Raw genomic sequence first — 57,671 nt, 5'->3', positions numbered from 1 at the left:
GAACGGTGCCACCACACCGGAGGGGTGCCGTGCGAGCAGCGCGGTCCAGATCCCGGAGCCGACCACGGTGGCGATCAGCACGGTGAAGGCGAGTCCGGCCAACGCCCAGACGCCGGTGGCGGTGCCCAGGGTGGTGAGCGAGTCGGCGATCCGGGTGGGGCCGTCGATCAGCAGCGCCATGGCCAACATCGGCAGCGGTGGCACCACGGACATCCACATCATGAATCGCAGCGGACTGGCCGGTCGTGCCTGGCGGCTGCACACATTGCCGAAGGCCCACCCCAGTCCGCCGCACAGCGTAAGCAGCACCGGCAGCAGCCCGGCCTGCACGCCACCACCGGCGCGGACCAGGGCGATCCCGGCCAGCCCGGCCACCGCGATCCCGATTCCGAGCGCCTGCCGTCCGCTCACGTGCTCCCGCAACCAGACCGCGCCGATCAGCACGGTGAACGGCGCGGAAGACTGCAGCACCAGTGACGCGAGCCCGGTCGGCATGCCGATGTCCATCGCCAGATAGAGGAAGGCGAACTGCAACACCCCGAATCCGATTCCGTAGCCGAGCACCCAGCGCCAGGGCACCTGCGGTCGACGGATGAACAGCAGGGTGGGCACGGCGAGCACGCTGAACCGCAGTGCCACCAGAAAGAACGGCGGGAACTGCTCGAGCGAGAGGTGGATCGCGGGAAAGTTCAGACCCCAGACCAGCACCACCAGCAGGGCGAGGAGTCGATCACGCAACGGCATGACCGCATCGTCACCCGCCATGATCATCCAGCACCATCGAAAGATTCCACGATCACCATGTAGCGTCGCTTCATGGATGCTCATCACCTGGCCACGTTGCGTGCGGTGCGGGACGCCGGTGGTGTGACGGCTGCGGCCGCGCGTCTGCACCTGACGCCCTCCGCGGTGTCCCAGCATCTGCGCCTGCTGACCGACCAGGTCGGGCATCCGCTGGTCGAACGCGTGGGTCGTGGGATTCGGCTGACCGGTGCCGGCCAGGCCCTCGCGGATGCGGCGGCGGAGGTGGCGGTGGCGATGGAACGGGCGCAGGCGGCAGTGGACGAGTTCCGTGGTGCGCCCAGCGGACGAGTGCGGGTGGCGTTCTTCCAATCGGCGGCGGCCCTGCTGGCACCGGGGCTGCTGCACCGGGTGGCGACGCGCGAGGGGGTGGAGGTGGAGCTGGGGGACCGCGATGTCGCCCAGCAGGAGTTCCCCGCCCTGACCGCCGACTTCGATCTGGTGGTGGCGCACCGTCCGGACACCGGCGACGACTGGCCCGCCGATCTGCGGGTGGTGCCACTGCTGCGCGAACCACTGGATGTGGCACTGCCGGAGCATCACCCGCTGGCCGACCGACCGGAGCTCACTCCAGCGGAACTGATCGGTCAGCGTTGGATCGCGGTCCAGGAGGGCTTCCCGGTCGCGCGGGTGCTGGACCGGGTGGCGGCGGTGGCCGGTGAGCCGCCGGAGGTGGTGCAGCGGTTCAACGACTTCGCGGTGGTGGAGACCCTGGTCGCCGCCGGGCACGGGATCAGTCTGCTGCCCCGCTACACCGCCGGAGGGTGGGCCGGGGTGCGGTTGGTACCGCTGGCCGGGATCGGTGCCGCCCGGCGGACGGATGTGCTGATCGCCCCCGAGCGGGCCGAGCGCCGGGTGGTCCAGGCGGTGCTGGACGATCTGCGAGCCGAGGCCGCCGCCGTCACCGGGTGAACGCGTCGAACCCGGGCCGGTAGCCTGGTGCAGTGAGCCTGCGCCTGTTCGACACCGCTACCCGCGAGGTGCGTGACTTCGTCCCCGTCGTCCCGGGTCAGGTCGGCATCTACCTGTGTGGTGCCACCGTGCAGGCACCGCCGCACATCGGGCATGTCCGCTCGGTGGTCGCCTTCGATGTGCTGGTCCGCTGGCTGCGCCGCACCGGGCACCAGGTGACGATGGTCCGCAACGTCACCGACATCGACGACAAGATCCTGCGCCGCTCCGCCGAGGCCGGTCGTCCCTGGTGGGCGTGGGCGATGGAGAATGAGCGCGCCTTCACCGAGGCCTATGACGCGCTGGGTGTGCTGCCGCCGACCTATGAGCCGCGCGCCACCGGTCACGTCCCCGCGATGGTCGCCCTGATGGAGCGGCTGATCGAGCGCGGTCACGCCTATGTCGCCGCCGAGGGGGACGTGTACTTCGATGTGCGTTCCTGGGCCGAGTACGGCTCGCTGACCAGTCAGCGCCTGGACGACATGGCACCGGATGCTGCCGCCTCCCAGGAGAGTGACAAGCGCGACCCGCACGACTTCGCGCTGTGGAAGTCCGCGAAGCCGGAGGAGCCGGAGACCGCCTCCTGGGACACCCCGTTCGGTCGGGGACGTCCCGGCTGGCACCTGGAGTGCTCCGCGATGGCGCAGCGCTATCTGGGCGACACCTTCGACATCCACGGCGGCGGGCTCGATCTGCGCTTCCCGCACCATGAGAACGAGCAGGCGCAGTCCCGTGCGGCGGGCTACGGCTTCGCCCGGTACTGGCTGCACAACGGCTGGGTCACCCAGTCCGGGGCCAAGATGAGCAAGTCGCTGGGCAACGGTCTGCTGGTGCACACCCTGCTGGAGACGGTTCGCCCGGCGGTGCTGCGCTACGCCCTGACCGCGGTGCAGTACCGCTCGATGCTGGAATGGACGACGGACACCCTCGCCGAGTCCGAGGCCACCTGGGACCGCCTGGCCGGATTCGTGGACCGCGCCACCGAGCGGGTGGGCACCGTGTCGCCGGAGGAGTTGGCCTCCGCCGAGCTGCCCGCCGAGTTCGCCGCGGCGCTGGACGACGACCTGAATGTGCCGGCGGCGCTCGCGGTGGTGCACGAGCACCTGCGCGCGGGCAACACCGCCCTGGCCGGGAACGACGACGCCGGCACCCGGACCGAACTGGTCGCGGTGCGGGCCATGCTGGACGTGCTGGGCCTGGACCCGGCCGGTGCGCAGTGGGGTGCCCGCTCCGACGACGACCGCACCGCCACCGCCCTGGACGCTCTGGTCCGGGCCGAACTCGACGCCCGGACCGCCGCCCGTGCGGCCAAGGACTGGGCTTCCGCTGACGCGATCCGGGACCGGCTCACTGCCGCGGGCATCGCCGTCGAGGATTCACCCACCGGCGCGCGCTGGACGCTCGCCGCCCGCACGACTGACGAGGACATCTGATGGCCGGCAACTCCCAGCGCCGCGGCGCCACCCGCAAGTCCGGTAAGAAGCCCACCGTCGGCTCCGGCGGTCAGCGTCGGCGCGGGCTTGAGGGCAAGGGCCCGACCCCCAAGGCCGAGGACCGCACCTACCACGTCGCGCACAAGAAGAAGGCCGCGGCGCAGAAGCGTGCGACCACTCCCCGCCGCACCCCCAGCGGCAAGGGTCGCGGTGCCGCCACCGAGATCGTCACCGGGCGCAACAGTGTGGTGGAGGCTCTGCGCGCCGGTATCCCGGTGTCGACGGTCTACATTGCCACCCGCCTGGAGGCGGACGACCGCACCCGGGAGATCCTGCGCACCGCCGCCGACGCCGGGTACCCGCTGCTGGAGGTCACCAAGCCGGAGCTGGACCGGATGACCGACGGTGCCGTGCACCAGGGCGTCGCGATCCAGGTGCCGCCCTATGACTACTCCGACGTCGAGGACCTGCTCGACATCGCCGCGGCCAGTGACCGCCCGCCGCTGATCGTCGCCCTCGATGGCGTCACCGACCCGCGCAACCTGGGTGCTGTGCTGCGCTCCGCCGGTGCCTTCGGCGCACACGGGGTGTTGGTGCCCGAGCGGCGCTCCGCCGGGGTCACCGCCTCGGCGTGGAAGGTCTCCGCCGGGGCCGCCGCGCGGGTGCCGGTCGCCCGGGCCACCAACCTGGTGCGCGCCCTGGAGCGCCTGCACGAGGCGGGCTGCTTCATCGTCGGTCTGGACGGCGGCGGGACCACCACGGTGGCGGAGATGCCGTACTCCACCGACCCGCTGGTGCTGGTGATCGGGTCGGAGGGCAAGGGCCTGTCCCGGTTGGTGAGCGAGCACTGCGACGTCATCGCCGGTATCCCCATCGCCTCCGAGGTCGAGTCGCTGAACGCCGGGGTCGCCGGGGGCATCGCGCTGTATGAGGTGGCCCGCCAGCGCGCACTCTGAGGCCGTCGTCCGCACTCTCGCCTAGAGTCGCCGGATGCGGACTGTGGTGCTGACCGGAGGGTCGGATGGGATCGGGGCGGCCGCGGCGGCACGGCTGACTCGGGACCACCGGGTGGTGCTGGTCGGACGCAGTCCGGGCAAGACCCGGGCGGTCGCTGATCGGGTGGGTGCGGACGCCGCACTGACCGCGGACTTCACCGAGTTGGACCAGGTCCGTGAGGTGGCCGCCGGGATCGCCGCGCGCTACGACCGGATCGACGTCCTGGCCAACAACGCCGGTGGGCTGTTCTCCGGTCCGACGATCACCGGCGACGGGGTGGAGCTGACCTTCCAGGTGAACCACCTGGCACCGTTCCTGCTCACCCGGCTACTGCGGCCGTTGCTGGCCGAGGACGGTGCCGTGGTGAACACGTCGAGCATTGCCGCCCGACTGTTCAGCCGCTTCGACATCGACGATGTGGACAGTAGGCGGCACTACCGCCCGGCCCGGGCCTACGGGAACGCGAAGCTGGCGAACATCCTGTTCACCAGGGGCCTGCACGCGCGGGGGATCAGGTCGGTGGCCTTCCACCCGGGCAATGTGGCGACCAGCTTCGCCTCCGACACCACGAGCCCGCTGCGGTGGCTCTACACCACGGTGCTGAACCGGTCGCTGATCAGCGCGGACGCGGGTGGGGCGACGCTGGAGTTCTTCATCCGGAACACCGCCGCCTGGCAGTCCGGGGAGTACTACGGCAGCACCCACACGCCGGGCCGGACCGCGCGCCAGGCGTCCGACCCGGAGCTGGCCGAGCGGTTGTGGCAGCGCAGCGAGGCACTGCTCGGGCTCTGACCCCTCAGCCGATCAACGGGTCGGCGTCCTCCCGGAGATCCCCCGCGGAGATCCCGAGGATCGCCTCCTCATCCGGCCGATTCGGCAGGATGTTCTTCACGTAGGACTTCACCGCCTCCGGCATCGGCACGTCCCGGCCCTGCTGCTCGGACAGGAACCAGCGGTGGTCGAGCAGCTCGTGGTAGATCTGCGCCGGTTCCAGCTTGGGCCGCAGTTCCCGGGGCACCGCGCGCACCGCGGGCTCGAACACCCCGTTGAGCCAGTCGTGCGCCACAAAGTTCTCGTCGTCGTTCTGCCGGTCGGTGGCGGCGGCGTAGCCGTCCAGATCGTTGAGCAGTCGTCGAGCCTGGTTCTCCTGCACGTCCAGACCGGTCAGCCGCATCAGTCGTCGCGAGTGGTGTCCGGCGTCGACCACCTTCGGCTGGATTCGCACGGTGGTGCCGTCCAGGTCGGTGGTGATGTCCAACTCGCCGACGTCGAATCCCAGGTCGTTCAGCCGGTCGATCCGGGCCTGCACCCGCCACCGGTCGCCCACCCGGAAGGACTCCGCCTCGGTCAACGCGCCCCACAGCTCCTGGTAGCGCTCGGCCAGGGCGTCGCCGATCGCCACCGCGTCGACCTCGTCCTCCAGGAACTCGCCGGCCTGCAGGTCCATCAGCTCGCCGATGATGTTGACCCGCGCGACCTCCAGGTCGTAGTTGCGCTGTCCGTCGGTGAGGCTGTCGTGCAGGTCACCGGTCTCCGCATCCACCAGGTACGCAGCGAAGGTCTCGGCGTCCCGGCGGAACAGCGTGTTGGACAGCGACACGTCTCCCCAGTAGAAACCGACCAAGTGCAGCCGGACCAGCAGCACCGCCAGCGCGTCGATCAGGCGAGTGGCGGTGTCCGGGCGCAGCGACTGGCTGAACAGCGACCGGTAGGGCAGGGAGAACCGCAGGTGTTGGGTGATCAGCACCGGCTCCAACGGTTCACCGTCCGGATCGGTCCGCCCGGAGATGACCGCCACCGGCTCCACACTGGGCACGTCCAGCCGGCTCAGCTGACGCAGCAGCTCGTACTCCCGGTACGCCACTGTCTCGCCGATCTCCTTGATCGCGATCACCCGGCCGGACAGCCGAGCGAAGCGCACCGTGTGCCGGGAGATACCGCGGGGCAGGGCGGCTAGCTGCTCGGTGGGCCAGTCGGCCAGCGGGATGTGCCAGGGCAGGTCGAGCAGCGCCGGATCGGGTGCGGCGGCGGTGATCTGCAGGCGGGGGCGTTCCATGGGTACGGATTCTCCCATCGACGGCCGAAGGGGCGGGTCGGCGAGTGCCGGCCCGCCCCTTCGGGTGGAGCTGTGTGCGTGCGTCAGGCGGTGATGCGAGCGCCCGAACCGGCGTGGAACAGGTGCTGCTCGCCGGCACGGATAGTCACCCAGATCGTCTCGCCCTTGGCCGGGACCTGACGGGGTCCGACCCGGACGATGACCTGCGAGTCACCGGCACCGGAGGTCACCTCGGCGGCGGCCGAGTCACCGGCCAGTGCGCCGTAGACGTAGGCGTCCGAACCGAGCTCCTCGACGATGTTCACGGTCACCGGGATCGCGTTCGGGGTGCCCTCGGGGACGACGTCCAGCGACTCCGGGCGGAACCCGATGGTGATCTGGTTCTTGTCGTCCGAGGTGAGCTGGCCGAGCGCGTCACGCGGCACCGCGATGCCCGCCGAGCCCACGGTGGCGATGCCGTCGGCGATGTTGAAGGTGCCGATGTTCATCGCCGGGGAGCCGATGAAGCCCGCCACGAACACGTTGGCCGGGGTGTCGTACATGTCGCGCGGGGTGCCGACCTGCTGGAGCAGACCGTCCTTGAGCACGGCGATGCGGTCACCCATGGTGAGCGCCTCGGTCTGGTCGTGGGTGACGTAGACCGTGGTGACGCCCAGGCGGCGCTGCAACGAGGCGATCTGGGTACGGGTCTGCACACGCAGCTTCGCGTCCAGGTTGGACAGCGGCTCGTCCATCAAGAACACCTGCGGCTGGCGGACGATCGCACGACCCATGGCCACCCGCTGACGCTGACCACCGGAGAGCGCCTTCGGCTTGCGGTCCAGGTACTGGGTCAGGTCGAGGATCTTGGCGGCCTCCTCGACCCGCTGGCGGATCTCCGCCTTCGGGGTGCCGGCGATCTTGAGCGCGAAGCCCATGTTGTCCGCGACGGTCATGTGCGGGTACAGCGCGTAGTTCTGGAACACCATCGCGATGTCCCGGTCCTTGGGCTGCACGTCGGTGACATCGCGGTCACCGATCAGGATGCGACCGGCGTTGACGTCCTCCAGGCCCGCGAGCATGCGCAGGGAGGTGGACTTACCGCAGCCGGAGGGGCCCACGAGGACGAGGAACTCGCCGTCCTCGATGTGCAGGTCGAGCGCGTCCACAGCGGGGCGCTCGGTGCCCGGGTAGACCCGGGTGGCCTTGTCGTACGTGACCGTAGCCATTGTCGTTCCCTTCACCGGCAGGTACGTGCCGGACGATCCGTAGTGAAGAGTGCCAGTGTGTGTCTTCGCTGACACGGGCCGAGGGGCCGCCACCGACGGTGGGGTCCCCCGTTCCACCGGTCATCCTGCCACAGGAATCGTGTGATGTGGGCCACGGATGCTGGTCATGACAACCACGAGGTGCGGGTCTCGCCGTAGAGGAAGATCCGGTGGTCGTGGACCTCGAGCTGCTGGGAGTCATTCGGCACCGGAGCAGACCACATGCGGACGCCGGATCGCAGGTCCAGGGCGACCACCACCGGGTCGCCGTCCTGCTGCGCCAGGACCAGAACCTGGCGACCGTCGGTGACCGGGCGCAGCGACCAGGTCTGGTCCGTGGACAGCTGCACCGACCAGCGTTCCCGACCGGAGGAGGCGTCCAGCGCGCGCAGGCCCCCGGGCACCACACCGACCAGCACCCCGTCGATCAGTACCAGGCTCAGCTGGTCGACGAATCCGGACTGGGTGCTCCACTCCTCCTGACCGGTGGTGGCGTCGACGGCGACCAGGTTCCCGGTGCCCTGGCCGGAGACGAACTCGAGGTGCGGCATCGACCCGTCATCGGCGCTGAACAACACCGGGGCCCGCGCGCCCAGCGACACCGGTCCCTCGGTCGAGGACACCCACAGACCGTCGGCGTCCTGGGCCACGAACCGACCCCGGCGCGATTCTCCGACCAGCGCACCGGCAACCAGCACCTGCCCGTCCGCCCGGTCGACCGCCCAACTCCCGCTCGGTGCCGCCACCCGCAGTCCACCGTCGGAGACCTCGATCACCAGCTGGTCGGAGAAGCCGCCGCGGGCGGGACCAGGTGGTTCCAGGGTCACGTCCCAGAGCCTCGATCCGCCCGGGCGGGTGGCGGCGAGCGTGATCGGGCCGTCCGCACCGGTGGCGGTGAACCGCAGCCCGTCCGCCCCGGTCACCGTGGTGTCCGGCGGCAGGGTCCGGTCGTCGAGCAGGTCACCGGTGTGCAGGTCGATCCGGGTCAGATGCACCTGATCCATGCCGACCGGACCAGTGAAGTCGTACCGCGTCACCGCCGACCAGCAGACCAGGTGCGCGCCCTCGGCCCAACAGTCGGCGGAGCTGGCGCTGGTGTACGCGCTCTCGCTATCCGGGGCGGTGACCAGCTGCGTGCGCCAGAGCTCGTCGCCGGTGTCCGGGGAACTGCCGGTGACCAGCGGATGGCCCGCCTCGTCCCAGGTGGTCAGCACCAGCACACCATCGATCAGCTCACCGCCCCACGGGGTCAGGCGGGGGTCGACCTCCTCGATCCGGAGGTCAGGGCCGATCGGTCGGGCCACGGTGGGCAGACTCTGGGCGTGCAGGGCGGCACGCTCCTCAGCGGAGCCGGTGCCCAGATCGGCGAGGACCACGGCAGCGACCAGCACCACGGGCACCGGCCACCAGCGTCGGGCGAGGCGACCGCTGCCAGGTCGTCGGTCGCGGGGCGGGCGGTCGGGTGTCGATGCGGGGGCGACCGTGGTGCCGTCGTCCTCGATCAGCTCGACCTCGTCCATGCCCCCGCGTGCCACGGCTACTCCCGGGACACCCGGTCGGTCAGCGCCACCAGCAGGGCGGTCATCGCGTCGGTGCCGGCCACCCGGTGCGCGGCGACGGTCCGCCCCTCGCCGACTTTCACCCCGATGTCCTCCGGGCCCAGAGCGGCGAAGGCATGCTCGTCAGTCACGTCGTCCCCGGCGTAGAGCACCGCCCCGGCACCGAGCTCCATCCGCAGGGAGGTCACCGCGCTGCCCTTGTCAGCGGTGAGCACCGACACCTCGACCACGTTCTTGCCGTGCAGCACCGCCGAGCCGAGCTCGTGCCCGATGGTCAGCGCCTCCGCCTCGGCCTGCGCCCGCACTGACTCCTCGGCCAGGCGGGTGTGCACGACGACGGCGGCGGGTTTGGTCTCCACCCACACCCCGTCCCGGCCGCGGGCCACCGACTGCATCCGGCTGCCCAGGGCGTCCAGGGTGTCGGCCTGCTCCGGGGTGAGGCGGATGTCCTGCCGGTCCAACCCGTGCTCGGCGACCAGTGCGCGTTCCGCGCCGTGCGATCCGATCAGCACCGTTCCGACCGGCGGCGCGGCCAGGCGGTACAGGTCGCCCAGCGCCCGACCGGAAACCAGCGCCACCCGCACCCGATCCGGACGGGTGACCAGCGTGGCCAGCGCACCCGCGGCGGCCTCGGACATCCGCGACTGCTCCGGGTCGTCCTGCAACGGGGCCAGCGTCCCGTCAAAGTCCAGCGCCACCAACAACGGCGGCTGCCCGACGATCCGGGACCAGGCGGCGTCGAGCAGGTCAGACATGGGAGTTCCGCACCGGGACCGCGGTCAGCACGGACAGGAAGGACGCCGACCAGTTGGCCACGTCGTTCTCCAGCACCCGGCGGCGCAGTCGGCGCATCCGTTTGCGGGCTTCCCGGGGGTCGATGTTCACGGCGTGCATGATCGCATTCTTCAACCCGCTGATGTCATGGGGATTGACCAGGATCGCTGCCCCGCCGAGCTCATCTGCGGCACCAGTGAACTCGCTGAGCACCAGGGCGCCGCGGTCGTCGGAGCGGGCTGCGATGTACTCCTTGGCGACGAGGTTCATCCCGTCCCGCAGGGCAGTGACCAGCATGACGTCGGCGGCCAGGTACAGCGCGGCCATCTCCTCCATCGGGTAGGAGTGGTGCATGTACTGGATGGCTGGGTGGCCGAACTCGGAGTAGTCGCCGTTGATCCGGCCGACCAGCACCTCCACGTCATCGCGCAGCTGCTGGTACGCGCCGACGTTCTCCCGGCTCGGCGAGGCGACCTGCACCAGGGTGGCGTCCTCCACGCTCAACCGGCCATCCGCGAGCAGCTCGCCGTAGGCCTTGATCCGGTGCCGGATGCCCTTGGTGTAGTCCAACCGGTCGACACCGAGCAGCAGCACCTTCGGGTCGCCCAGCTCGGTGCGGATCTCCCGGGCGCGCTGCTGCACCTCCGGGGTGCGGGCCAGGGTGTCGAAGGCGTGCGAGTCGATGGAGATCGGGAAGGCCGCGGCGCGCACATGCCGTTCCACCCGACCGTCGGCCCCGGTCAACGTGATCATCTGGCCGCGGGTGGTGTGCTCGGTGATCCGGCGCACCGCCCGGACAAAGTTGGCCGCATCCCCGCCGCGCTGGAACCCGATCAGGTCCGCGCCGAGCAGCCCTTCCACCACCTGCTTGCGCCAGGGCAGCTGGACGAAGATCTCCAGCGGGGGGAACGGGATGTGGTGGAAGTAGCCGATCCGGATGTCCGGGCGCTGTTCACGCAGATACTTGGGCACCAACTGCAACTGGTAGTCGTGCACCCAGACCGTCGCACCGGGGGCGGCCTGCGCGGCGGCGGCATCGGCGAACCGGCGATTCACCCGCTGATAGGCGTCCCACCACTGCCGGTGGAAGGTCGGGGGCTGGATGACGTCGTGGTACAGCGGCCACAGGGTGTCATTGGAGAAACCCTCGTAGTACTGGTTGAGGTCGTCCTCGGACAGTGCGACCGGCACCAGCCGCATACCGTCGGCATCGAAGGGCTCCAGCTCCAGATCGGCCGACCCGCCCCAGCCCACCCAGGCTCCGGCGTCGGACTTCTGGACTACGGGCTCCAGCGCGGTGACCAGGCCACCGGGGGAGCGGGTCCAGCTCGGTTCGCCGTTGTCGTCCAGGCTGACGTCCACCGGAAGGCGGTTCGCCACGATCACCAGGTCATAACCAGCAGATGCCACGATTTCTCAGCTCCTTGGGCTCGGCCTGACCCTAACGTGACCTGCGGCGATCTGCCCTGGGACCGTGGGGATTGTGCGGACCCTGTGCGTGGTCCGCGTGCCCTCACGGGGGTGAGGACCCCGGCCGATTACGGTGCCGTGCATGGAGCGCGTGGGCCTGGCACCGGGCGCCGAGATCGGCGGGTACACCATTCTCGCGCCACTCGGCTCCGGCGGCATGGGCACGGTGTACCGCGCGGTTGACGGCGGCGGCACCACCGTGGCGCTCAAGCTGCTGCACCCACACATCGGCGCGGACCCCGCCGCGCGGGAGCGGCTGCGCCGGGAGGTCGCCGCGTTGCAGCGGTTGCGCGACCCCGGGGTGGCCGCGGTGCTGGACGCCGAGGCCGACTCCACCGAGGCGTTCCTGGTCACCGAGCTGATCCCAGGGCGGGACCTCAGCGAGTTGGTGCGCGCCCGCGGCCCGCTGGACGCCGCCGCGCTGCACCGACTGGCCGACCGGCTGGCACAGGCGTTGGGGGCGGTGCACGATGCCGGGGTGGTCCACCGCGACCTCAAACCCTCCAATGTGGTGATGGGCCCGGACGGGCCGGTGCTGATCGACTTCGGTGTCGCACAGTCGGTGGACGAGACCCGACTGACCTCGGCCGGATTCGTGGTGGGCACACCGGGCTACCTGGCACCGGAGCTGATCGGTGGTGCCGAGCCCACCCCGGAGACTGACTGGTGGGGGTGGGCGGCGCTGCTGGTGTTCGCTGCGACCGGGCGGGCGCCCTTTGGTGTGCGACCGTTGGAGGCGGTGCTGGCCCGGACCCGTGAGGGCGACGCTGACCTGCGCGGGCTTGGACCGATCACCTCGGGGGCACTCTGGGACGCGTTGGCTCCGGAACCGTCCGACCGGGCGACCCCCGCGGAGGTGGTGGCGGCACTGGCTGAGGCGGAGCGGCGCGGGGAGGCATTCGACCCGGCGGCGACGGTGACGCCGAGTGCGCCGACCTCGGTGCTGCCGGGGGGCGTGGCGCAGCGGCGGACGCGCGAGGTGGGTGTTGAGGGCGCGGCGGCGGGTGTCGGTGCGGGTGCTGCTGCGACCGAGGCTTATCCGGCGGTCTCGGCTGGCGGACCGGGGGATCGTGCGGCTGGTGATCCGGGATCGGTGACCGGCGGGGACGTGACGCAGGCATACCCGGCTCAGGCTCACCCGACCCAGGGGGCCGCGACTCAGGCTTACCCGACCCAGGGGCCTGCGACTCAGGCTTACCCGGCCCAGGAGCGCCCGGCCCAGGCCTACCCGGCTCAGGGGCCCGCGACGGAGGTGTACCCCGTGCAGGGGCCGTCGACCCGGGCCTACCCGATTCAGGGTCCGGTCACGGAGGTGTACCCCGCGCAGGGTCCGGCCGCCGAGGCCTCCCCGGCATACGGTCCCGGCGGCGGGTGGGTCGCCCCTGCGCAGGATGGTCTGCCGGGCTGGCCCGAGCAGCCTGCGCCCGCGCCACCGCGCGCGCCACGCCGGATTGGATCCCTGCTCGCGCTCGGCCTGCTCACCGTGGCCGGGGCTGCGGTCCGGCCCGGCCTGACTGTGCTGGTCCTGCTGCCGCTGCTGCTGATCGCGCGGACCGTCGGGTCGCTGGTCGCCTCGACCCTGCGTCGACGCGAGCGCGTGGGGGTGCGGCGGTCGGAGGGGGTCCGCGCGGTGCTCGCCTCGCCCTGGCATCTGCTGCGATCGCTGGTGTCCCTGCTGCCCGCACTGCTGCTGTCGGCGGCGCTGGTGCTGGTCGTCGGGGGTGTGGGCTGGTGGCTGATCCATGAGGGTGCGGACCCCGATCCGCTGGTGGAGGCCGGGCTGCTCGCCGTGACCGCGGTGGTCGGGTCGGTCGCGCTGTGGTGGGGGCCGATGTCCTGGACGACACGTGAGGGTGCCCGCTGCGCGCTGCGTGCCGTCGCGCCCGGACGGTGGGGGGCGGCGGTGGTGGTGGTGCTGGCGCTCGGGGCGGTGGCGCTCGCGGTGTGGTCGTTGAGCCAGGGCGGCGGGGTGGACTTCGCGCCCTTCGGTCGACCACCGGTGCCGGGGAGCTAGACCGGGGGAGTGTCAGTGGTGGCGGGTAGCGTCGTTTCATGGCACTTGACCTGCGCGAACATCACCCACGGGCGCTCCCCGTGCGGTCGGTGGCGCGGGTGCTCACGGACGAGTGGGGCGTCGGCGGTGAGCTGAGCCGACTCGACCGAGAGAGCTTTCCGGAGGTGGCCGCGGGGGGCGAGGCGCGGCTCTACGCGGCGGTCGAGTCCGCGGTGTGGGGAGAGGCCTCAGAGGATGGTCTGACCGAGGCCGTGATGTGGGACGAGGTGCCGCCGCGGTGGGTGGAAGAGCCCGCGCTGTTGGAGCGGGTGGTGGCCGAACAGACTGCCGCCGATCCGACGATGGACCCGGTGGGACAGGTCGCGGACGTCCTGGCGGCGGAGAACGGCCCGGCGCTGGCGGCGCTGCTCGGCAACCTTGATCTGACGCTGCTCGACGTCACGGACCTTCCCGCGGTGGCCGCTGCGGCGCGACGGTTGCAAGCCTGGGCGCATGCGGTGAGCACCCGGGTCGCTGCCGAGTTGGCGGAGCGGCCGGAGATGAACCCGGTCTGGCCGGAGCACATCGGGCCGATCGCCCGACCGAATATCGCCGCCGACGAGCTGTCGCTGCGGTTGAACATCGGACGCCGGTCCGCACAGGCGCTGGTGGATGAGGGCCTGGCCCATCAGCGGTGGTTGCTCGGCACCGGCCAGGCCTTGGCCTCGGGACGGATCGACGTGGCGAAGGCACGGGTGATGTTCCAGCGGCTGTCCGGGGTGGACGCGCTCACGGTGGCGGAGGTCGAGGTCGCTGTGCTGCCGGGCGCTGCGGATCGGACTCCGGCCCAGTTGGCGGCGGATGTCGACCGAGCGCTGTTGCGGGTCGACCCCGATGGAGGGGCGCGGCGTCGGGAGCGCGCACGGCAGAGTCGACGGGTGTCACGTCCGAAGGCACTGGCCGACGGGCTGGCGGGCATCTGGGCTGTGCTGCCCGCTGAACGTGCGGCGCAGCTGGACCGGGCACTGGACGCGTCCGCCCGGGCGCTGCTGCGGGGTGGCGATCAGCGGACCCACGCGCAGCTGCGGGCGGATGCGTTGGTGGATGCGGTCCTGGTCGGACCTGACTGGGCGCGGCTGCTGCCCGGGCATCACGGGTGTGACGATGTGGCTGTCGGTGGCGACCAGATCGGCGTCCGCGCCTGCACTCACGGCGCGGCTGTCGATGCGGAGGGGCGCGGTCATCCCGAGGGTGCGGCCTCCGGTGGGCTGCATCCCGGACCGTCCCAGCGGGCTCCCCGGGTCGAGGTGCGGGTGACGGTCCCGCTGTCGTCGCTGATCGGCGCGGATGACGCGCCGGGTCGACTCGACGGGCATGGACCGATCGACGCGGCCACCGCTCGGGCACTCGCCGCCGGAGGGACCTGGCGTCGCCTGGTGACCGACCCCCTAGCCGGAACCGTGCTGGATGTCGGGCGGCGCCGCTACCGACCACCACCGGGGATCGCCGACCATGTGATCGCCCGCGATCAGACCTGTGCCCGTCCGGGGTGCACCGTCCCCGCCGATGCCTGCGACCTGGACCACACCGTGCCCTTCGGCGTCGGCGGATCAACCTCGGTGGGCAATCTGGCCCCGCTGTGCCGTCGGGACCATCTGCTGCGCACCCATGCCGGGCACCGGATCGAGCAGGCCTCCGCCGGGCAAATGGTGTGGACCAGCCCCACTCGCCAATACGTCTCCGTGCCCGGCCAGGACGGTGCACACCGGTTGGTCACCGAGGACGATCCCATCCCGTTCTAGGTGGGGCGATCCGGGCGAATTGCGCTCGACGTCCAGGAAACTCCCGGGTTGTGACCGTAGGCTGAAGGGCATGTCAGCCGCCCATGGCATCCGAACGCTGCCGCGCGCCCTGCGCCTGCGCTTCGGTACGTCCGGACTGATCGGCGTGATCTCCGGGCTGCTCCTGCTGGGCGGCGGATGGTTCGGGCTGGCCCGGGTGCTCGTCCACCAGTGTGCGGCGATCGATGGTCCGCTGGCCGACCTGGGTCAGGCGCTGACGTTGTTGCAGACGGTGCCGGACTGCCCGGCCGGGACGATGGCCGTGCTGCCGGGCGTCCCGCAAACGGTGGTGCTGCTGTTCGCGCTGGCGCTTCCCATGGTGGCCGCCCACGCGGCCCTCGGCGCGGTCGGTGTGGGACTGGTCGCGCTGCTGCGCCGCACCACCTCCCTCGCCGTGGACCTGCTGGCTGCGGTGCTGCCGAACCTGCGGTCCCTGGGACGCCTCAGGGTTCGGTTGGTCGGGCGCGCGTGTGCGCTGGTCGGACCGCGCAGCACCACGATGCCCGCTGGGGTGCCCGGTAACCGGCACCCGCTGCGTGGACCCCCGCTCGCGATGGCCTGAGGCCTAGCCCCGACCATCCCATCAGCAGAGCAGGAAGCAGAGCCATGTCCAGTACCTCCCCCCGGCCGTCCAAGGCCGAGCGCCGAGACCAGGCGCGCGAACAGGCCCGCAAGATGCGTGAGGCCCAGCGCAAGCGGGACCAGCGCAACAAGATCGCGGCAATCAGCGCCGTCGTTGTGGCCGTCCTGGCCCTCGGCGGTGTCGGCGGGTGGCTGTGGATGCAGTCCAACCAGCCCGGAATCGCCTACACCGCCGCCGACGTCGACACCATCACCCCGGCCGACACCACCGCGCCGTCCACCGCCGGTGAGAACGGTGGTATCCCGGTCGGGCAGGAGGGCGTCGCCGGCGAGACCGAGGACGGGAACGTCGTCGTCAGCGTCTACACCGACTTCATGTGCCCCTTCTGTGGGCAGTTCGAGCAGGCCAACGCCGACGAGCTCGCCGCGCTCCGGGCAGGGGGCGGTGTGACCGTCGAGTACCACCTGCTGTCCTTCCTCGACGCGCAGTCCCGTGGCGCGGAGTACTCCACTCGCGCAGGGAACGCGGCGGCGGTGGTCGCGGACCAGGCTCCTGAGCAGTTCGCGGACTTCTTCTCCGCCCTGTTCGAGGACCAGCCGGCGGAGGGTTCCAAGGGCCTGTCCGACAGCCAGATCGCGGATCTGGCCCGCAGCGTCGATGTGCCGGATGACGTGATCGACCAGTTCACCACCACGGTCAGCAACCAGGACTGGCGGACGTTCGCCCCGTGGTTGCAGGCCAACGTCAACCAGATGCGCACCGACCTCGGTCAGGTCGGCACGCCGTACGTGACCATCGACGGCGAGCAGTTCCAGGGCGACCTGTACAGCACGGGGCCGTTGACCCAGGCGATCCAGGCGGCCAAGGGCTGACCCAGCACCCCAGCGGACCGCGGCTCTGATCAGGGCCGCGGTCCGCTGCTGTCTAGACTCCCGCGGTGCCCTCCGTCCTGGTCGATCTCACCCCGCTGCGCGTCAGTCCGGCGTTCCGACGCCTCTGGCTCGGCCTGTCCATCGCCAACCTGGGCACGCAGTTCACCGTGGTTGCGGTGGGGCTCCAGGTCTACGAGCTGACCCGCTCCACCTTCTCGGTCGGGCTGGTCGGTCTGTGCGCGCTGTTCCCGCTGGTGATCTTCGGGCTGTACGGCGGTGCCATCGTCGACCACGCCGACCGGCGCACCGTCGCGTTGGTGGCCTCGGCGGTCAGCTGGGCGGCGACCCTGGTGCTGGCGGTGCAGGGCTGGGCGGGCAACGGGCACGTCGGCTTGCTGTACCTGTTGACCGCGGTGCAGTCCGGGGCGAATGCGGTCAACAGTCCGGCGCGGTCGGCGATCATCCCGCGGCTGCTGGAACCCCGCCTGATGCCCGCCGCGAATGCCCTGCAGACCATCGGCTGGAATGTGGCCCTGACCGGTGGCCCGCTGCTGGGTGCCGCTCTGGTGGCGGTGGCTGACTACGGGCCCGTGTACACCATCGACGCGGTGCTGTTCACCTTCGCCATCGTCGCGTTGGTGAAGCTGCCGGCCATGCCGCCCGAGCACGACGAGGCCGCTGGTCCGCGCCGCGCGCGTGCGGGACTGGGCTCAGTGCTCGACGGGCTGCGGTACCTGGGCACCCGCCCGAATGTGCGGATGACGTTCATCGTCGACCTGATCGCGATGATCACCTCGATGCCGCGGGTGCTGTTCCCGGCGGTGGCGCTGATCTACCTGGGCGGCGGCGAGACCACGACCGGTGTGCTGACCGCGGCGATCGCACTGGGTGGGATCGTCGCGGGGTTGTTCTCCGGTGGGCTGGCGCGGGTGCGGTGGCAGGGCCGGATCATCGTCGGGGCCATCGCGGCCTGGGGGCTGTCCATCGCCGCCTTCGGTGCGGTGCTGGTGGTGGTCGGTCGGGGCAGCCCGGACCATGTGCTCTGGCTGGCGCTCGGTCTGGCGGTGCTGACCCTGGCCATCGCGGGAGCCTCCGACGCGGTCAGTGCGGTGTTCCGGCAGACGATCCTCCAGACCGCCACCCCCGACGCGATGCGCGGACGCTTGCAGGGCGTCTTCACCGTGGTGGTCGCCGGTGGGCCCCGGCTGGGGGAGTTGCTGCTCGGCGCAGTGTCCACCCGGCTCGGTGAGGGCGGTGCGGCGCTGCTGGGCGGACTGGCCTGCGTGCTGCTGCTCGCCCTCGCGGTCCGGCTGCAGCGCTCGTTCTGGCATTACGACGCCCGGGACCCCCAGCCCTGACACCGGGGGACAATGGGAGCATGAGAGGCCTCGAACTGCCCGGTGCCGGCGACCTTGGCGACGACGAGCGCGATCTGGTCGAGCTGCTGCGGGAGAGCGCCGTGCACATGCTGCCGGACGGCACCGCACTGGAGTCCGACGATGTGCTCGGGGCGCTGCGGGCATTGCAGCAGGAGTTCGTCCGGTTCCGGCTGTACTACAAATTCGGCATCGACGAGGTGCTGACCAAGATCAGCATCCTGCGTGAGGAATTCGAGGAAGCGCACGACTACAGCCCGATCGAGCACGTGCGGCACCGGCTGAAGTCGATGGAGTCGCTGATGCAGAAGGTGGTCCGCACCGGCTGCGACCTGTCGATCCCGGCCATCCGCGCCTCGATCCACGACATTGCCGGTATCCGGATCACCTGCTCGTTCGTGTCCGATGCCTACTGGGTGCGCGACATGCTCGCCCAGCAGCCGGACCTGGAGGTGGTGAAGACCAAGGACTACATCGCCAACCCCAAGCCCAACGGGTACCGGTCGCTGCACATGATCGTCCGGGTGCCGGTGTTCCTCTCCGACCGAACCGAACACGTCGACGTGGAGATCCAGCTGCGCACCATCGCGATGGATTTCTGGGCGAGCACCGAGCACAAGCTCTACTACAAGTACGGCCGTGAGGTGCCCGGGCACCTGCTGGACGAGCTGACCCAGACCGCACAGATCGCCGCCGAGCTGGATGACCGGATGGCGCGGCTGCGGGCGGAGGTCAACGGACTGGACGCACCTCGGTAGGCTGTGCACCGCACCCACGGGTGCAGGCCCCCTTAGCTCAGCTGGCCAGAGCAACTGTCTTGTAAACAGTAGGTCGCCGGTTCGAATCCGGCAGGGGGCTCCGGTCAGGGCAGCGGCTCGATCACCGGCCGCCGCCGATACTGGAAGACGATGGACGTGCGCACATCCGCGATCTCCCGTCGCACGGTGAGGGTGTCCAGGATGAAGGCATTCAGCTGATCCACATCCCGCACGGCCACGTGCAGCAGAAAGTCCTCGCTGCCGGTCAACGTGAACAGGGCGATGATCTCCGGCAGGTCGGCGAGGAACCGGGTGAACTCCTCGATCACCTGTCGATTGGGCGGGCGGAGTCGGATGGACACCATCGCCTGGAGGCCTCGGCCGAGGGACGGGAGGTCGACCTCGACCGTGCGACGGCGCAGGACCCCGCGCCGGAACAGGCCGCGTACTCGCTCCAGGGCAGTGGAGGGGGCGATGCCGGTGGCGGCGGCCAAGTCTTTGTTGCTGATCCCGGCGTCGCTCTGCAGTGTGCGGACCAGGGCCGAATCGATGGCGTCGAGATCGAGTGACATGGCGTCATCGTCGCATCACATGCGGCACAGGTGCCCTCTCCTCGAATGAGGTTCGTTGTCGACCTGGCTCGGACGAACGCCGGGTTACGGTGCCAGCCATGCACCTCGACCCGGCCCAGGACAAGATCGCCATCGTCGTGGACGGTGCCCTGCCGTCCGGACTTGCTGCCAACGCGGCCGCCGTGGTCGCGGCCACCCTGGGTCTGCGGACCACCGGCATGATCGGGGCGGACGCCCGTTCCGCCGACGGGGTGCACGTCCCGGGCATCACACGCATGGCGATGCCGATTCTGAAATCTGACGTCACCGGGCTGACGGAACTGCACCGACGGGCTCTGATCGAACCGGAGCTGTTCACTGTGCCGTTCACCGCCGCAGCGCAGGCGGCGCGGGGGTACGACGAGTACCTGGAAGGGCTGGCGGCGCAGGAGATGGCGGAGCTCGCGCTGGTGGCGCTGGGAATCGCAGGGCCGCGCGCACGAGTGTCGTCGTTGGCGGGGTCGCTGCCGCTGTTGCGGTGAGTCCTTCCGCCGGATGCACCCGGGGCGCACACTGGGCCGCATGACGACCCGCGCGGTGATCGTGCACGGTACCGGCGGCCACCCGGATGTGATCTGGTACCCGTGGCTGGCGGACCGACTGGCGGCACGCGGATGGACCGTGTCGCGCCCGCACTTCCCGGAGCTGAACGTGACCCCGGTGGCGGAGTTCCTGCCGAGTGCGCTGGAGCGGATGGCCATCGACGCGGACACGGTGCTGATCGGGCACTCGGGCGGAGCTGCGCTGCTGCTGGCGGTGTTGGAGGCGATCGAGGTGCGGGTGCCGCAGGCGGTGCTCGTCGCCGGGTATGCCACGCCGCCGAATGCCTCGCCTGAGCCGGTGCTGCGCGCGTCCTACGACTGGGAGCGGATCGCCGCGCATGTCGATGACCTGGTGCTGATCAACTCGGTGACCGACCCCTACGGCTGCGACTGGCGACAGGGGATGGCGATCCGGGACCGGGTGGGCGGGACGCTCGTGGTCCGGGACGACGGGCACTTCGGCGACGCCGGGCAGCCCTACGACGAGTTCCCGCTGCTGGACCGGCTCATCGCCCGGTAGGCATGAACCCGCATGAACCCGGTAGGCATGAAAAAGCCCTTGGCCGCGCAGGGGGCAGGCGACCAAGGGCGATGCCTACTTTACAGGATGGAGCGGGCGGGGATGGACGCGGAGGCTGTGAGCCTCGCCACGTTCAGCTCCGGCCGGTCTCTTCCAGCAGACGCAGGGCGGCGGTGACCCGCGGGTTGCGCGCTGGGTCGGCGTCGATGCCGAGGGTGCCGTAGATCCCGTTGATGTGGTTCTGCACCGACTTCTCGGTGATGTGCAGCATCTCCCCGATCCCCGCGTTGGACAGGCCCTGGGCGAGCAGCCGGAGCACCGCGTACTGCCGGTCGGTCAGCCGCGAGACGCTGGTGCCCGCCCGTGGGGACATCCGTTCCAGAAGCACCGGGTCCAAGGTGGTACGCCCGGCGGCGGCGGCCCGGATCGCCTGGATCAGCGTGTCCGCACTGGTGGAGGTGGTCTTGGACAGGTAGCTCCACCCGCTGGCGACATCCGACGGCAGATCGAGCAGCAGATCCATCGCGTCGTGCGCGGACAACAACAGGATGCCCAGCCGAGGCTGGCTGCGCCGCACGGTCACCCCCAGGGCGATGCCGTTGCCGTCCGGGAGATCGATGTCCAGCACCGCGACGTCCACGGCACCCGGACGCAGGACGGTGGTCGCATCGCGGACGGTGCCCACCGAGGCGACGACCCGGACCCCGGGGGCGGAGCCCAGGGTGAGTTCCAGCATGGAGCGGAACAGTGGCTGATCCTCGACGATGGCCACTCGGATGGCGTGCGGGGCGATTTCGGTCATGTTCTCCCAGTATCGTCGGCTTCGATCGTTCACGTGCAGCGACGCGCGGACATCGCACGATCACGGATGGTGAGGATGAGGCTCGGACCCCAGGACGCCGACCGGGCGGACCGGTGGGCGCTGCTGTTCACCACGGGGTCGGTGATGGCCGTGTTCTCGGTAGGGGCCGCCGCGCAGACCGCCTATGTCTACAGCGCCCTCGCGGAGGGCGCCGGGGTGCCGGTCGGGGCCCGCATCGCCGCGAATCTGGGTGCGGTCGTGGCGATGCTGGCGCTGTTGGGATGGCGGGGCACGGAGCTCCCGGCCCGCGGCAGTTGGCGATTGGTGACCTGGGTGATGGCAGCCGGGTTGCTGGCCGGACTGTGCCGGGCGGGGTTGCAGGTGCTGTTCGGGGTGTACGACGCCGACCATCTGCGGGCATTGGCCATCGATCTGATGAGTGCGGCGGCGGTGGCCTGGATCGCCAGTGCGATCGGCTTCACCACGATGCGCGGTCGACGACGGCTGCGGGCGCAGATCGAGCACGCCGCCCGCGGGCAGGTGCAGATCGAGTTGGCGCTCGCGGCGCTGCAACACGAGGAGGTCCGGGTGCGGCGCGAGGTGGCCGAAGGGCTGCACGGCAGCGTCCAGCAGCGGCTGGTGTTGGCGGTGGCCCGGCTTGACCGGCTCGCCGAAAGGCTGGGGCGTGGGTCGGTGGAGCCAGCGGATCTGGACATGCTGGCCGAGCTGCGTGCCGAGCTCGAGACGGTCCGCGAGGCGGACATCCGTGCCACCAGCCGGATGCTCTATCCGGACCAGTTGGAGGTCGGCATGGTCCCGGCGATCCGCGCGCTGCTGGCGCGTATTCCGACCTCGGTGAACACCCGGCTCGGGGTGGCGCCGGAGGTGCGGACGTTGGACGACCCGGCGGCCCCTCAGTTGTCCCAAGGGGAGCGCCTGTTGGCGGTGCGGGTGGTCGAGGAGGCGGTGAGCAATGCGCTGCGCCATGGTCGGGCCGAGCTGATCGAGGTGCGATTGTCCCGAGACGCTGGGGCGGTGCAGGTGTCGGTGTGGGACGACGGGGTGGGCTTCGGTGATCGTCCGGGGCCAGCATCCGGGACTGCGCGGCTGGCGGACCGGCTCCGTCTGGCCGGGGGCGAGTTGCGGCTGTCGTCGGTGCCGGGTGATGGGACCCAGGTGGTCGCCCGGGTGCCGGTGGAGTCGCTGCGACTGAACGGGTGACCCGAAACCGGGGGATACCCGGGGTGATGTCCGGTTTGTCCCACTCCGCCAGGGTGAAAGTGCGTCACCCGACGAGGGGGGTGGGTGGTACCACCCAATCGGGGTGTTCCGGTGCCTGATCTGCGGCTCTAGATTTCCCGCGCCCCGGACGATGTCGTGTCTGCCGCGGCACCCCTCTCATCGACCTGGAAGGTCAGCCGCTCATGTCCGCAACCGTCGCACCCCGTCGCACCACCCGCCGCAAGGTGATCGCCTTCACCGTTGCCGCGCTCGGCATCACCGGTCTGGGTCTGGCCTCCGCCGCCCAGCTCAACCTGACCTCCGGCGCGTTGGGCGCGGGCACCACCGTGGTGGCGTCCTGCGATACCGACGGTGTCGCGGTGAAGTTCGCCGACACCTTCTCCAGCGTGGCCAAGGGCTACGCGGTCACCGGTGTCACCCTGTCTGGCGTCGCCACCGCATGCGCCGGTCAGGCCATCACCATCGACCTGCTGGACAACGACCCGGCCGCCACCGCGACCTCGCTGGGCACCCTGACCGCCACCGTCCCGGCAGGCGGCGGCACGGTGACCGTCCCGGTGACCGCCTCGGTCAAGGCCGCCGACGTCAAGGGCGTCGCCGTCGTCATCGCGGGCTGATCCCTCTCCGATGACCTGGCTCGGCCGACGGGCCGCGGGAACGGGGGTGGCGCCGACGCGTCACCCCCGTTCGGCGCGCCTGCGGTCGGCCACCGGCTGGCTGCTCACCGGCGCGCTAGTCGGCGTCCTGGTCTGGTTCGGCTGGCCCACCACGCTGGGCGGCTGCACCACGCTCACCATTGTCTCCGGGCACTCGATGGAGCCGACCTACCGCACCGGCGATCTTGTGGTCAGCCGCTGTGGCGCACCCGAGGTCGGCGATGTGGTGGTCTACACCCCGCCCGGGGTGGACGAGGGTCGGATCATCCACCGGGTGATCGGGGGTTCAGCCGCCGAGGGCTGGGCGATCCGCGGGGACAACAACGACTTCGACGACCCGTGGCGGCCGACTCAGGCGGATGTGCTCGGCGTCGCCCGGGTGCATGTGCCCGGTCTGGGGCGAGTGGCGTCGATTCTGCTCGACCCGTGGGCCTGGGCCTCGCTGCTGGTGATCGCCGGGGGAGTCCTGCTGTGGCCGGGCAGACCCGAGCCCCAGATCCCGGTGACCGCTGACGCTGCCAACCCGGTGCTGGAGCCGGCACCGTGAGGGCGCGGACCCCGGCCCATGGGACAGCAGCCGCCGTGCTGGTCGCCCTGATCGCCGTGATCGTCGTCCTTGGGCTCCACACCGCGTCGGCGGCCCGACTCGATCTGCGCAGCCCGGGCCATCTGCTCAGCTCCGCGGCACCCTGCACCACCAGCACGCTCAGCGCGACTGCGGGCACCGCCACCACGGTGGTCCTCACCGGTATGCCCGCCGCCTGCGCCGGGGCGTCCCTGGCCTTGCGGCTCTACGGCACGGACGGGACGCCGACCACGACGGCGGACACCACCGGCACTGCCAACGCTGGCACCGTCACGCTCCCCGTGCCCGGTGATGCCACCGCCCAGGTCGCCGGGGTTGCGCTGGTGCTGAACGGGTGGGCGGTTCCGGTGAGCTGGATCGCACCAGCCACCGCGCCCACCGGACCGGTCACCCCCGGACCCGGCACCACCTTCACCGGGCTGACCTGGTCGCAGATCTCCTCCTCCGGCACCCAGGCGTGTTTCACCGTGCAGGTCTCCGGTGCGGTCGGCACCACCTGGCGGGTCGACCTGCACCTGGACCAGCGCCCCTTCAACGGGGTCACCAACGCCGACGGGTTCCAGGTGCACAGCCCCTGGTACGGGCAGGTGCTCGGTGCACCGTCCGGCGGTGTGTTGTCCATCGGTGGTCGACCCGGCTTCACCACCCTGTCCGCCGGGCAGAGCATCACGGTCACCGTGTGTCACTACGGTCTGCCAGCCCCGCAGTACGACGCCGCACTGACCTACTCCCAGAGCACCGGCCCGGTGTCCGGCGCGGTGACCTATGCCTGCATGAGCACGACGGTGCGGGTGAGCGGTACTCCGCAGTTCTACGCCGGGTGGCGGGCGGACATCGACCTGCGCCCGCTGCTCGACTACCTCACCGCCCGCGGGGTGAGCACCACGAACGCCCGGTTCAGCGCCCCCGGCAACTACACCCTGGCCCAGCGCAGCGGCACGGTGTACCGGGTGACACCCACCGCCTGGGACACCTGGGGCATCCGGGACGATGCGCCCCGCAGTGTGCAGGTGTGCGTCCAACCCTGAGCCGCCGGAGTGAATCTGTGGCCCGGATGCTCAGCACGGGCGCGGGACGGACGATGGGGCGACCGGGCCGATGGACCGGCCTGGTGCGTCCACGGAAGGGACACCGATGGGGCTGACCCGTGCCCGCCGGAGAGCGGGTGTCACCTTGGCGCTGCTCGGCGGTGCCGGGTTGGCGGTGTCCGCTGCCCGCGCGATGAGCTGGGAGCAACTCGGACCGGTGTCCACCGGGGCATGCGTGGTGGATGCGATCTCGATCGGCTACGAGGTCGACTACGACCCGGCGCTCGGTGGCTATGCGGTGACCACCGCGCAGCTGTCCGGCGTTCCGACGGGCTGCGCGGGCCGCGAGCTCGCGCTGACCCTGCGGGACGGCGCTGACCGTGCCCTGGTCGAGTCTCGGACCGCCGTGACCGCGCCGATGACCGCCGTGGTGCTGACCCCCGGCGTGGCGGCAGAGGTCGTGGCCGGGGCCTCGGTGGCCGTGGTCGCCGACTAGATCTCGATCAGCTCCGGGAGCTTGGCCCGACGACCGTCACCGGAGCTGGTGCCGTGCAGGCGGTGGGTGGCCCACGGGTAGACGTGCACCCGCAGCCACTCCGCGTCCAACCGGGCCTGCGCGGCACGGGAGATCGGTGGGGCGGGGGCCAGTGGTTCGTCCCAGGCCGGGTCGTCCGGGGTGAGCCCGAGCGCCGCCAGTGCGCCCTGCGCCACCCGGGCATGGGATTCGGTGGTTAGGTGAATCCGGTCCGGTGCCCACATCCGCAGGTCCTTCAGGTGGTGCATCCCCCACAGGTCCAGCACATACGCGCCATGCCGTCGGGCGATCGACCAGATGTGCGCGTTGTAGATCGCCACTCGGGGTCGGGTCGCCTTCATCAGGCCGGCCTCGGCGACATCCATCCCGGTGGACAGCAGCACATCGGCCCCGGTGGCCCGGATGCGCTCCACCGCGGCCTCCAGATTGCGGGCCAGTCGGTCCACGTCGGCGGCCGGGCGCAGGATGTCATTGCCGCCGCCGACCAGGCTGACCAGGTCGGGTTCCATCCGCAGCGCGGCGGGCACCTGCTCGGTGACGATGGGCCGCAGTAGCTTGCCGCGCACCGCGAGGTTGGCGTAGCGCAGCGGGGTGGCCCCGGCGGCACGGCGACGGTCGGACAGGTGCCCAGCCAGCACGTCGGCCCAGCCCCGCATCGGTGCGTCGCTGCCGTGCGGGGCGTCCCAGAGCCCTTCAGTGAAGGAGTCGCCGACGGCGACATAGCGCTCCCAGCGGGGCAGATCCGTGGTCATGGCAGCCATTCTGCTCCTTCGACGAGTACGGGCTCAGCCCAGGGACCAGTCGATGGGCTCGCCGCCCTGCTCGACCAGCAGCTGATTCACCCGGGAGAACGGTCGTGAACCGAAGAAGCCCCGGCTGGCGGACAGCGGGCTGGGGTGCACGCTCATCACCGCTGGGACCTGGCCGAGGCGGGGGCGCAGCGACTGGGCGTCGCGGCCCCACAGGATCGCCACCAGCGGGCCGCCGCGTTCCACCAGGGCCTCGATCGCCCGGTCGGTGACCTCCTCCCAGCCCTTGCCCCGGTGTGAGGCCGGAGCGCCGGGTCGGACGGTCAGCACCCGGTTGAGCAGCATGACGCCGCGGTCGGCCCACGTGGACAGGTCACCGTCGGAGTGCGGCGGGATGCCCAGATCGGATTCCAGCTCACGGTAGATGTTGGCCAGTGAGCGGGGCAGCGGTCGCACCGTCGGCTGGACCGAGAACGACAGGCCCATCGGGTGGCCGGGGGTCGGGTAGGGGTCCTGGCCGACGATCAGCACCCGGACCTCGGCCAGTGGCCGTCGGAAGGCGTTGAGAATCGCCTCCCCCGCGGGCAGGTACTGGTGTCCGGCCTGGACCTCGGCGCGCAGAAAGTCACCCATCGCGTGGATCCGGTCCTCGACCGGAGCGAGGGCCTGCGCCCAGTCGGGGGCGATCAGCTCGGACAGCGGGGTGGGTGCGGAGGTGCTCACCCGGCGAGGGTAGCCAGCTCAGGTGCTCAGACAGGGAGGATCGGGTGATCAGCGCGAATGACACCCGTGTGATTCGGGACGTACCATGGCGCGGTTGGACGCGAAGGAGGAGCCACGGATGAGCGCGATGACCGACGAGGTCGAGGGTGCGGGCGACCTGGCTGACCTGTCGACGCGTGACCAGCAGGTGCTGGCCTTCGAGCGGCAGTGGTGGAAGTACGCCGGGGCCAAGGAGCAGGCCATCCGCGAGCTCTTCGACATGTCGGCCACCCGGTACTACCAGGTGCTCAATGCCCTGATCGACAGCCCCGCCGCGCTCGCCCACGACCCGATGCTGGTCAAGCGGCTGCGCCGGATGCGGTCCACCCGGCAGCGGCAGCGCACCGCCCGTCGACTCGGCGACGCCTGAACGGGCGACCTGCACACCTTCTCCACGCCGCTCTCGCCCGCGTCGTCCGTCGTCAGGTGGCTGAGCCGTTAGCCTGTCCGGCGTGACGAAGGGCAACTACCCCTATCCCGAGGACGAGTTCGACGCCGCACCCGGCCCGGACTCGCCGGTCGGCGTGCACCGCGCCCCGCGCAGCTGGTGGTCGCGGTGGTGGCCGTTCGTCGCCGTGATCGTGCTGGTACCGGCCGTCACCGTCGGTGCCGTGCTGTGGACCTCCGCCTGGGACGGGCTGGGCGGCGACGACGACCAGGCCTCGGTGGAGCTCACCGACGACCCGGTGGTCGGTGCGGAGACCGGGGGCACGGAGGAGACCGCCGGCACCGAGGGTGCTGAGGGCACTGAGGGCACCGACGAGCCTCCCGCCGAGGAACCCCCCGCCGAGGAGGAGCCGCCGGCTCCCGCCATCGACTACGCCCAGACGGTGGATGTGCTGAATGCCGCCCGCCGCAACGGGCTCGCCGCGGACGTCAAGGATCAGCTGGAGACCGCCGGCTTCACCTCCGTCACCGCAGGCAACGGGAGCGCCTCCACCGCCGAGGTGACCACGGTGTTCTACGCCTCGCCCGAGCTGCAGCCCACTGCGCAGGCCGTGGCCGACGCCCTGGGAATCACCACGGTCACCGAGTCCGCTGCGGATGCGGGCAGCGGTGTCGTGGTGCTGCTGCGGACCGACTTCCTCGGCTGATCGGCGATTCACCCCTTTCGCCCCATGCCGGTCGCGGCTACAGTCAGCGCCACGCCGCAGTCGGCCCCTCGGGGTGGCCTGTGGCGGTGTCAATCACGCACTCAGCCGCAGGAGCACCGCATGCCGCAGGGCACCGTCAAGTGGTTCAACGCCGAGAAGGGCTACGGGTTCATCACCCCGTCCGACGGCACTCAGGACCTCTTTGTCCATTTCAGCGCCATCCAGACCGATGGCTATCGCAGCCTCGACGAGGGGCAGAACGTGGAGTTCGAGGTCGGTCAGGGCACCAAGGGCCCCCAGGCCGAGCAGGTTCGTCCGCTCTGATCTCGACGGCGGGGTCGGTGTGCGCAGGCATCCGACCCCGCCGCGTCGTGTCTCACCCCTCGAGGGCGTCCACCGCCAGCACGACACACGCGGCGGTCCAGGCCAGGGGTGCCACGGCGGCGGGTGAACCGTCGTCCAGCACCTTCTCCGGCAGCGCCCCAAGGTCGGTGCGGTGCGCGTCCAACCAGTCGAGCCAGGCCGTGGCCTGCTGGTCCTGGCCGTTGCTGGCGGCGGTGTACGCGTACAGCGAGGTCTGCGGCGTCCAGGAGATGCCGTCGCGCCGCCATCCCTCGCCCGGGGCCAGACCGCCCGCCGGGCGTGCCATCCGGTCGGCGGAGTCCTGCCATGCCTTGAGTGCGCCGTCCAGGGCGACGGGTTGGAACGGCGGCAGGGTGAAGGCGCTCGCCGCATCCGCCAGGTCGCCGCCCGCGTAGCGTCCGTAGTCGTCGAACTCGGACTCCACCGCCTCCCGGGACAGATCAGCTGCGGCCTGCGCCGAGGCGCTGCGCTCCGTCTCACCCAACACGGTCCAGAACTCCGCGGCGTTCTCCAACCCGGCGAGCACCGGCGCCACCGTGCCCAGGGTCAGCTGGGTCTCCGGCACCTCCCAGTAATCCGGGGAGGGCTCGGGCAGTCCGTCCCCGATCACCAGGCGCTCCGCGTGGTGGGCGGTGCGCTGTACCAGGGGGCGCAGGTGCTCGGCGGTGGCGACCGGATCGGCGGCGGTCTGCACCACCTCATTCGCCGCCCACAGCACCCAGCCGGTGCCGTCGGTCTGCTCACCACGGTCGTCCGGGGTGTCGCCGGTGCCATCCGGCAGGTAGCGCGCCTCGAAGGAGCCGTCCGCCTCCTGCACCTGCGCCAAGAAGTCCAGGATCGCTACCGCATCCGCGTGGTGTCCGGAGTGAGCCAGGGCCACCGCCACGAAGGACGAGTCCCGGGGCCAGACGTACCGCCAGTACGGCGACCAGGCCGCCACCGCCGCGCCGTCGTCGCGGACCAGGGTGCGCAGATCGAGCAGGGCGTCGGTCACCATGTCGACATACGGGCCGTCCGCTCCGGGGATCTGGCCGTCGGCCAACCACGCGCGCTGCTCGGCGGCCAGGGTGTCGTCGGCGGTGCTGACCGGGTCGTCCATCACGCGGGTGCCGGCATGCAGCACCGGCTCACCGTCCTCCGGCACCAGGGTGGGAGTGCCATCGGCACCGAGCACCACGGCCTCGGAGTAGAGCCCGATCCGGGCGCTGCGCGGACCGGTGGCACCCCAGGCGATCAAGGTCGCGGCGAGGGCCGACAGGACCAGGACGGAGATGACGCGACGGCTGCGTCGCGTCAGTGCGACTGACATGGGCAGCCACCGTAATCCACCCGGGTGTTCGCGGCGGGCGATCAGGTGGACCGAGCCTTGCACTCGAGGGGGTCGAGTGCTAACCATTGACTTAGCACTCTCCGGTGGAGAGTGACAGAATCATGAACATCTGGCCGACCCGGTGAGGTCCGCCGCTCCACGGGACATGACCGTCGGGTGGCAGATCGTCCGTCGCGGGCACCGAGCGGCCGCCCAGTAGCCATCAGTGGAGGATCGGTAGCCCCATGGCCAAGATCATTGCCTTCAACGAGGAGGCCCGCCGCGGCATCGAGCGGGGTCTGAACGTCCTCGCCGACACCGTCAAGGTCACCCTCGGCCCCAAGGGCCGCAACGTCGTGTTGGACAAGAAGTGGGGCGCCCCCACCATCACCAACGACGGTGTCTCCATCGCCAAGGAGATCGACCTCGAGGACCCGTACGAGAAGATCGGTGCGGAGCTCGTCAAGGAGGTCGCAAAGAAGACCGACGACGTCGCGGGTGACGGCACCACCACCGCCACCGTGCTGGCCCAGGCGCTGGTGCGCGAGGGTCTGCGCAACGTCGCCGCCGGCGCGAACCCGATCGCCCTGAAGAAGGGCATCGAGAAGGCCGTCGACGCCGTGACCGAGCAGCTGCTCGCGCAGGCCAAGGAGATCGAGACCAAGGACCAGATCGCCGCCACCGCCGCGATCTCCGCCGGCGACCCGGCCATCGGCGAGCTCATCGCCGAGGCGTTGGACAAGGTCGGCAAGGAGGGCGTCATCACGGTCGAGGAGTCCAACGCTCTCGGCCTGGAGCTCGAGCTGACCGAGGGTATGCGCTTCGACAAGGGCTTCCTGTCGGCGTACTTCGTCACCGACCCGGAGCGCCAGGAGGCCGTCCTGGAGGACGCGTACGTCCTGCTGGTCGAGTCCAAGGTCTCCAACGTCAAGGACCTGCTGCCGCTGCTGGAGAAGGTCATCCAGACCGGTAAGCCGCTGCTGATCGTGGCCGAGGACGTCGAGTCCGAGGCGCTGGCGACCCTGGTCGTCAACCGCATCCGCGGCATCTTCAAGTCCGTCGCCGTCAAGGCCCCGGGCTTCGGCGACCGCCGCAAGGCGATGCTCCAGGACATGGCGATCCTCACCGGTGGCCAGGTCGTCTCCGAGACCGTCGGTCTCAAGCTCGACCAGGTCGGCCTCGAGGTGCTGGGCACCGCCCGCAAGATCGTCGTGACCAAGGACGAGACCACCATCGTCGAGGGTGGCGGCGCTGCCGAGCAGATCGCCGGTCGGGTCAACCAGATCCGTGCCGAGATCGACAACTCCGACTCGGACTACGACCGCGAGAAGCTGCAGGAGCGCCTGGCCAAGCTGGCCGGTGGCGTGGCGGTCATCAAGGCCGGTGCCGCGACCGAGGTCGAGCTCAAGGAGCGCAAGCACCGCATTGAGGACGCTGTCCGCAACGCGAAGGCTGCCGTGGAGGAGGGCATCGTCGCCGGTGGTGGCGTGGCGCTGATCCAGGCCGGCAAGACCGCCTTCGAGACCCTGTCGCTGACCGGCGACGAGGCCACCGGTGCGAACATCGTCAAGGTCGCCATCGACGCTCCGCTCAAGCAGATCGCCGTGAACGCCGGTCTCGAGGGTGGCGTGGTCGCCGAGCGCGTCCGCAACCTGCCCGCGGGTCAGGGCCTCAACGCCGCCACCGGTGAGTACGAGGACCTGCTGGCCGCCGGTGTGAACGACCCGGTGAAGGTGACCCGTTCCGCTCTGCAGAACGCGTCCTCCATCGCCGCGCTGTTCCTCACCACCGAGGCCGTCGTCGCCGACAAGCCGGAGAAGGCCGCTCCGGCTGCCCCGGCCGACGGTGGCATGGGCGGCATGGACTTCTGAGTCCCGCCGCACGGCTGCACTGACAAGGGCCGGTCACCCCGCGAGGGGTGGCCGGCCCTTGGCGTGTGCGGTGGTGGTCAGCCGCGGGCGACCGGGGACTCGCGGGCGTCGATCTCAGCCAGCACCTTCTCCAGCTTGTGCAGCTCCGCGCCGAGGTTCTGCCGGGCGGGCTCCTCCCACGCGGCACCCAGCGGGCTGACGAACAGGCTCGGCCGGTTCAGCAGCTTGCGCACGATCCGGACCCGGGCACGCAGGTAGTCGTCCATCGGGATGTCCGCGTACTCCTCGCGCACATCGTGCAGGTAGGCCTTGTAGCGCTGCGGTTCGGCGGCCAGCATCGCCAGGTCGGCGTCGCACAGCACCGCGCAGTCGAAGTCACTGGGGTCGGCCTGGTGCCGGACCAGGGCGATCACCATCTGGTGCACCCGGTCGACGGCGGGGGCGGGCAGGCCCAGTGCGGTGAGCTGTTCCCGGGCCAGCGCGGCGGAGGCGACCTCGTCCTCGCCGCCGCGGTTGGCGTAGGCGGCGACCTGGTCGGCATCGAAGATCGCACCGTGGTACCAGGCGGCGAGACGGACCAGATGCGGCTCGTGGGTCTCCTCGGCGAGCTCGTCCACCCGGGCCAGCACGTCGGTCAGATGCCGCAGGTTGTGGTACCGCCGACCGGGGCCGGTCCACCGGTCGACCAGATCGGTGCCCACCCGGCGGATCTCCTCCTCCGAGGCGGTCGCCCCGGCGCCCACGGTGCTCCGGACGAATGCGGACAACAACCACTGCGGTGCGTCGTAGACGCCCATGAACTACGCCTCACACGGGATGGAAACTCTGACGGCGCGCCATCGTAGCCCCGGTCGGCGATGGTGGTGACCTCGCCTCAGTTCTGGTGCTGGTCGCCGAGCTGCGCAGCGGGTAGGTCCACCCGCACGGTGGTGCCGCCGCCGAGGGTGGGATCGATCCGCACCGAGCCCAGGTGGGTGTCGATGATCGCGGCGACGATCGCCATGCCCAGACCTGCACCACCTCCGGTGCCGGCACCCTCACGGGTGCGGCTGGAATCGACCCGATAGAACCGCTCGAAGACCCGGGCGGCGTGTTCCGGCGGGATGCCCGGCCCGTGATCGCGCACCTCCAGCACCACCCGGTCGCCCGCCCGCCCGACCAGCAGCTCGGCGGGTGAGCCAGCGGGGGTGTGCCGGGCAATGTTGCCGATCAGATTGGCCAGCACCTGGCGCAGCCGGGGCTCGTCGCCGAGCACCACGGTGGTGGGTAGGGCGTCGTCGGGCTGCGGGCTCAGGGGGCCGACCCGGACCTCCCGGGTGGGGTCCAAGGCGCGCAGGTCGTGGGCGGCGTCGGTGGCCAGCACGGCCATGTCCACCGGGTCGGTGCGGCCGGGGCGGTCGGCATCCAGTCGGGCCAGGGCCAACAGGTCCTCGACCAGGCCACCCATCCGGGTGGCGGACTGCTCGATCCGGCGCATGGTGTCGTCCACCTGCTCCTTCTCGGTCAGGGCACCCATCCGGTACAGCTCGCCGTAGCCGCGGATGGCGGCCAGGGGGGTACGCAGCTCGTGTGAGGCATCGGCGACGAACCGGCGCATCCGCTCCTCCGAAGCGGTGCGGGCGTCGAAGGCGGCTTCGATCTGGGTCAGCATCCCGTTCAGCGATGCGGACAGCCGACCGACCTCGGTGCTCTCCGGGGCGGCAGGCACCCGGCGGGACAAGTCACCGGCGGCGATGGTGGCGGCGGTGTCCTCGATCTCCCGCAGCGGGCGCAGCGAGCGACGCACGGCCCAGGTGCCGGCGACCGCGCCGATGATCATGATCGCGGCGGCGGAGGTCCACATCGCGACGGCCGCCGAGCGGACGATGGCCCCGGCCTCGCCCATCGGACGGGCAAAGGTCACCCAGCCCAGCAACTCATCGGTGCTGGTGCGGTAGACCGGCACCACTACCGCACGCCAGGCCGACCCCGCCTTGGTGGAGCGCACGGTGAACGGTTGGCTGCGGTAGTCGTCGACGGTGTTCAGGGACAGATCGGGCAGCACTGGCTCGCCGTAGGCGGTGGCCGTGTTGTGCGAGGGCATGATGGTGCCGATCGACCCGAGGATGTGCGCGTCCAGCGCGAAGTCGACCTGGGTCCACTCGTTCACGCCGACTGCGTCGAGGTCGCCGTCGCGGCTGTACGCGCGGGTGAGCTCGGTGGAGTACTGCTTGGCGGAGGCGATCAGATCTTGGTCGACCTGGTCGACCAGGTAACTGCGCAACAGGGTGGTGGTGGCCACCCCGGCGATGGAGAGTCCGACGGCCAGCAGCACGGTGCTGATCCCCACCAACCGGGCGCTCAAGGGGGTTCCGCGCCAGACTGTGCGCACCCGGTGGTGGAACCGTCCCACCGGACCGGGTACGGCGGGTGGTGGTGGCACTTGCGCACCCTGCGCGCGGGCCTCCTCGGAGCTGAGGTCGACCGGTTCGGCGGCGCTCACGACCCGCTCGGGCGGCGCAGCATGTAGCCGACGCCGCGCTTGGTCTGGATCAGCGGGACCACCGGGCCGTCCGGGCCCTCAAGGTGGTCGACCTTGCGACGCAGGTAGGAAATGTAGGACTCGACGATGTTGGCGTCGCCGCCCCAGTCGTACTGCCAGACGTGATCCAGGATCTGCGCCTTGGACAGCACCCGGCCCGGGTTGAGCATCAGGTAGCGCAGCAGCTTGAACTCGGTGGGGGACAGCTCGACCACTTGCCCGGCGCGGCGGACCTCGTGCGAGTCCTCGTCCAGCTCCAGATCCTCATAGCTGAGCACGCTGGTGGCCTCGGCCTCGCCCCCGGTGGTGCGGCGCAGGATGGCGCGGATCCGGGCGACGACCTCCTCCAAGCTGAACGGCTTGGTGACGTAGTCGTCGCCGCCCACGGTCAGGCCGGTGATCTTGTCCTGGGTGTCGTCCCGGGCGGTGAGGAACAGCACGGGCATGTGCTGCCCCTTCTCCCGCAGGCGACGGGTGACGGTGAAGCCGTCCATATCGGGCAGCATCACGTCCAGCACCAGCAGATCAGGCTGCACCTGCTTGGCCAGACGCAGCGCAGCGCCCCCGTCGGCAGCGGCATGCACGTCGAATCCGGCGAACCGGAGCGAGGTGGCCAACAGCTCGCGAATGTTCGGCTCGTCGTCGACGACCAGCAGGGTGGCTTCGGATCCGGATGCGGCGCTCACGCCTCTCAGTGTGCCCCGCAGCGCTGAGGGTTTCCTGGGAGACACCTGCGGATTGCTGGGAACGTGAGGCCAGCCGCTACGGTGCTACCTCGTGACCGCGCGCCCCCGCATCCCCGTGCTGACCGTCGTCCGGATGGACGACGAGGTGCCGCTCGACCGGTTCGCCGACTGGCTGGATGGCGTCGAGGTTCGCCTGGTCCGCGCTGACCTGGGGGAAGACCCCGGACCGGTCGACGCGATGGACGGTCTGCTGGTGCTCGGCGGTCGGATGTCCGCCCACGACGACCAGCTACCCCACGTCCCGGCGGTCCGCACGCTGCTCGCCGACGCGGTGCGCGCTGATCTGCCGACCCTGGGTATCTGCCTGGGCGCACAGCTGCTCGCGGTCGCCACCGGCGGTCAGGTGCACGTGGCCGCGCCACCCGGACGGGAAGCGGGCACGGTGGTGCTGCGCTGGCGACCCGAGGCGGTGACCGACCCGCTGGTTGGCGCGCTGGCCGGGCCCGACCGAGGCGGGCTGATGCCGACCATGCACTCGGACGCAGTGGTGGATCTGCCGCGCGGGGCCGTGTGGTTGGCGGCCTCACCGATGTACCCGTACCAGGCGTTCCGGGTTGGCTCGGCCTGGGGTGTGCAGTTCCACCCGGAGGCGTCACCGGAGCTGATGCGGCGCTGGGCGGAGCTGGACGGGCTGCCCGCGGCGGAGGCCGAGGCGATGGTGACGGCGGTGGCGGCGGCGGATGAGCAGATCGCCCGAGACGGGCGCACGCTGGCGGAGGCGTTCGCGGAGCTGGTGCGGGAGAGCGCCGGGGTCTGAGGGTATGCTCGGGGTCGCAAGGCCCCATGTAGCCCCTGGTGGCTACTCACGGGGTCTTGCCTCTCGCGAACCCCCAACCTCGGTCGGGGGTTCTTGCGTTTCAGCCGAGCCAGACCACGCCGTGCTCATCGCAGTCGGGGAGCCAGTGGGCCCGGGTGGTCATGTACGCCCGGATCGCATCCGCCACCGGCGTGATCTGAGTGCCCCACACATCGGGTCGGTGCTGACGGTGGCGGTGGTGAGCCCCGTAGGCCATCAGGTCAACGGCTTGGATGAGCTGGCTGTACCGGCTGTCCTGCATGACCGGGTCCTCGATGACGCGACGCCGGTCGATCTCCAAACCGCGGTGGACTCGGCGGTAGGGAGCGGCGTTCCTCAGTGCTGCGTCCCACTGGGCCATCAGGCCCTGCGTACTTGGCGAGGGCTCCGAATCGTCCTGGTGGAGGCCCTGGGGGCCGTCGTAGAAGATCATCACCTGGGTGTCCATCGTGGCCGCCCAGTCCTCGAGGTAGGCCACGGTGCGGGCATATGCCGTGGGTGTGGATATCCCGGAGGAGGCGAGCGTCACCAGGCTCCAGTGAGCGCATCGGGACAGGTGGCTCAGCACGATCCGGCCGCTGGCTGCGCGCTGGGGTCGTCCGAAGACGGCTTCCTGCTCGGGGGTCTCGCAGTAACGGCCACGTCCCTTGTACAGGGTCAGCGCGTGCAGCTCCGTGTTCTTCCCCACGCCAAACTCGGCGTGAATCGCACGACGACCCTGTAGCCATGCGTGCAGGACTTCGGCCCAGTGCTGCGGCTGAATGAGCATCGTGGTGAGAGTGGTGGCCCGCTTGGAATCACCCGAGTCGTCCACGTAAGCGAGGTACATGGCCGCATGGTGCCGCACCCCAGGACGCTGGTGGCCGGCCCTGTAGCCGCCTGGGGACGACGACGGCCCGCCACCCACGAGGGGTGACGGGCCGCGCGTGTCGGGTCAGCCCTCGATCTGCGGGGCGGGGCGACCGGCCTTGAGCTGCGCCAGGCGGGCCTCGACCTCGATCTCGGTGCCGGCGGACTCCAGCTCGGCGAACTGGGCATCCAGCGAGGAGGCGGCGATCTCCGCCTGACCCATCGCCAACGCCTCGTCACGACGGACCTTCTCCTCAAAGCGGGCCAGCTCGGAGGTCGGGTCGAGCACGTTGATCGAGCCGATGGCCTGCTGCACCTGCTGCTGGGCCTGAGCGGACTTCTGGCGGGCCACCAGGGAGTCGCGGCGGGACTTGAGCTCGACCAGCTTGTCCTTCATCTGGGCGAGACCACTCTTCAGCTTCTCGGCGGTCTCCCGCTGGGAGGCGATCATCGGCTCGGCGGTCTTGACCTCCTGCTCGGCCGCGATCTGCTTGCTGATCGCGACCTTGGCCAGGTTGTCGAACTTATCCGCGTTGGCGCTGTCACCGGCGGAGCGGAACTGGTCCGCGCGGGCGGAGGCGGCCAGCGCCTTCGCACCCCACTCGCGAGCGGCGGCGACATCCTCGGCGTAGTCCTGCTCGGCCAGACGCAGGTTGCCGATGGTCTGGGCGATGGCCTGCTCCGCGTCCTGGATCGACCCGGTGTAGTCGCGCACCAGCTGGTCCAGCATCTTCTGCGGGTCCTCGGCCTGGTCCAGCAGCGCGTTGATGTTGGCCCGCGCGAGCTGGGTGATCCGGCCGAAGATGCTCTGCTTCTCGGTCATGTCGTGCCTTCCTCTTGGGAGAAATCAGGTGCTGGGTTCATCAGAAGCCACCCCCGCGGCTGCCGCCGCCGAAGCCACCGCCGCCGAAGCCACCGCCACGGCCGCCCCCACCGAAGCCACCCCCGCCGCCGCCGAAGCCGCCGCCACCGCCGCCACGCAGGATGGAGTCGATCAGGATGCCGCCGAGCACCATGCCGCCGACGCCGTTCAACCCGCCACCACCGCGCGGGCCTCGGTCGTCCCAACGGTCACGGTCGGCCTGCTGGACGTCGGCCTGGGCCAGGCGCTGGGCCTCGGTCACCCGGAGTTCGGCCTGCTGGGCGGCGGCCAAGGCATGCTCCGGGTCGCTGTCGCGCTGGTCGGCGGCGGCGCGGTACAGCCGGTCGGCCTCGGCCAGTCGGGTGCGGGCCTGGGGACCGACCACGCCGCGACGGGTCTCGATGTAGTCGCCGGTGCCACGCAGCCCAGCGCTCACCCGTGCGAGCACCTGGTCCAGCAGGGTACGGGCGCGTGCGGCGCGGTCGGCGGCCTCACGCATCGGTGCCAGGGCGGAGTCGATGGCGGCCTCGGCCGCGGTGATCTGACGCAGTGCGGCCAGCGGGTCGCCGCTGCCGGTGCGGGCGGTACGCGCCTGGTCGATGGCCGTGCGGGCCTCGGCGGCTCGGGTCTGCACACCGGGGTCCTGCGGGGCCATGCGGGCCGCGTCCTCCAGATCGGAGCTGATCGAGGCGATGGCCGCATCCAGTCGGGCCCCGATGGTCGCTAGCTCGGCACCGGCGTTATCCACCGCGTCCAGCAGGGTGCGGACCTGCCCGAGGGCTTCCTCGGCGGCGCGGGCGTAGCGGCTGGCGGTGCGGCGATCCCCGGCCTGCACTGCGGTCCTGCCCTGTTCCAGTGCCGTGTCCACCTGGTCGAGCAGCGCGGTGGCCTGGTCCGGGTTGTCCCGCACGGAGTCGAGAGCATCCGCCGGGTAGCGCGCGGCGAGGGTGTCCAGGGTGGTGCGGGTGGCCGGGATGCGGGCACGCTGCTCGGCGACGGCGCGGGCGTGGTTGTCCAGCGCGGTGGCGGCCTGCGCCTCGACCTCCCGGAGCTTGGTGAAGGCCTGCTCCTGCGCGTTCAACGCGGCGGTGGTCTGCTCGACAATCTGCAGAATGCGGGTGGAGGTCTCGCGGATCTGCGGGTCGGTGTCCGGCTCGTCGTCGTCCAGGGTCTGTCGCAGTCGGAACGCCTCGGTGACCTGCGCCTTGGCTTGGGCAAGCACTCGCTCGAACTCGCCCGTGGCCTCTGGTCCGAACTGAGCCTGGGCGAAGCCCAACTCCTGCTCGGCGGTGCGAATCGCATCGTCGACCTGGACCAGTGCGGAGGCGGAGCGGCGGTCCAACTCGGCGGTGGGGATCTGCGGTTGACCGGAACGTGCGCCCACCGCAGCCGGTGCGCGGCCGCGCCGCCGGGAGGCGATCCACACCACCAGGGCGATCAGAGCGATCAGCACCAACCCGCCGATGAAGATCCCGCCGAGACCGATCGACCCGCCGGACAGGGCCGAACCACCGGTAGCGGCCGAACGGATTCCGTCCGCGGCGGTCACCGCGGCACCGGCCCAGTCGCCTCCGCGCAGGTCGTCCTCCACAGTGGCGGCCACCGAGTCCAGCGCCGAGGAGGACAGCCCGTCCACGGACTCCGGTGCCAGGGTGTAGAGCCGCGCCTCGGTGGCGATCGCGAGCACCAGATCTTGCGAGCCCAGTCCGGTGGAGTCGGCGGTCTGCTGCACCCACGCATTGCGGTCCAGGCTGCCGAAGTCGTCGACGTAGACCACGTACAGCTGGTAGTCGGTGTCCTGCGCCAACTGGTCCAGGGCGTCCTGCACCTCGGCAGTCTCCGCGGAGCTGAGCACCCCGGTGGAGTCAGTGATCTCCGCTGTCAGGGCGGTCGGGTCCGCGGCGGGCAGGTCGGTCGGCAGGGTGGCCGGTCCGAGCAGCGCCGAGGCCGCGACGGTCAGACTCAGGACAGGTGACAGGACCGGCAAGCCGAGGTTCCCTTCTGGCGGCAGTGCACCGGCTCAACGACGGGGGCACCGGGCGGGTTCCCGCGGCGTCGAGGGGACGTCCGCTGCCGAGGACCCGTCGAGAAGCAACCTAGCGGGCAGGGCGGACTGGTGTCGGCTCGTCCGAGCGCAATCAGGGGGTATCGGCTATTCGGCGGGTGCCTGGTCCAGGTCCTCGGCATCCACGATCCGGTAGGCGTAGCCCTGCTCGGCCAAGAATCGCTGCCGGTGGGCGGCGAACTCCTGGTCGACGGTGTCCCGGGCGACCACGGCGTAGAAGTGCGCGGTGCGACCATCGCCCTTGGGCCGCAGCAGACGTCCGAGCCGCTGCGCCTCCTCCTGCCGGGAGCCGAAGGAGCCGGAGACCTGGATCGCCACCGACGCCTCGGGCAGATCGATGGAGAAGTTCGCCACCTTGGACACGACCAGGGTGGTGATCTCCCCCGCGCGGAAGGCGTCGAAGAGCCGCTGCCGCTCGGTGACCGAGGTGGCGCCGGTGATGACCGGCGCACCGATGTCCTCGGCCAGCTCCTCCAACTGGTCGATGTACTGGCCGATCACCAGGGTCGGCTCACCCACGTGCTTACGGACCAGGTGCTCGACCACCCGGATCTTGCCCGGGGCGCTGGCGGCCAGGCGGTACTTGTCCTCCGGCTCGGCGGTGGCGTAAGTCATCCGGTCCCGGTCGGGCAGGGTGAGCCGGACCTCGACACAGTCGGCGGGAGCGATGTAGCCCTGGGCCTCGATGTCCTTCCACGGGGCGTCGTAGCGCTTGGGGCCGATCAGGCTGAACACCTCGTCCTCGCGGCCGTCCTCACGCACCAGGGTCGCGGTCAGGCCGAGTCGACGCCGGGCCTGCAGGTCGGCGGTCATCCGGAAGATCGGGGCGGGCAGCAGGTGCACCTCGTCGTAGAGGATCAGGCCCCAGTCGCGGGCGTCCAGCAGCTCCAGGTGCGGGTACGCACCCTTCCGGCGCAGGGTCAGCACCTGGTAGGTGGCGATGGTGACCGGGCGGATCTCCTTGCGGGCACCGGAGTACTCGCCGATCTCGTCCTCGGTCAGGCTGGTGCGCTTGATCAGCTCATCGCGCCACTGTCGGGCGGAGACCGTGTTGGTCACCAGGATCAACGTGGTGGTCTGGGACCGGGCCATCGCCGCGGCACCGACCAGGGTCTTACCCGCACCACAGGGCAGCACGACGACGCCGGAGCCACCGTGCCAGAAGCCGTCGGCGGCCTCGCGCTGGTACGGACGCAGTTGCCAGGGCCGGGGCGCGCCATCCGGGCCGGGATTCGACTCGCCGGACTCGTCCAGGGCGATGGCATGCGCCTCACCGTCGACGTACCCGGCCAGGTCCTCCGCAGGCCAGCCCAGCTTGAGCAGCGCCTGCTTCAGGGTGCCGCGCTCGGAGGGGTGCACCACCACGTCGGTGTCGTCGATCCGGGTGCCGACCAGTCCGGCGGTGCGCTTGGACCGCAGCACCTCCGCCAGCACCGCGGCGTCCAAGGCGTGCAGCACCAGACCGTGGGTGGGGTGCTGCACCAGCTGGAGCCGTCCGTAGCGGGACATGGTCTCGGCGACATCCACCAGCAGGGCATGCGGCACCGGGTAGCGGGAGTACTCCAACAGGACGTCAACGACCTGCTCGGCGTCGTGGCCGGCGGCCCGGGCGTTCCACAGGCCCAGCGGGGTCAGCCGGTAGGTGTGCACATGCTCGGGGGCACGTTCCAGCTCCGCGAAAGGCGCGATGGCACGGCGGCAGGCCTCCGCCTGGTCGTGGTCGACCTCCAACAGCAGAGTCTTGTCGCTCTGGACGATCAGCGGTCCGTCGGTCACGGGGCGACTCCTTCAGCAGGGTTCTCGATCCGGGTCACCCCGGCGACGCGGTGCGCGGCGACGACGATCTCGGCGTCCCGGGCGGTGTCCGTCACCCGGACCCGTCCACCGTCGACCCTCAGCGGACGCACCCGACGACGTTCCAGGGCTCCGCGCGGTCCGACCATCTCCAACCAGACCTCGGCGTGGTCGGCGGCAGCCTCGCGCAGGGTGGCCAACGCCGTACCGGGGTCGTCTGTTCCCGGCGGGCGCGGACCGGTGCGCAGGCCGGTGGTTCCGGTGGCCTCGCCGCGGCGCAGCACCTGCACCAGGGTGGCGGCGCGCGCGACGGGATCAGGGGTGTCGACCCGCTCCTGCGGGCGTGGCCGAGCAGCTGGGATGCGCTGCACGGTGGGGGCGGTGTGCAGCACCCGACCGTCCGGTGTCTCGGCCACCGGGGCCAACCCGCGGCCACGTAGCGCGGTCAGCAGCTCACCGAGCGGGGCCTGGGCAGCGAGCACGGTGGGTGCCAGGCGGACCAGCCCCAGTCCGGCGAGCTTCGGGTCCTCCGCCAGACCGGCCAGCAGGCTCGGGTCCTCGGTGCGGACATACGACTCCGCGGCCCCGCCGCGCAGCAGACCGTGCCGACGGGCGGCATCCCGGACCAGGTACTCCAACGGCTGCGGCACACCACCCCGGGTGTGCCCGGCCAGCTCGGCCAGCAGATCGTCGGCGGTGCTGCCCGCGTCCAGTGCCGCGCGCACCGACTCGGGGGTGAACCGGACGGTCACGGCACCACCCCGGGACTCCACCACCGCGCAGGAGGTCAGCAAGCGGTCCAGATCGTCGGTGGGGCGACCGGGCACGATGCCGGTCAGATCGCCCTGGAGTAGCAGATCGTCGACGGCCGGGGGCAGGTCGCCGTCCAGGGCAGCGGCGACCTCCGACGGGCCGGACAGCCACGCTGAACCCGCGTGGGCCAGCGCCCCCGCACCAAGCAGACCCAGCAGGCCTGCCTCGGTCAGCACCGCATCGACCGCCTCGATCGGCGGCACCGCACGCGGGGTGTGCCACGCGAGCAGCTCGCGCAGGGCCCCCGCGCTCGGTGCGGCACCGGGGTCGCAATCGGCCAGTGCCGCCAGCACCTGACGGCGCAGCCGCGGTGCCCACGCTCGCCCGAGCTCCGGGCCGAGGGCGGGCCGCACCTGTGCGCGGTCGTCCCGGGTGCCGACCAGAGCGGGCCAGCGAGTGGTGTGCGCCCACCAGTCGACCACCGCCGCCCACCGGTGCGGCAGATCGGCTGCGGCCCACTCGTCCGCGGCGGCGGTCGGGCGGTAGTGCGGGCGCTCCTCGCCGTCGTCGCGGATCAGCCCGCCCACCGCGGCCAGTTCGATCAGCAGGGCGGTCTCCGACTCGGACACCTCCAGCTGCTGGGCGGTGCGGCGCAGGTCGCGCACCCCGACCCCACCGGCCCGCAGCACCGGGGGCGGGGCCTGTGCCCACAGGTCCACCAGGGCGCCGATCAGCCGGGTCAGGCGTTCAGCAGCGGTGGCGGACTCAGCGGCGACCAGCTCGGGGCGGCGCTGGGGCTGGTCAGTGGGCAGCGGGGGCCGGCTCAGCTCCCGATGGGTGCGGCCGTCGCGCAGCCGCAGGGCCACATCGCGGGGCAGCACCACCCGGGCGGCATCGGCCTCCTGCACCAGACCGGCGTCGATCAGCTCCTGCGCGGCGGTCGCACCCGGACCCTCGGTGGGTCGACGGCCGACCGGCGGTCCCCAGGTCAGGGCGTCCAACACCGCGCGGGCGGCGGGGGAAACAGCGTCGGGGTCGACGGTGGTCCCACGAGACAGCGTGGGGGACAGGCCAGCGACGGTCGGGCCCAGCGCCTCGGCCAGGCCGGGGGCGGGGCGCAGTGCGGGGTCGGTGACGCCACCGGAGACCGGCCAGAGCAGGGCGAGGTCGGTGGCAGTGCGCAGGCGCTCGCGGACCAGCGGCCCGTCACCCCGTCCGCCGCCGACCGCGGTGACCACCTGCCGGGCCTTCACTCCGTGATCGTCCGCCAGCACCAGCACGGCCTCGATCGCCTGGAGCACGCCGGCATCCACCTGGGCCAGGGCACGGTCCAGGCTGGGGCGGCTGGTGGCACGGGCAGCGAGTGAGGACAGCGTGGCGGGGGACGGGTGCGCCAGATCGGGCCGGTGCAGCAGCAGGTCCACCAGCTGCTCATCCGACCGGGCGCGCAGGTGCTCGCTGAAGGTGGACATCCGCACCACGATACGTGCTGCGGTCCGGACCGTGCCGGGACGACGATGGCCGCCACTCGAGACGAGTGACGGCCATCGGGTCGGGGGTCAGCGGTGCGCGCGCCGTGCCCGAGTGAGCAGTCCACCGCCGATGAGCAGCGCCGCCAGGGCAGCCAGGGCGGCACCGCCGACGGTCACACCCGTGGTGGCCAGCGCGGGGGGCGCGGCCAGCACGCCGGAGCGGACGGTCTCGGTCTGCTCGGGGGTGCCGGGGTCGGGGTCGGTCGGACCGGGGGTGCTCGGCGCGGGGGTGGGGTCCGGGGTCGGGTCCTCAGAGGGCTCCGGGGTGGGCTCCGGCGTCGGCTCTGGGGTGGGCTCCACCGGCGGTTCGGTGGACCAGCCCGCGTAGACGGTCAGGTCGCCGGTGATCGGCGCTGCAGGGTCGAAGGGCTGGGTGCCGTCCGGGTTGAGCGCCCAGCCGGTGAAGTACAGCCCGTCCCTGGTGGGGTCGGCCGGCAGGTCCACAGGGGTGTGGGAGATATCCGCCGGGGCGATGGTGCTGCCGCCCTGGGTGTCGAAGGTCAGGGTGGCGTGATAGGTGAACCCGGCGGTCCAGGTCCAGTCATGCACCGGGGTGCCGTTGCGGTCGACGGCACTGACCGTGACGTCCACCGGCCCGATCGCGTGGGCGGGGGTGGGGGCAGTGGCATGCGGCCACGTGGTGGCGAGATCGGTGCCGGGCTGGCCGTCGAACGTCATCGCTGTGGCGGTCAGACCGAGGTCGAGCAGCTGGGCGCTCGCGGTGTACATCTCGTCACCACCACCGAGCTGGAAGGTGTCGTTGACGCCCCAGGCGTACAACCGGCCCTGGGCGTCCAGCCCGAAGGTGACACCGCCACCGACCGCGATGTCGACCAGCCCGAGGCCGTCAGCGGTGGTCGCACGGGTCGGGGTGGTCTGGAACATGGTGGTCTCGCCGTTGCCGAGGCTGCCGTATGCGCCCATACCCCAGGTCCAGATGCCGCCGGAGACGTCCATCGCGGTGGCGTTCAGGCCGCCGACACCCAGCGAGACTGCCGCGCCGCCCGGCAAGGTGACCGGTGTGGGGGTACTGACGTATCCGCCCTGGGTACCGCTACCGACCTGGCCGTAGCTGTTCTCGCCCCAGCTGTAGATCTGCCCGTTGGCGATCACGCCGACGTTGAAGTTGGACACCGACAGCTCCGTGACCCCGGTGAGTCCGGGCACCGCAGTCGGGGTGGGATCGATCGCCGCCGCGGTCTCGCGGCCGAGCAGACCGTAGGTGTTCCCGCCCCAGGTGTAGACCTGTCCGTCGGAGCCCAGGGCGGCAGCGAAGCCGTAGCCGGCGTCCACAGCGACCACGTCCACCGGGATCGGAACCTGGACCGGGGCGGTGCTGTTCCCGGCGGGATTGTCCGGTTGCCCGAGCTGACCGGAGAAACCCGAGCCCCACGCCCACAGGGTGCCGTCGGACAGCAGGGCGTAGGACGCGTAGAAGTCGCCCACTGTGACGGATACGGCCGGTCCGGGCAGGGCGATGTCCACCGGGGTCTCGGTGGAGTACAGGGTGGCCGGGTCGACGCCCAGCCCGCCGTAGTTGTTCAGGCCCCACCCGCGCACGGCACCGTCGGCGGTGATACCGAGGCCGGTCTCGGAGCTCATGTCGACCGCGACCAGATCGTCGGTCAGGCCGGTGGTCACCGGGGCGGCGTTCACCGGCTCCTCGTCCACTCCCTGGAGCGTCGTGCGCCAGTTGTTCTGGCCCCAGGTCCACAGCCGGCCATCGATGTCGAAGGCGGAGAAGTTGCCGAGGTTGTCGGCGCTCACCGAGCGGAAATACACCGGGGGCAGCTCGGTCTCGACCACCGTGCCACCCGTGGCCGGGCCGGACTGCGGTGCCGGATCGACGGGTGCCACCGCGGCGGCGCTGAGGGCGGTCAGGGAGAACGCGCCCAGCGTGGCGACGGCGACCAGTAGACGACGGGGATAGTGCAGGGATGAGGGCAACACGGGATCCTCCAAGGACGACCGCTGTGCGGAGCGGCCTGACGGCTGGAATGAGTAGAGCAGCGCCTGGCATCGCCCACTCGGGACTTTCCAGGGCTTAGGTAGCTACCGACCGGTCAGTGAGTAATGGGGCGCTCAGGTGGGTGGGTTGCGGCGGGCCCACTAGGTCTGCCGCGGCCGATCTCTCCCAACGGTGGTTCCGGGGGTGACGACGGCAGACAGCCCGCGGAACAGCAGTGCTCCGGCGGCGAGGGTGCCGAGTGCGGACACAAGGGCGAGGGCCACCGGCACGCCGGTGGTGACCAGGCCAGGAGGTGCAGGCGTCGCGGGAGGGATCGGTGGCGTATCCGTGGTCGTTGCGGGTGTGGCCTCGGGCGTGGTGGCACTGGGCACGAGGACGTCAGGCGTGGTGTCGGACGGTGTCGGGGCGGGTGCGGCGGCTGCCTGCGCTGCCGCGGTGTCGGGGACGGCGGACGGCACCACCGAATCGGCCCGATAGGTGAAGCCGTCCGCAATCACGCGGGGTCGCACCGGGTCGCCGTTGCGATCCAATGCGCTCACCACCACATCCACCGAGCCTGCGTCATGGGCGGGGGCGGTGGCCAACGCCGAGGTGCCGGTCTGGTCGAGGGTCACCGCCGAACCCCCGTCGAAGGTGACGTCCGTGACGGTCAGACCCAGGTCCACCGGCATCGGGTCGGGCACGGTCATCGGGTGGTCGATGCCCAGTTGCCGGGCGTCATTGAGTCCCCACCCCCACAGGCCGCCTTCCTGGTCCAAGGCGTACATGGTCAAGGCGTGCACGCTGACATCGGTGAGCGCCAGCCCATCGGTTCCGCTGGCCAGGGTGGGGGTCCGTTGCAGGACGCCCGTGTTGCCGTCGCCGATGGTGCCGACGATGTTGGTGCCCCAGGTCCACAGACGACCCTCGGTGTCCAGCACAGCTGTGTTGTCGCCCCCGGCGCGCAGCATGGCAGGAGTGGCGTCGGGCAGTTCCATTGCCACGGGGGTGATGACGGGCTCAGTGTCACCGGTGCCGAGCTGGCCGTAGTCATTGCCGCCCCAGGCGAGCAACCCGGTGTCGGTCAGCACCGTCACATGGCGCGCACCGGCGGCGATCTGCTCCGCCGGTGCGCCATGCAGATCCACCTGGTGGGGGACAGGCACGGTCGGCTCCTCGATGGACACGCCCAGTGCGCCGGAGTCGGTGCGACCCCAGGTGTGCACACTGCCGTCGGCCCCCAGGGCAGCCGCGAAGCCCTCACCCGCGACCAGGGCGGTGGCGGGGCCGGGCAGTGCCACCTTGACGGGCTCCGGGTTCGCGTCAGTCATCGACCCGTCGCCGAGTTCGCCATGTGAGCCACGGCCCCAGGCCCAGGCGGTGCCGTCGGACAGCAGGGCGTATCCGGTGGTGGTCCCGGCGACCACCGAGGTCGCAGGGCCGGGCAGATCGACAGTCAGCGGAGTGGTCGAGGTTGGCACGGTCACGGGGTCGGCGGCCAACCGCCCGTGCTCATTGCGGCCCCAGGACAGCACCTCGCCCTCGGCGGTCACCGCGAGCGCGTAGTCGTCGCCGAACGCCACCTGGACGATCCCGTCGGCGAGGTCCTGGTCGGCCGGTGCCGGCGCGGCGGGGCTCTCGGCGTCGACACGCAGGAGTTCCCCGGAGACCTGGCGGCCCCAGGTCCACAGCCGACCCTCGGAGTCGAGGGCACCGGTGGACAGTGTGCCGGTGGCGAGGGAGTCGAAGGCAATGGCGGGCAGGTCGACGCGCACCTCGGTGCCACCGGTGAGGGGACCGGCATCGGGTGCGGGTGCGGCGAGGACGCCCAGCAGGGCGAGTGCGGTCAGGACATGCGGCATGACTTCTCCGAAGAGCGAGGCGGCGATGCCACGCAGTGCAGCAAGCCGACCGGACGGACCGGTGAGGACCGGTGGGCGGCTGGGGACAGCGGTGGGTGCGCCTGGGTAGTCGGAGGATGGAGGTGCCGTACAGCCGCGCCGGGACTAGGGACGAATCGCCCGGCGCGTCGAAACCGCCCGGACATGTGCCTGAGGCACCATCTGCCCACCGGTCAGCCGACAAGGGGGTGGGGCGCGATGCGCCGACGGGTGGTGGTGGCCAGCACGGCGGGGATCTTCGTCGAGTCGCTGGACTGGACGATGTACGGGTTGCTCGCGCCGTACTTCGCGGGGCAGATCTTTCCCGGGGATGACCCGGTGGCCCAGGTGCTGGGGGCGTATGCGGTGTTCGCCGCCGGATTCGTCGCCCGGCCGATCGGCTCCTTCGTGATGGGCCGGATCACCGACACCCGAGGACGCCGCACCGGACTGTTGGTCTCGGTGACCCTGATCGCCTGCGGGGCACTGGTGATCGCCGCTGCCCCCACCGCCGCGGTGGCCGGGCCATGGGCTGCGGTGATCGTGGTGGCCGCCCGGGTGCTGCAAGGCATCGCGATGGGTGGCGAGGTGGCCACCGCCGCCACCTATGTGGTCGAGGTCGCGCCGCCTCAGCGCCGCCACCGGTATGGGGCCTTCGCCTATTCAGGGGACGCGCTCGGCACTCTGGCCGGGACCATCGTGCTGGCGACGCTGCTCGCGGTCTTCGGTGGCGACGGGGTGCGCGAGGGTGCGTGGCGGATCGCGTTCCTGGTGGCCGGGCTGTGCGGGCTGCTGGCGCTGTGGATCCGGCGTGGGGTGCCCGAGTCGGAGATCTTCGAGCGCTCGCGGGCCGCCGGCTCCGAGCGCGCCGGTGTGCTGCTCAAGCGGCATGCCGGGCGGATGGTGCTGGCCTTCATGCTGACGATCGGGTCGACGATGGGGGTGTACTTCGGCAGCGTCTACCTGCCCGAGTTCGCTGGGCACACCGGGCGCTACACCGAATCCCAGGCCACCAGCCAGCACACCGTGGCCCTGATCTGCCTCCTGGTGGCGATGATCGCCTCCGGGGTGCTGGCGGACCGGGTCGGACCCTTGCGGATGATCCGGATCGGCTTCACGGCGGCCGCAGTGCTGGTGATCCCGCTGATGTGGGGGATGGTCGCCGGGGAGGTGCCCTACCTGGTGGCCGCTCCGCTGTTCACCATCTGCGTCGGACTCCAACTGGGGGTCACGCCGGTGGCCGGTGCCCGGCTGTTCCCGGTGCCGGTGCGCGCGGTGGGGCTCGGCGTCCCGGCGGGGGCGGCCATCGCGGTCTTCGGTGGAACCTTCCTGTTGGTCGCGGAGTGGCTGATTGCCCAGGACGCGCTGCGGCTGGTCCCGGTGTACGCCGCACTCGGCCTGACGATCAGCGCGGTTGGATCGTGGCTGGTCAGCGAGAAATTGCTCTACCCGGTGGATACCGTGCCCGGTACCCGCGTCGTCACTTCTGGATCGGAGATCTGACATGCACCTCGACCCCGCTGAGCTGGCCGCCCTGCGCGCCGACGCCCAGGAGCAGGCACCTGAGCTCGCCACCCTGCGCCACGCGCTGCACCGCGTGCCCGAGCTCGGGCTGGTCCTGCCGCAGACCCAGCAGCTGGTGCTCGACGCGCTGGCCCCCCTGGGGTTGGAGATCCACGTCAGCGAGACGATGAGCGCGATCACCGCCGTGCTGCGCGGCGGGCAGCCCGGTCCGGCGGTGCTGCTGCGCGGTGACATGGACGCGCTGCCGGTGACCGAGGACTCCGCGGAGCCCTTCGCCAGCGAGCACCCGGGGGTGATGCACGCCTGCGGTCATGACCTGCACACCTCCGGACTGGTCGGTGCGGCCCGGTTGCTGGCGGCGCGCCGGGACCGGTTGGCCGGATCGGTGGTCTTCATGTTCCAGCCCGGCGAGGAGGGACCGGGCGGTGCGCAGCCGATGATCGAGGAGGGGGTGCTGGACGCGGCGGGTGAGCGGGTGATCGCCGCCTACGGGTTGCACGTGATGTCCTCGATCCTGCCGGCCGGACTGGTGGCGGGCCGCGCCGGGACGATGCTGGCCGCCGCGGACACCGTGACCGTCACCGTTCACGGCAAGGGCGGTCACGGCTCGATGCCGCATCTGGCGCTGGACCCGGTGCCGGTGGCCGCAGAGATCGTGCTGGCACTGCAGGCGATGGTCACCCGGCAGTTCGACGTCTTCGACCCGGTAGTGGTGACCGTGGGTCGGATCGCCGCGGGCACCACCGATAACGTGATCAGCTCCAGCGCGGTGATCGAGGCGACGGTGCGGTCGTTCTCCGAGGTGGTGCACCACCAGGTGCCGGACCGGCTGCGTCGGGTCTGCGAGGGGGTGGCCGCCGCCCACGGCCTGACCGTCACCGTCGACTACCGCCGCGGATACCCGGTCACGGTGAACCGCCCGGACGAGGCGGAGCGGGCTCGGGAGCTGACCACCGCACTGTTCGGGGAGCAGGGCTGGTACGACGCGCCGCAGCCGATCGCCGGGGCGGAGGACTTCTCCTACGTGCTGGAGCAGGTGCCCGGCGCGTACCTCGGACTGGGGGCCACCCTGCCCGGCAGCGACCCGGCGACGGCGGCGTACAACCACTCCCCGCAGGCGCGGTTCGCCGATGAGGCGCTTGCGGTCGGACCGGCGGTGTTGGCGGCGCTGGCCTGGGACCGGTTGACCCAGGGGTGAAGTCCGGCTGATCGGGCTCACAAGAGAGGGGCGGGCTGCCGATCCAACCGGAGTACCGCTGTCGCCCGGAGGGATCGCACGCCGATGCCGCAATCCCGCGTGCCCCCAGGTCCGGCGCACCAGGTGTGTGTCGCGCGGCAGGGGATCCATGACGTGCTGGGCCGGACCATCGGGCACGAACTGCTGTTCCGCCCGTCGGCCACCGCGGAGCGTTCCGGCTTGGGCGGTACAGAGAGCATGGATGACAACCGCGCCACCGCCACAGTGATCGCGGCGACGCTGACCGCCTTCGGTGTGGACGACCTGGCCGGGCGCGGTGACCTGTTCGTCAATGTGCCGCGCTCTTTCCTGGTGGATGAGCTGCCGGTGGCACTGGACCCGCACCGGGTGGTGTTGGAAGTACTCGAACATGTGCCGCCGGATGAGCAGGTCCGGGCCGGGATCACCGCGCTGCGGGAGCGGGGCTTCGGCATCGCTCTGGATGACCTGGGCCCGGACGACCCGCGCTGGGAGCTGCTGCCGCTGGCGGACTACGTGAAGATCGATATGGCCCAGCTCGGTGACCGGCTGGCCACCTTTGCCGCTCAGGTGCGCGAGGCGGCACCGCTGGCCGCGCTGGTCGCCGAACGGGTGGAGACCGAGGACGATCTGCGACGGGCCCAGGACGCCGGTTTCCCGCTGTTCCAGGGCTACTACTTCCGTCGACCGACCGTGCTGACTCGACCGGCGCTGGCTCATCACGCCGTGGTGGCCGGACGGCTGCTGGTGCAGCTCGGTGACCCGCAGGTGTCCTACCGGCGGCTGGCCCGGCTCACCGCCGCGGACCCGGCCATCGCGCTCAAGGTGTTCCGGATCGTCAACTCGGTCTCCGGCGCTGGGCGGACGGTCCGGCACCTGCATCAGGCGCTGGTGCTGCTCGGCCGGGAACGACTGCGGGCGATGCTGGTGCTGGAGGTACTGGCCACCGCCGGGCACCACGACGACGAGATCCCATTGACCGCGCTGGCCCGCACCCGAGCGGCGGAGATCATGGCCCCGCACGACGCGCTGGAGGCCTCCACCGAGGCGCTGGTCCGGATGATGAGCGACCTGCTGCATGTGCCGGTGGTCGAACTCGATCCGCAGCTGCGCAGACGGGCACCGAGCGCGGTGGTGATCGAGGTCTGCGACGTGCTGGACGACTACCTGGACGCGATGGGGTCCGAGCGTTCGCCAGTCATCCCGCCGCCGTACACCGGGCTGCAGGTGTCGATGACCTACCTGACCGCACTGCGCGAGGCCCGGGCGTTGTTGGCCACGGTGTACCAGCCCGGTCTCGCCCGTCCTGCCGTGCATGCGACCGTCGAGGTCGCTGACCGGTAGCCTGAGCCTGATACCTGCCGCCCGGCGACGCCGGTCGCGGCTCTCGACGAACATCCCAGGGGAACTCAGTGCCCACCGGCAAGGTCAAGTGGTTCGACGCCGACCGCGGGTTCGGCTTCATCGCCGCCGAGGACGGCAGCGAGGTCTTCCTGCACGCCTCCGCGCTCCCGGCCGGCATCGGTTCGCCCAAGCCCGGCACCCGGGTGGACTTCGGAGTGGCCGACGGCCGCCGCGGTCCGCAGGCGCTGTCGGTCAAGATCCTCGACCCGGTGCCTTCGGTGGCCCGGGCCGTCCGCAAGCCCGCCGATGACATGGCCGTCATCGTCGAGGACCTGATCAAGGTGCTCGACCGGGTGGGCAATGACCTGCGACGGGGCCGGTACCCGGAGAAGGGTCGCGCGACCCAGGTCTCCACCCTGCTGCGCGCCGTCGCCGACGACCTGGAGGCGTGATGGCTGCCGCCGCCCGCAGCAAGGAGCCGGTGCTGATCGGTGCGGTGGAGCTGGCCCGCGCCGCCGCGGTCGAGATCGCCGAGCAGCCCGATCACGTCGGTGAGCACCTGGGTGCCACCGTCGACTCCGAGCGCCTGGTTTCGCACCGGTTCGCCTGCACCGCCCGTGGTTACCGCGGCTGGGTGTGGACCGTCACCGTGTCCCGGGTGCCCCGTGGCCGGGTCGCCACCGTGTGCGAGGCGGTGCTGCTGCCCGGTGACGACGCGATCCTCGCCCCGGCCTGGGTGCCGTGGGAGGAGCGACTGCGCCCGGGCGACATCGGCCCCGGCGACGTGTTGCCCTTCAAGGCCGACGACCCGCGCCTGGAGCCCGGCTGGACGCCCACCGGAGATCCGGAGCTGGACGAGGTCGCCATCGACGAGCTGGCCCTCGCTCGGGAGCGGGTGCTGTCCCCGGTCGGGCTGAACGAGGCCGCCGATCGCTGGTACCGCGGACGGCAGGGCCCGGCCACCGCCGGATCGGTCGCCTCCGCGCAGGGCTGCATGACCTGCGGCTTCCTGATCCCGTTGCAGGGACCGCTGGGCGCGGTGTTCGGGGTGTGCGCCAACGAGTGGTCCCCGGACGACGGCAAGGTCGTGGCGCTGGAGCACGGCTGCGGTGCGCACTCCCAGACCGACGTGCCCGAGCGGCCCTCAGAGTGGCCGGAGCCGTCGGCGCTGGTGGACGAGCTGCTGGTCGAGGTGCAGCCGGCTGTGGCGATCTCGGATGAGAAGACCGCCTCCGACGACTGACTGAGTGGGCGCTGAACCGCCTGCTACCCGGGTGGGCACACCGCTGTGCCACCTGCACCGTCGGCGACGGCAGACCGATCGCCGCACAGATCTCCCGCCGACCCATCACACCGCCGCGCGAGCACTGAGCCGGGCGCGAGGGTCCCTGGATCTGGCCGTGATGCCACCCAGGTGAACCGTGATGCGTACTCACCTGTCCCGTATCTCCGCCAGAACTCAAGGCGTCGAGGGGACGGTGATGTCACCCGTCTGTCCATGTGACCAGGGTCACAGGAAAAACTTGCGAATACTGAGGGCGAATGTCGCCGCCGCGGAGTCCTGAGTGCCCAGGGGGCAGTAGAAGGCGCCGTGCGGGGGCGGGCGGCCACGACATGACAAGCGGAGAGTCCAACTGATGACGAACCTCAGTGCGAGCAGGCGAAGGGCGCGGGCCCTCCCCGGCCGGAGGACGGTGGCCAGCCTGGCCGCGGCCCTCCTGGTCGGAGTCGGCCTCGCCGCGCCCGCCATAGCCCTGACCGACCCCCCGGAGGCGGTGGCCACGCCCGAGGTGACGGCTTCCGAGCCGGCGTCGAGCGAGCCCGACGAGGGGACCGATGCTGCAACCGGCGATGCACCGGAGCCTGCCAGCGACCAGGACCCGTCCGATGGCGGGGCGGGGGATGAGCCCGCGGTGGATGTGGATGGTGCCGATCGTCCAGCCACCGCGCCTGCTGCGGCCGTGGTGCCCGCTGCCGGCACCGTCGGCACTGCAGGCGACCTGGCTCTGACTGTCTTGCGGGACGGCACCCCGAACAGCGACGGCACATGGGACGCCGACGACACTCCCGGGAATGACTCATCCGAGACCAACGGCATCGTGCGTACACACGACTCTGTGGTGTACCGCTGGGACTACTCGATCGTCACACCCGGGGACATCACATTCACGCAGAGCCTTCCCGAGGGTATGTCGTGGCGGGCCGCCGAGTCGGTGTCGGCGTGCCGGGAAGGTGATGCTGCGGTCTCGACTGACGGGCGGACACTGACCTGTACGCGCGAGAACCAGACCGCGGCGACGGCGAGCTATCAGGTGCGCGCGACGGTGGACTACGCGGCAAACGGGCAGGAGTTGTCGAGTGTGTTGTCGTCGGCTGGGGCGACGGACTCGGCTCCGGCTGAGGTGACAGTGAGTGCTGCGCCGCGGGTCAATATGGAGGTTTCCGCGACAGCGGCCGGGTACTATGAGCAGAACGGCGTCGAGGGGCAGCGCGTAGGCATCTTTGTTAACCTCTATCAATTGATCGATGGGGCTCGTGGGGATCGCGGAGTAGAAGGGCTTTCGGACGAGTTCACATTCACCATTGACGCATCTAGCATGGGGTCGAACTACGAAGTCGGCAACTTCTGCGGCGCCAATACTGGAAATCGTGCAATCGGAACGAAAATCAATGGAACGACCTACACGGCTGCAAACTCGGTTCCGGACGCCGGCGTCTGGACCTGTCAACAGGCTGGCCCGGGGCAGCCTGTCCAGGTGACCGTCAAGGATGCGGTGACCGATGCGCGTACGTATCCGACCGAGACTTCCACGGGGGTATTAAACCCCGACCGCGCCTATGTTGCGCCCGCGCAGATCGTGCTGTGGATGCCGTTGACTGACTATCCTGAACAGCGACAGCTCATGGCAAAGATCTCCGACTTCGATCCCGCGTCGGTCTCGCAACAGTCCAATTACGGGAGCGCGTATGCTCCAGGGCACGAGCCGGGGGCGGCTGATGTTTCGGGGGTTAACAGTGCCTATTGGACTTTCAAGGTCGGTTCAACGGTTGGTCCGAGCCTGGGAAGGGTTTATGCCGAATCTGGGAAACTGGAGTGGCTCGGGCCGATTTCGGAGGGTTCATCCTCTGTATCGAGTGGCGACGCGCCGATGTTTGCCGGACAGACGCTGCGCTTTGGTGGGTACCTTCAAGTCCAAACTCCACAGTCGTCCAAAGTCACCGGTCTCTCCATTTGTGGGGTTTGGGACGAAAGTGTTTTAAAAGCTGGACCTGTGAGCATCCGGGATATCGGGGTGGTTCGCGTCGAGTACGCGCACCTCGGTGTCAGTAGTGATTCTCAGCGCAAGGCTGCTGATTGCGGGAGTGTCGGCGACGGTGATCCGGCCTGGACGACGGACTCGACGGCTGTTCCTGGCGGCGATGCCAACGCGGTTCGCTTCATGTTCGATCCGGTAGGAAATGAGAGTGCGTATGGCGCGATTGCGCTGACTCGAACGAGCAAGAGCCTGCCGGCCGGCACTCCGATTCCGGTGTTCTTCCAGTACTGGGGTGACAACCTTTCTCTGGTTCGCTCCAGTTATGACCCAACGGAACCCACTCATGTGCTCGGCGCGCGAGCGCTAGCTGCGAGCGCGGAGACTAGCGTTGACATCAGCTGGGACGCATCTAGCGCCGACGCCGGCACCGTGCGAACGGTGACGGTCCAGCCGACTGTGTCGGCGCCCGCGGGCACCTCCACCGCGATGGCTACCAACACTACGGTCGACGTGCGTCTGCCGAGTGAGATCTCCATGATCGCAGGCTCCTGGCCTGCCGGGCAGGCTCCGATCGCCAGCGTGACCAACACTGATGGCAGCGTGACCTACACCTTCGCGCTCGGTGACCTCACCGCGAACCAGGCGGCAGCCCCGCTAACGTTCCAGGTCGGGATCGGTACTCGGATCACGATGCCAGCGACGCTGACGGTCACGGCGGTCATCAATTCGGATGGCGACCCCCGCGCGGCCAGCTTCCGCACGGACACCGCTGACCTGGTGGTCAACACCCCCGCCGCGTTTGTGATGACCAAGCTCGCGTCGTCCAGCTTCGCGATCCCGGGCGTCCCGGTGACGTACAGCGTCTCGTGGCTCAACGGTCTGGAGAACCCGGTCGGGGTCGGCAAGATCGTCGACATTCTGCCGTTCTCGGGTGATGGTCGCGGCACCGATGGGCTGCCCGGGCTGTCGCTGGACGCGGTGTCGGTGAACGCGGATATGGCGGTTGCCATCGAGTACACGACTGATGCGTCGGCCAGTGTGATGGCGGCGGTGAACGGGGACCGATCCGGGGACACCGGCATCAGCTGGAACACGCTCGCGTCCGGGGCGAACCCGCCGAGCAATGCGACGGCGTTGAGGTTCGTCACCGCGAACATCCTGCCGGGCAAGTCCGGCGAGGCGCAGATCACGGTGACTCCGGGTGCCCTGGCGGCCTCGGGTGCGGTGGTCAATGACGTGTCGGGTGTGGTGGAGCTGATCGCGCAGCCGATCGCGAATGTCGCGGCGGTGCAGTTGCCCTCGGGCGCGGTGTCGCTGTCCGGCACGGTGTACGACGACGTGGACTACTCCGGGGCGCTGACCTCCGGGGATGCGGGCCTCGCTGGGGTCCGGGTGATCGCGACCGGGTACACCTTCGGTCCGGACGGCATCGACGACAGTGGTTCCGGTGACGACCAGACGGTGACCGCTGCGGATGCTCCAGCCGTGACCACCGCTGCCGATGGCACCTACACCCTGGACGGTCTCGCGCCGGGTTCGTGGACGGTCGCCGTGGACGGTGCGGTGTCGGGCATGGTGCCCGCTGAGGTGCCGGGTGGTGCGGTGGCTCTGCAGCCGACCGAGACCGCGACGGATCTGAACCTGGGGTTTGTGGTGCCGATCCCGGCACCGGTGCTGGTGGATGACACCGCGCGGGTGTCCGCTGGTGACACGGTTGACATCACCGTGTTGGGCAACGACACGGTCGACCCGTCGGCGGCGATCACCCAGCTGGGCACCCCGACGGCCGGCACGGTCACGCAGTCGAACGGTGTCGTGACCTACACCGCCGGGTCCACCCCGGGGTCGGAGACGTTCACCTACACGGTGACCGACAAGATGAACCAGTCCGCCACGGCCACGGTGACCGTGCAGGTGGTGGCGGTGCCGACCGCATCCGACACGGCGGTGACGATCGGTCAGGAATCGACGCCGATCGACCTGGCCGGTCTGTTCACCGGTGACAGTGCCGCGATCAGCACCACAGCCGAGGGCACCTCGGTGGCGGGCACGGTGGTGACGTACACCCCGGCGGAAGGGTTCTTCGGGACCACCTCGTTCGAGTACACGGTGACCGACTCGCTGGGTAAGACCACCACCGGCACGGTGACGGTCACCGTGGTGCGCGCACCGGAGCTGGCCGACGACTCGGCATCGACGACGAATGTCGCCCCGGTGACGGTCGCGGTCACCGACAACGACCCGTTCGTCGGCACGGGCACCCTCGTGGTGGCCTCCGGTCCGGTTCATGGCACGGCCCAGCTGTCCGGCACCGGGATCGTGTACACCCCGGACGCTGGGTTCGCCGGGACGGACACCTTCACCTACACGGTGACCGACTCGCTGGGCCAGACGGACACGGCGACGGTGACTGTGACGGTCGCCGACGTGCTGGCGCTGACCGACGACTCGGCACACACGGGTCCGGGCACCGCGGTGACGGTCGACGTGCTGGGCAATGACACCGCCACCGACGGCGTGATTGCGTCGGTGACGCAGGGCACCAACGGCACGGTGGAGGTCGTGGACGGCCAGGTCGTCTACACCCCGGTGGAGGGGTTCCTCGGTGGGGACACCTTCAGCTACACCGTGACCGACTCCATCGGCCAGACCGGCACCGCCACGGTGACGGTCGCCGTGGTCGAGCCGATCGCAGTGGCGGCGGACTCGGCACGCACGGGTGAGGAAACCGCGGTCACCGTGGACGTCCTCGCCAACGACGTGGCCACCGAGGGGCAGATCACCGCGGTGACCCAGGGCGCGAACGGTGCGGTCGTCATCACGAACGGCCAGGTCGTCTACACCCCGGCTGCTGGGTTCGCGGGGACGGATACGTTCACCTACACGGTGACCGATCTGTCGGGTGCGACGGCGACGGCGAATGTCACCATCACGGTGATCGCCCAGCCGACTGGTCAGGGTGTTGCGCTGCGGACCGGGCTGGACACGGCGGTGTCGGTGGATCTGGGGGCGTTGGCCACCGGTGACGGCCTGACGTTGGCGGTGACCACCCAGGGTGCGGACGGTACGGCCACGGTGGACGAGGGTGTGCTGACGTACACCCCGAACACCGGGTTCGTCGGAAACGATCAGGTCGTGTTGACCTGGACCGACTCGGTCGGTCAGACCGTCGAGGTCACCGTGACCATCGAGGTCGTCGACGCC

At 70.7% G+C, this 57,671-nt stretch carries 49 protein-coding genes and 1 tRNA gene (1 of these 50 running past the window's edge); 29 read left to right on the top strand and 21 right to left on the bottom strand.

All coding sequences use genetic code 11. The features are described from left to right. On the bottom strand, positions 1 to 744 hold the 5' portion of the coding sequence (locus tag AB0N78_RS11480; protein WP_363390055.1) for an EamA family transporter. It extends 264 nt beyond the left edge of the window; the window shows 744 of its 1,008 coding nt (coding positions 1–744); the start codon lies at positions 742 to 744; its stop codon lies beyond the left edge, outside the window. A 72-nt stretch (positions 745 to 816) separates the two neighbouring features. On the opposite strand from AB0N78_RS11480, the gene AB0N78_RS11475 reads away from it, so the two are divergent. Genes AB0N78_RS11475 through AB0N78_RS11460 form a run of 4 tightly spaced genes read left to right on the top strand, consistent with a single transcriptional unit; the run spans position 817 to position 4,973 of the window. Next, complete coding sequence (locus AB0N78_RS11475) at positions 817 to 1,713, top strand: LysR family transcriptional regulator (protein ID WP_363390052.1); 897 nt, start codon at positions 817 to 819, stop codon at positions 1,711 to 1,713. Positions 1,714 to 1,745: 32 nt separating this feature from the next. Then, positions 1,746 to 3,185, top strand: coding sequence for a cysteine--tRNA ligase (gene cysS, locus AB0N78_RS11470; RefSeq protein ID WP_363390049.1), 1,440 nt, complete (start codon positions 1,746 to 1,748; stop codon positions 3,183 to 3,185). Then, positions 3,185 to 4,141 carry a 23S rRNA (guanosine(2251)-2'-O)-methyltransferase RlmB gene (gene rlmB / locus AB0N78_RS11465; protein ID WP_363390046.1) on the top strand — a complete coding sequence of 319 codons (957 nt, stop codon included), beginning with the start codon at positions 3,185 to 3,187 and terminating at the stop codon, positions 4,139 to 4,141. The genes cysS and rlmB overlap by 1 nt, the downstream gene beginning before the upstream one ends. A gap of 34 nt (positions 4,142 to 4,175) precedes the next feature. Further along, a complete protein-coding gene (locus AB0N78_RS11460) occupies positions 4,176 to 4,973 on the top strand; it encodes an SDR family NAD(P)-dependent oxidoreductase (RefSeq protein WP_363390043.1) in 798 nt (265 codons plus the stop codon). A 4-nt stretch (positions 4,974 to 4,977) separates the two neighbouring features. On the opposite strand, the gene AB0N78_RS11455 is transcribed toward AB0N78_RS11460, so the two are convergent. From AB0N78_RS11455 to AB0N78_RS11435, 5 genes are all read right to left on the bottom strand, one after another. Further along, positions 4,978 to 6,237 (bottom strand): DUF4032 domain-containing protein, encoded by a 1,260-nt coding sequence (locus AB0N78_RS11455; RefSeq protein WP_363390041.1) that lies wholly within the window; start codon positions 6,235 to 6,237, stop codon positions 4,978 to 4,980. Positions 6,238 to 6,320: 83 nt separating this feature from the next. Then, positions 6,321 to 7,445, bottom strand: a complete 1,125-nt coding sequence (gene ugpC, locus AB0N78_RS11450; RefSeq protein WP_363390039.1) for a sn-glycerol-3-phosphate ABC transporter ATP-binding protein UgpC — start codon at positions 7,443 to 7,445, stop codon at positions 6,321 to 6,323. 164 nt (positions 7,446 to 7,609) lie between these two features. Next, the gene (locus AB0N78_RS11445; RefSeq protein WP_363390037.1) at positions 7,610 to 9,019 is read right to left on the bottom strand and encodes a PQQ-binding-like beta-propeller repeat protein; all 1,410 of its coding nucleotides are present in this window, start codon (positions 9,017 to 9,019) and stop codon (positions 7,610 to 7,612) included. Positions 9,020 to 9,021: 2 nt separating this feature from the next. Further along, positions 9,022 to 9,798 carry a trehalose-phosphatase gene (otsB, locus tag AB0N78_RS11440; protein ID WP_363390035.1) on the bottom strand — a complete coding sequence of 259 codons (777 nt, stop codon included), beginning with the start codon at positions 9,796 to 9,798 and terminating at the stop codon, positions 9,022 to 9,024. Further along, the gene (locus tag AB0N78_RS11435; protein WP_363390032.1) at positions 9,791 to 11,227 is read right to left on the bottom strand and encodes a trehalose-6-phosphate synthase; all 1,437 of its coding nucleotides are present in this window, start codon (positions 11,225 to 11,227) and stop codon (positions 9,791 to 9,793) included. The genes otsB and AB0N78_RS11435 overlap by 8 nt, the downstream gene beginning before the upstream one ends. A gap of 142 nt (positions 11,228 to 11,369) precedes the next feature. Between AB0N78_RS11435 and AB0N78_RS11430 the strand changes: the two genes are divergently transcribed. The 7 genes from AB0N78_RS11430 (at position 11,370) to AB0N78_RS11400 (ending at position 18,810) form a co-directional block, all read left to right on the top strand. Continuing rightward, positions 11,370 to 13,301, top strand: coding sequence for a protein kinase (locus AB0N78_RS11430; RefSeq protein WP_363390030.1), 1,932 nt, complete (start codon positions 11,370 to 11,372; stop codon positions 13,299 to 13,301). Positions 13,302 to 13,339: 38 nt separating this feature from the next. Next, complete coding sequence (locus AB0N78_RS11425) at positions 13,340 to 15,082, top strand: DUF222 domain-containing protein (protein ID WP_363390028.1); 1,743 nt, start codon at positions 13,340 to 13,342, stop codon at positions 15,080 to 15,082. Between the two features lie 70 nt (positions 15,083 to 15,152). Continuing rightward, positions 15,153 to 15,683 carry a hypothetical protein gene (locus AB0N78_RS11420; RefSeq protein ID WP_363390026.1) on the top strand — a complete coding sequence of 177 codons (531 nt, stop codon included), beginning with the start codon at positions 15,153 to 15,155 and terminating at the stop codon, positions 15,681 to 15,683. A 44-nt stretch (positions 15,684 to 15,727) separates the two neighbouring features. Further along, positions 15,728 to 16,576: a thioredoxin domain-containing protein gene (locus AB0N78_RS11415; protein ID WP_363390023.1), complete on the top strand. Its 849-nt coding sequence runs from the start codon at positions 15,728 to 15,730 to the stop codon at positions 16,574 to 16,576. Between the two features lie 65 nt (positions 16,577 to 16,641). Then, positions 16,642 to 17,934 carry an MFS transporter gene (locus tag AB0N78_RS11410; RefSeq protein WP_363390021.1) on the top strand — a complete coding sequence of 431 codons (1,293 nt, stop codon included), beginning with the start codon at positions 16,642 to 16,644 and terminating at the stop codon, positions 17,932 to 17,934. A 107-nt stretch (positions 17,935 to 18,041) separates the two neighbouring features. Next, a complete protein-coding gene (locus AB0N78_RS11405) occupies positions 18,042 to 18,710 on the top strand; it encodes a GTP pyrophosphokinase family protein (RefSeq protein ID WP_363391425.1) in 669 nt (222 codons plus the stop codon). Between the two features lie 26 nt (positions 18,711 to 18,736). Continuing rightward, positions 18,737 to 18,810 (top strand) — tRNA-Thr (locus tag AB0N78_RS11400). A gap of 4 nt (positions 18,811 to 18,814) precedes the next feature. Here AB0N78_RS11400 and AB0N78_RS11395 read toward each other — a convergent pair. Next, complete coding sequence (locus tag AB0N78_RS11395) at positions 18,815 to 19,282, bottom strand: Lrp/AsnC family transcriptional regulator (protein ID WP_363390018.1); 468 nt, start codon at positions 19,280 to 19,282, stop codon at positions 18,815 to 18,817. 98 nt (positions 19,283 to 19,380) lie between these two features. On the opposite strand from AB0N78_RS11395, the gene AB0N78_RS11390 reads away from it, so the two are divergent. Further along, a complete protein-coding gene (locus AB0N78_RS11390; RefSeq protein WP_363390015.1) occupies positions 19,381 to 19,803 on the top strand; it encodes a DUF2000 domain-containing protein in 423 nt (140 codons plus the stop codon). Positions 19,804 to 19,843: 40 nt separating this feature from the next. Then, positions 19,844 to 20,383: an alpha/beta fold hydrolase gene (locus AB0N78_RS11385; protein ID WP_363390012.1), complete on the top strand. Its 540-nt coding sequence runs from the start codon at positions 19,844 to 19,846 to the stop codon at positions 20,381 to 20,383. Positions 20,384 to 20,516: 133 nt separating this feature from the next. Here the strand turns inward: AB0N78_RS11385 and AB0N78_RS11380 are convergent, their stop codons facing one another. After that, positions 20,517 to 21,185, bottom strand: a complete 669-nt coding sequence (locus AB0N78_RS11380; protein WP_363390009.1) for a response regulator transcription factor — start codon at positions 21,183 to 21,185, stop codon at positions 20,517 to 20,519. 75 nt (positions 21,186 to 21,260) lie between these two features. Here AB0N78_RS11380 and AB0N78_RS11375 point away from each other — a divergent pair, with 75 nt between their 5' ends. The 5 genes from AB0N78_RS11375 to AB0N78_RS11355 all read left to right on the top strand — a co-directional run bounded on the left by AB0N78_RS11375 (position 21,261) and on the right by AB0N78_RS11355 (position 25,193). Next, positions 21,261 to 22,406 carry an ATP-binding protein gene (locus AB0N78_RS11375; RefSeq protein ID WP_363390006.1) on the top strand — a complete coding sequence of 382 codons (1,146 nt, stop codon included), beginning with the start codon at positions 21,261 to 21,263 and terminating at the stop codon, positions 22,404 to 22,406. A gap of 203 nt (positions 22,407 to 22,609) precedes the next feature. Next, entirely contained in the window at positions 22,610 to 23,044 is a 435-nt protein-coding gene (locus AB0N78_RS11370; RefSeq protein WP_363390003.1) for a hypothetical protein, read from the top strand. Between the two features lie 46 nt (positions 23,045 to 23,090). Continuing rightward, positions 23,091 to 23,630, top strand: coding sequence for a signal peptidase I (locus tag AB0N78_RS11365; RefSeq protein WP_363390000.1), 540 nt, complete (start codon positions 23,091 to 23,093; stop codon positions 23,628 to 23,630). A gap of 35 nt (positions 23,631 to 23,665) precedes the next feature. After that, entirely contained in the window at positions 23,666 to 24,697 is a 1,032-nt protein-coding gene (locus AB0N78_RS11360) for a hypothetical protein (protein WP_363389998.1), read from the top strand. A gap of 106 nt (positions 24,698 to 24,803) precedes the next feature. Next, complete coding sequence (locus AB0N78_RS11355) at positions 24,804 to 25,193, top strand: hypothetical protein (protein WP_363389995.1); 390 nt, start codon at positions 24,804 to 24,806, stop codon at positions 25,191 to 25,193. Here the strand turns inward: AB0N78_RS11355 and AB0N78_RS11350 are convergent. Together AB0N78_RS11350 and AB0N78_RS11345 are read right to left on the bottom strand one after the other, a co-directional pair. Beyond that, positions 25,190 to 25,993, bottom strand: coding sequence for an SGNH/GDSL hydrolase family protein (locus AB0N78_RS11350; RefSeq protein WP_363389992.1), 804 nt, complete (start codon positions 25,991 to 25,993; stop codon positions 25,190 to 25,192). The two genes, AB0N78_RS11355 and AB0N78_RS11350, sit on opposite strands and share 4 nt — an antisense overlap. 24 nt (positions 25,994 to 26,017) lie before the next feature. Further along, entirely contained in the window at positions 26,018 to 26,704 is a 687-nt protein-coding gene (locus AB0N78_RS11345; RefSeq protein WP_363389989.1) for a uracil-DNA glycosylase, read from the bottom strand. A 127-nt stretch (positions 26,705 to 26,831) separates the two neighbouring features. Here AB0N78_RS11345 and AB0N78_RS11340 point away from each other — a divergent pair, with 127 nt between their 5' ends. The 3 genes from AB0N78_RS11340 to AB0N78_RS11330 all read left to right on the top strand — a co-directional run bounded on the left by AB0N78_RS11340 (position 26,832) and on the right by AB0N78_RS11330 (position 28,161). Beyond that, on the top strand, positions 26,832 to 27,113 hold the full coding sequence (locus tag AB0N78_RS11340) for a DUF3263 domain-containing protein (protein WP_363391422.1): 282 nt from the start codon (positions 26,832 to 26,834) through the stop codon (positions 27,111 to 27,113). An 82-nt stretch (positions 27,114 to 27,195) separates the two neighbouring features. After that, a complete protein-coding gene (locus AB0N78_RS11335; protein WP_363389986.1) occupies positions 27,196 to 27,837 on the top strand; it encodes a LytR C-terminal domain-containing protein in 642 nt (213 codons plus the stop codon). Positions 27,838 to 27,957: 120 nt separating this feature from the next. Beyond that, positions 27,958 to 28,161 (top strand): cold-shock protein, encoded by a 204-nt coding sequence (locus tag AB0N78_RS11330; protein WP_363389983.1) that lies wholly within the window; start codon positions 27,958 to 27,960, stop codon positions 28,159 to 28,161. Positions 28,162 to 28,213: 52 nt separating this feature from the next. On the opposite strand, the gene AB0N78_RS11325 is transcribed toward AB0N78_RS11330, so the two are convergent. Beyond that, positions 28,214 to 29,509, bottom strand: a complete 1,296-nt coding sequence (locus AB0N78_RS11325) for a glycoside hydrolase family 15 (protein ID WP_363389981.1) — start codon at positions 29,507 to 29,509, stop codon at positions 28,214 to 28,216. 245 nt (positions 29,510 to 29,754) lie between these two features. On the opposite strand from AB0N78_RS11325, the gene groL reads away from it, so the two are divergent. After that, the gene (gene groL / locus AB0N78_RS11320; RefSeq protein ID WP_363389979.1) at positions 29,755 to 31,380 is read left to right on the top strand and encodes a chaperonin GroEL; all 1,626 of its coding nucleotides are present in this window, start codon (positions 29,755 to 29,757) and stop codon (positions 31,378 to 31,380) included. 77 nt (positions 31,381 to 31,457) lie between these two features. Here groL and AB0N78_RS11315 read toward each other — a convergent pair whose 3' ends face one another. From AB0N78_RS11315 to AB0N78_RS11305, 3 genes are all read right to left on the bottom strand, one after another. Further along, the gene (locus tag AB0N78_RS11315; protein WP_363389977.1) at positions 31,458 to 32,177 is read right to left on the bottom strand and encodes a hypothetical protein; all 720 of its coding nucleotides are present in this window, start codon (positions 32,175 to 32,177) and stop codon (positions 31,458 to 31,460) included. 77 nt (positions 32,178 to 32,254) lie between these two features. Beyond that, complete coding sequence (locus AB0N78_RS11310) at positions 32,255 to 33,862, bottom strand: HAMP domain-containing sensor histidine kinase (RefSeq protein ID WP_363389974.1); 1,608 nt, start codon at positions 33,860 to 33,862, stop codon at positions 32,255 to 32,257. Beyond that, entirely contained in the window at positions 33,859 to 34,587 is a 729-nt protein-coding gene (locus AB0N78_RS11305; protein WP_363389971.1) for a response regulator transcription factor, read from the bottom strand. The genes AB0N78_RS11310 and AB0N78_RS11305 overlap by 4 nt, the downstream gene beginning before the upstream one ends. Before the next feature lie 91 nt (positions 34,588 to 34,678). Here AB0N78_RS11305 and AB0N78_RS11300 point away from each other — a divergent pair, with 91 nt between their 5' ends. Next, positions 34,679 to 35,404, top strand: a complete 726-nt coding sequence (locus AB0N78_RS11300) for a type 1 glutamine amidotransferase (protein ID WP_363389969.1) — start codon at positions 34,679 to 34,681, stop codon at positions 35,402 to 35,404. A gap of 100 nt (positions 35,405 to 35,504) precedes the next feature. Here the strand turns inward: AB0N78_RS11300 and AB0N78_RS11295 are convergent, their stop codons facing one another. From AB0N78_RS11295 to AB0N78_RS11265, 7 genes are all read right to left on the bottom strand, one after another. Then, positions 35,505 to 36,272 (bottom strand): DUF3800 domain-containing protein, encoded by a 768-nt coding sequence (locus AB0N78_RS11295; RefSeq protein WP_363389966.1) that lies wholly within the window; start codon positions 36,270 to 36,272, stop codon positions 35,505 to 35,507. A gap of 105 nt (positions 36,273 to 36,377) precedes the next feature. Next, the gene (locus tag AB0N78_RS11290; protein ID WP_363389964.1) at positions 36,378 to 37,115 is read right to left on the bottom strand and encodes a PspA/IM30 family protein; all 738 of its coding nucleotides are present in this window, start codon (positions 37,113 to 37,115) and stop codon (positions 36,378 to 36,380) included. Between the two features lie 40 nt (positions 37,116 to 37,155). After that, a complete protein-coding gene (locus AB0N78_RS11285) occupies positions 37,156 to 39,141 on the bottom strand; it encodes a TPM domain-containing protein (protein ID WP_363389961.1) in 1,986 nt (661 codons plus the stop codon). Between the two features lie 165 nt (positions 39,142 to 39,306). Further along, positions 39,307 to 40,995: a DNA repair helicase XPB gene (locus AB0N78_RS11280; protein ID WP_363389958.1), complete on the bottom strand. Its 1,689-nt coding sequence runs from the start codon at positions 40,993 to 40,995 to the stop codon at positions 39,307 to 39,309. Then, a complete protein-coding gene (locus AB0N78_RS11275) occupies positions 40,992 to 43,238 on the bottom strand; it encodes a helicase-associated domain-containing protein (protein ID WP_363389955.1) in 2,247 nt (748 codons plus the stop codon). The genes AB0N78_RS11280 and AB0N78_RS11275 overlap by 4 nt, the downstream gene beginning before the upstream one ends. Positions 43,239 to 43,325: 87 nt before the next feature. After that, positions 43,326 to 45,245, bottom strand: a complete 1,920-nt coding sequence (locus tag AB0N78_RS11270) for an InlB B-repeat-containing protein (protein ID WP_363389952.1) — start codon at positions 45,243 to 45,245, stop codon at positions 43,326 to 43,328. Positions 45,246 to 45,407: 162 nt separating this feature from the next. Beyond that, a complete protein-coding gene (locus AB0N78_RS11265; RefSeq protein ID WP_363389949.1) occupies positions 45,408 to 47,108 on the bottom strand; it encodes a hypothetical protein in 1,701 nt (566 codons plus the stop codon). Positions 47,109 to 47,345: 237 nt separating this feature from the next. Between AB0N78_RS11265 and AB0N78_RS11260 the strand changes: the two genes are divergently transcribed. From AB0N78_RS11260 to AB0N78_RS11235, 6 genes are all read left to right on the top strand, one after another. Further along, positions 47,346 to 48,629, top strand: a complete 1,284-nt coding sequence (locus tag AB0N78_RS11260) for an MFS transporter (protein WP_363389946.1) — start codon at positions 47,346 to 47,348, stop codon at positions 48,627 to 48,629. A gap of 1 nt (position 48,630) precedes the next feature. Then, positions 48,631 to 49,848, top strand: coding sequence for a M20 family metallopeptidase (locus AB0N78_RS11255; RefSeq protein ID WP_363389943.1), 1,218 nt, complete (start codon positions 48,631 to 48,633; stop codon positions 49,846 to 49,848). A 153-nt stretch (positions 49,849 to 50,001) separates the two neighbouring features. Then, entirely contained in the window at positions 50,002 to 51,210 is a 1,209-nt protein-coding gene (locus AB0N78_RS11250) for an EAL domain-containing protein (RefSeq protein WP_363389941.1), read from the top strand. 68 nt (positions 51,211 to 51,278) lie between these two features. Then, positions 51,279 to 51,662: a cold shock domain-containing protein gene (locus AB0N78_RS11245; protein WP_363389938.1), complete on the top strand. Its 384-nt coding sequence runs from the start codon at positions 51,279 to 51,281 to the stop codon at positions 51,660 to 51,662. Continuing rightward, a complete protein-coding gene (locus tag AB0N78_RS11240; RefSeq protein ID WP_363389935.1) occupies positions 51,662 to 52,453 on the top strand; it encodes a DUF3027 domain-containing protein in 792 nt (263 codons plus the stop codon). The genes AB0N78_RS11245 and AB0N78_RS11240 overlap by 1 nt, the downstream gene beginning before the upstream one ends. Before the next feature lie 2,548 nt (positions 52,454 to 55,001). After that, positions 55,002 to 57,671, top strand: a 2,670-nt coding sequence (locus tag AB0N78_RS11235; RefSeq protein WP_363389932.1) for an Ig-like domain-containing protein, incomplete at its 3' end; no start/stop codon positions are given.

The organism is Cellulomonas sp. NPDC089187 (genome assembly GCF_040685135.1).
In the GTDB taxonomy this organism is placed as follows: domain Bacteria; phylum Actinomycetota; class Actinomycetes; order Actinomycetales; family Cellulomonadaceae; genus Cellulomonas.
Note: the sequence above shows the minus strand (reverse complement) of the source record. Positions and strands in the feature narration are given on the sequence as shown.

Excerpts from the sequence above, each read along its gene's own strand:
- AB0N78_RS11475 (WP_363390052.1), top strand. The coding sequence starts at position 817 with ATGGATGCTCATCACCTGGCCACGTTGCGTGCGGTGCGGGACGCCGGT.
- rlmB (WP_363390046.1), top strand. The coding sequence starts at position 3,185 with ATGGCCGGCAACTCCCAGCGCCGCGGCGCCACCCGCAAGTCCGGTAAG.
- AB0N78_RS11460 (WP_363390043.1), top strand. The coding sequence starts at position 4,176 with ATGCGGACTGTGGTGCTGACCGGAGGGTCGGATGGGATCGGGGCGGCC.
- AB0N78_RS11455 (WP_363390041.1), bottom strand. The coding sequence starts at position 6,237 with ATGGAACGCCCCCGCCTGCAGATCACCGCCGCCGCACCCGATCCGGCG.
- ugpC (WP_363390039.1), bottom strand. The coding sequence starts at position 7,445 with ATGGCTACGGTCACGTACGACAAGGCCACCCGGGTCTACCCGGGCACC.
- otsB (WP_363390035.1), bottom strand. The coding sequence starts at position 9,798 with ATGTCTGACCTGCTCGACGCCGCCTGGTCCCGGATCGTCGGGCAGCCG.
- AB0N78_RS11430 (WP_363390030.1), top strand. The coding sequence starts at position 11,370 with ATGGAGCGCGTGGGCCTGGCACCGGGCGCCGAGATCGGCGGGTACACC.
- AB0N78_RS11425 (WP_363390028.1), top strand. The coding sequence starts at position 13,340 with ATGGCACTTGACCTGCGCGAACATCACCCACGGGCGCTCCCCGTGCGG.
- AB0N78_RS11420 (WP_363390026.1), top strand. The coding sequence starts at position 15,153 with ATGTCAGCCGCCCATGGCATCCGAACGCTGCCGCGCGCCCTGCGCCTG.
- AB0N78_RS11415 (WP_363390023.1), top strand. The coding sequence starts at position 15,728 with ATGTCCAGTACCTCCCCCCGGCCGTCCAAGGCCGAGCGCCGAGACCAG.
- AB0N78_RS11405 (WP_363391425.1), top strand. The coding sequence starts at position 18,042 with ATGCTGCCGGACGGCACCGCACTGGAGTCCGACGATGTGCTCGGGGCG.
- AB0N78_RS11395 (WP_363390018.1), bottom strand. The coding sequence starts at position 19,282 with ATGTCACTCGATCTCGACGCCATCGATTCGGCCCTGGTCCGCACACTG.
- AB0N78_RS11390 (WP_363390015.1), top strand. The coding sequence starts at position 19,381 with ATGCACCTCGACCCGGCCCAGGACAAGATCGCCATCGTCGTGGACGGT.
- AB0N78_RS11385 (WP_363390012.1), top strand. The coding sequence starts at position 19,844 with ATGACGACCCGCGCGGTGATCGTGCACGGTACCGGCGGCCACCCGGAT.
- AB0N78_RS11380 (WP_363390009.1), bottom strand. The coding sequence starts at position 21,185 with ATGACCGAAATCGCCCCGCACGCCATCCGAGTGGCCATCGTCGAGGAT.
- AB0N78_RS11375 (WP_363390006.1), top strand. The coding sequence starts at position 21,261 with ATGAGGCTCGGACCCCAGGACGCCGACCGGGCGGACCGGTGGGCGCTG.
- AB0N78_RS11370 (WP_363390003.1), top strand. The coding sequence starts at position 22,610 with ATGTCCGCAACCGTCGCACCCCGTCGCACCACCCGCCGCAAGGTGATC.
- AB0N78_RS11355 (WP_363389995.1), top strand. The coding sequence starts at position 24,804 with ATGGGGCTGACCCGTGCCCGCCGGAGAGCGGGTGTCACCTTGGCGCTG.
- AB0N78_RS11350 (WP_363389992.1), bottom strand. The coding sequence starts at position 25,993 with ATGGCTGCCATGACCACGGATCTGCCCCGCTGGGAGCGCTATGTCGCC.
- AB0N78_RS11340 (WP_363391422.1), top strand. The coding sequence starts at position 26,832 with ATGACCGACGAGGTCGAGGGTGCGGGCGACCTGGCTGACCTGTCGACG.
- AB0N78_RS11330 (WP_363389983.1), top strand. The coding sequence starts at position 27,958 with ATGCCGCAGGGCACCGTCAAGTGGTTCAACGCCGAGAAGGGCTACGGG.
- AB0N78_RS11325 (WP_363389981.1), bottom strand. The coding sequence starts at position 29,509 with ATGTCAGTCGCACTGACGCGACGCAGCCGTCGCGTCATCTCCGTCCTG.
- groL (WP_363389979.1), top strand. The coding sequence starts at position 29,755 with ATGGCCAAGATCATTGCCTTCAACGAGGAGGCCCGCCGCGGCATCGAG.
- AB0N78_RS11315 (WP_363389977.1), bottom strand. The coding sequence starts at position 32,177 with ATGGGCGTCTACGACGCACCGCAGTGGTTGTTGTCCGCATTCGTCCGG.
- AB0N78_RS11295 (WP_363389966.1), bottom strand. The coding sequence starts at position 36,272 with ATGTACCTCGCTTACGTGGACGACTCGGGTGATTCCAAGCGGGCCACC.
- AB0N78_RS11290 (WP_363389964.1), bottom strand. The coding sequence starts at position 37,115 with ATGACCGAGAAGCAGAGCATCTTCGGCCGGATCACCCAGCTCGCGCGG.
- AB0N78_RS11275 (WP_363389955.1), bottom strand. The coding sequence starts at position 43,238 with ATGTCCACCTTCAGCGAGCACCTGCGCGCCCGGTCGGATGAGCAGCTG.
- AB0N78_RS11265 (WP_363389949.1), bottom strand. The coding sequence starts at position 47,108 with ATGCCGCATGTCCTGACCGCACTCGCCCTGCTGGGCGTCCTCGCCGCA.
- AB0N78_RS11260 (WP_363389946.1), top strand. The coding sequence starts at position 47,346 with ATGCGCCGACGGGTGGTGGTGGCCAGCACGGCGGGGATCTTCGTCGAG.
- AB0N78_RS11255 (WP_363389943.1), top strand. The coding sequence starts at position 48,631 with ATGCACCTCGACCCCGCTGAGCTGGCCGCCCTGCGCGCCGACGCCCAG.
- AB0N78_RS11240 (WP_363389935.1), top strand. The coding sequence starts at position 51,662 with ATGGCTGCCGCCGCCCGCAGCAAGGAGCCGGTGCTGATCGGTGCGGTG.